Source organism: Sphingopyxis sp. TUF1 (assembly GCF_036687315.1).
In the GTDB taxonomy this organism is placed as follows: Bacteria; Pseudomonadota; Alphaproteobacteria; order Sphingomonadales; family Sphingomonadaceae; genus Sphingopyxis; species Sphingopyxis kveilinensis.
The window spans coordinates 626,264-682,731 of sequence record NZ_CP144683.1; the positions used below are offsets into that span (position 1 = coordinate 626,264).

The following is a 56,468-nucleotide window of genomic DNA, read 5'->3' on the forward strand; positions in this document are numbered from 1 at the left end:
GCCAGAGCATCGACAATATCGACGCGGCGCTCGTCTATATGCTCGCCGAACGGTTCAAGGTGACCAAGGCGGTCGGCGAGCTGAAAGCGCGCGAGGGCCTGCCCCCCGCCGACCCCGGCCGCGAGGAGCGCCAGATCGAGCGGCTGCGCGCGCTCGCCCGCGACGCCGATCTCGACCCCGAGTTCAGCGAGAAATTCCTGCGCTTCATTATCGACGAAGTGATCCGCCACCACCAGCAGGCGAAGCGCGAGCAGGGCGCATGATCATGGATCATCCGATCTTCGCGCGCTGGCCCGCCACCCATCCCGACCGCCTCCAGCTTTTTTCCGCGCCGACCCCGAACGGGGTGAAGGTCGGAATCATGCTGGAGGAGACGGGCCTCGCCTATGAGCCGCACCGCATCGACATCATGGCGGACGAAAGCCATGACCTGGCCTTCCTCGCGCTCAACCCCAATGGCAAGATTCCAGCGATCTACGACCCGCAAGGACCGGGCGGAAAGCCGCTCGCCTTGTTCGAATCGGGGGCGATCCTGATCTATCTGGCCGACAAGAGCGGGCAGTTCCTCTCGCCCGATCCGGCGGCGCGGTACGAGACGATCCAGTGGGTGATGTGGCAGATGGGCGGCGTCGGGCCGATGTTCGGCCAGCTCGGTTTTTTCCATAAATTCGCAGGACGGCAGTATGACGACAAGCGGCCGCGCGACCGCTACGCCGCCGAATCGGCGCGGTTGCTGGGGGTGCTCGATGAGCGGCTGGCGACGCGCGAATGGGTGATGGGCAGCGACTACAGCATCGCCGACATTTCGCTGCTCGGCTGGGTGCGCAATCTGATCGGCTTTTACGACGCCGCCGACATCGTCGGCTTCGATCGGTTCGCGCATGTGCAGCGCTGGCTGGATGCCGGACTGGCGCGGCCTGGCGTGCAGCGCGGGCTGGAGGTTACGGCGGGTTGAGGGCGTTTGACCGACAGCGGACGGATATACCTGATCCGTTCGCATCGAGCGAAGTCGAGATGCCCCTCGGGCTTGGTGTTATCTCGATGGGTGTCTCGACTTCGCTCGACACGAGCGGGAAAGGGCGACGGCTTACTTCCACCGCCTAATCTCCACCCTACCGCGCAAACACCCGCTTCAACCACGCATCGACAAATGCCGTCGGCGCATAGGCGGGGTCGCCAAGGCTGCGGTTGATCTCCGCATGACCTTTCAACCCCTCGCCGGGAAAGCTGCCATGCTCGACACGGCTGCCACCCTTTTCGAGCGCGGCGCCGAGCCCTTTCGCCTGCCGCACGCCATCGGCGCGCTGGACATAGAGCAGCAGGAATTCGCGCGCATTGGGCGCTGCGGCGTGCAGCGTCGGCGACAGCGCCTTCTGCCGCGCCGGGTCGGTGCCGAACGCCTGTTCAAAGGTCTTGTGCATGATCGGCGGCCCATCCTGCATCTGCGCCGCGACGTCATAGGCGGCGCCGTCGATCGGGATCACCCCGGCGATGTCGGCAAAGGACAGTCCTGCACCGCGCAGATAACGCGGATCGGTTCCGACGAGCGCCACCAGATGCGCGCCCGCGCTATGCCCCATCAGCACGATGCGCCGCCGGTCGATGCCGAGGCGGTCGGCGCGGTCGATCAGTGCCTTGACCGCGCTCGCGACATCGGCGGCTTGCTGCTCGACCGTCGACGCAGGAACGAGGCGATAGTTGATTGACGCAAAGGCATAGCCTTGCTCCGGATAATGCACGGCCTTGAAGCGTCCGGTCGCATTATCCTTGTCGCCGCGTTTCCACCCGCCGCCATGGACAAAGATGACCAGCGGGGCCGGTCCCGCCGCGCCTTTCGCGCGCCAGACGTCGAGTGTCTGGAGCGGGTCGCGGCCGTATGAAATCGTCTCGCTGCCCGGCACCTTGGGCGCATTGTCCGCTCCCATCCGCTCGGCAAGCCGCGCGCGCAGTTCTTCGCGGGCGCCGGCAAGGGGGCTGATCGAAACGCTGGCCACGGCCAACATGGCCACAATGGCCCAGCCTGCAAATTTGCGCATATCGGCACCTTTCATTCTCATTTTTATGATGATCGCGATATGGAAGCAGAATGTCGCGGCCATATGTCGTGAAATCGGCGTTTCGTAACAAATTGTGTCCCTCACCGCGCTTGCCTCCCCGCCCAAATCCGCTAAGGCCGCGCCGGGCCGATGGGCCGCATTCAGCAGGACAGCATCATGGCAAATGTTACCGTCATCGGGTCGCAATGGGGCGACGAGGGCAAGGGCAAGATCGTCGACTGGCTCGCCAGCCGCGCCGACGCGGTCGTCCGCTTTCAGGGCGGACACAACGCCGGCCATACGCTCGTCGTCGGTGAGCAGGTTTACAAACTTTCGCTGCTCCCCTCGGGTATCGTCACCGGCACGCTGTCGATCATCGGCAATGGCGTCGTGCTCGACCCTTGGGCGCTGCGCGACGAGATCGCCAAGCTGCGCGGTCAGGGCGTCGCCATCAATCCCGAGAATTTCGCGATCGCCGACAATTGCGCGCTGATCCTTCCCTTTCACCGCGACCTCGATGCGCTGCGCGAGACGGCGGCGGGCGCGGGCAAGATCGGCACCACCGGTCGCGGCATCGGCCCGGCCTATGAAGACAAGGTCGGTCGCCGCGCGATTCGCGTTTGCGACCTTGCGCATCTCGACAAGCTCGACCCGCAGATCGACCGCCTGACCGCGCATCACGACGCGCTGCGCGCCGGCTTCGGCGAACCGCCGATCGACCGCGAGCGCCTGAAGGCCGACCTCGCCGAAATCGCCGACTATGTCCTCGAATATGCGCAGCCCGTCTGGAAGCGCCTGAAAAAGGTCCGCAGGGCCGGCGCGCGCATCCTGTTCGAAGGCGCACAGGGCGTGCTGCTCGACATCGATCACGGCACCTACCCCTTCGTCACCAGTTCGAACACGGTCAGCGGCACCGCCGCGTCGGGTTCCGGCCTCGGCCCCTCGGCGGTCGGCTTCGTGCTCGGCATCGCCAAGGCCTATACGACCCGCGTCGGCAGCGGCCCTTTCCCCACCGAGCTGGAGGATGAGATCGGCCAGCGGCTGGGCGAACGCGGGCATGAATTCGGCACCGTCACCGGGCGCAAGCGGCGCTGCGGCTGGTTCGACGCGGTGCTGGTGCGGCAAAGCTGCGCGGTATCGGGCGTCACCGGCATCGCGCTGACCAAGCTGGACGTGCTCGACGGCTTCGACACCATCCGCATCTGCACCGGCTATCGCCTGCGCGGCAAGATTCTCGACTATTTCCCCGCCCACGCCGCCGACCAGGCGGAGGTCGAACCGATCTACGAGGAAATGGACGGCTGGAACGAAACCACCGCCGGCGCGCGCAGCTATGCCGACCTGCCCGCACAGGCGATCAAATATATCCAGCGCGTGCAGGAACTGATCGAAACCCCGATCGCGCTGGTCTCGACCAGCCCCGAGCGCGAAGACACGATCCTGATCCGCGATCCGTTCAGCGACTGACCCGCACCATCCTTGCGAGGAGCGAAGCGACGAAGCAATCTCCAGCCATCCGCCCTGCGCAAGGTCGACGGCGGAAGCTTGCTTCGCTCCGCTCGCAATCACGACTAAGGGCGTGCCGCCGCCGCCACATCCCTGATCGCCGCGACGAATCCCGCCGGATCATTCTCCTGGATGAAATGCCCACCGTGCAACGTCCGGTGCGCCATCCCGCGCGCGCCGGGCACCCGGCTGGTGAACAGCGCATCACCGCCGCGCGTGATCGGATCGCCATCGGCAAAGCAACAGAGAAAGGGCTTGTCGAACGCCTCCAGCGCCGCCCATGCGCGTTTCTGGTCGGGCACCGCGACATTGTCGCCCAGCGGCACGAAGGATGGAAAAACCCGCGCCGCGACCTTCGACGCGCGCGTCGGAAAGGGCGCGTCATAGGCGGCGACTTCCTGCGGCGTCAGTTGCCGCTTCGCGCCCGCGTTGACGATCCGCCCAATCGGAAAGACCGGACTATAACGCGAAAAGGCGCGCCAGATGGCAAAGGCGCGCGGCGCCGGCTGGCCTTCGGGAAGGCCGCCGTTCGACAGCGCGACGCCCGCGAAACGCTCGGGCATTTCGGCGACGAGGCGCAGGCCGATCAGCGAGCCCCAGTCCTGACACGCAAGGATGATGTCCTGAAGATCGAGCGCCTCGATCCACTGGCGCATCCACGCGACTTCGGCGGCATAGCTGTAGGCCGAACGATCGAGCGGCTTGTCCGATCGGCCGAAGCCGATGAGGTCGGGCACGACGGCGCGAAAGCCCGAACTCACGGCAGGCCCGATCATATGACGATAGAGATACGCCCACGTCGGCTCGCCATGCAGCATCAGCACCGGCTGGACGCCCGCCCTCCCTTCGTCGATATAATGGACACGCAGCCCGTCTGCGATCTCGCGATAGTTCGGTGCATAGGGCCAGTCCGGCAGCCCGGCAAAACGCTCGTCCGGTGTGCGATAAACGCGCATAGTCTCTCCCCCCCCACGGTCGGTTCAGCTTAGGTCCCTTCCGTTTCGATGCAAGCCATGCCAACATCGCGCCATGGCCCGCTACATCCTCGTCCTTTATGGCAGCTACCGCCGCGACCGGCAGGGCATCAAGCTGGCGAACTGGCTGGTCGATGCGATCGGCGCGCGCGGCGACCGCGCCGAACTGATCGACGCCAAGGCGGTCGGCCTCCCGATGCTCGACCGCATGTATAAGGAATATCCGAAGGGCGAGGCCCCGCGCGCGATGGCCGAGCTGGCGGACAAGATCGTCGCCGCCGACGGCTTCGTCTTCGTCACCGGCGAATATAATTGGGGGCCGCAGCCGGGACTCAAGAATCTGACCGATCATTTCCTCGAGGAATGGTTCTGGCGCCCCGCGGCGATCGCCTGTTATTCGGGCGGCCCGTTTGCGGGTGTGCGCGCGATGATGGGGTGGCGCGACATATTGGGCGAAATGGGGATGGCGGTGATTTCGTCGATCCTGACGGTCGGGCGGACCGGCCGCGCCTTTGATGACTCGGGCGCCCCCGTCGGCGACGATGGCGCACGGCTGGAAAAGGCGTTCCCACGCTTTGCCGATGATCTCAACTGGTGGATCGACGCGGCGAAAGCACAGCGCGCCAGGCAGGCACCACCCTATTAGCCGTCGTCATCGCGAGGAGCCGAAGGCGACGCGGCGATCCCCAGCCATCGGACTTGCGTGAGGCCGATGGCTGGAGATCGCTTCGCTTCGCTCGCAATGACGAAAACGCCTACCCCGACTTCAATTCCGCCTTCAGCCGCAGGCTGGCGCGCCAGAAGAAGAAGGCGGGGATCAGCCCCAGCCACGCCGCACCGTAGAGCACGTAACGCACGCTTTCCTGCCCATAGGCAGGCGCGAGCAGGTCCGACAGCACCCCGAACAGGAACGGCCCGAAGCCCAGCCCGATCAGATTTTGGCCGAACAGCATGATCGACGCGGCGACGGCGCGCGCCTGCGGCCGGACCAGTCCCTGCACACAGCCATAGGCAGGGCCGTAGTAGGCCGAATTGAGGATCGTCGGCACGATCAGCAACGCGACCGCGACCAGCCAGTTTTCCATATAATAGCCAAGGAACAGGATCGGCGCGGCCACCGCCATGCCATAGGCGGGGAAGGTCAGGATATGCTTCTTGTCGCGCTTGCCGAACACATCGGCCATCTTGCCGCCGAGCCAGGTGCCGAATACCCCGGCAAGGCCGAGGACGACCGCCATGGACAGCCCGGCTTCGGTCGTCGACAGCCCGTGGCTGCGGATGAAAAAGCTGATCGTCCACAGCGCTTTTCCATAGCCGAGAAAGGCGGTTACCGACGCGGCGATGAGGATGTAAATGAAGGCGCGCGACGCGAAAATCTCCTTCATCGCCTCGCCGGTCGACAGCCGCACGACTGCGGCGGCAGTTGCGGCGGCTTCGGCGGTGCGGCGGTGCCGCGGCTCGCGCATCACCAGCAGCACAATCAGCGCGAGAAGCAGGCCCGGCGCGCCGACGAGCATCAGGGCGATGCGCCAGCCGTACAGGTCGTTGACGATGCCGCCGATGATGAGCCCGAGCAGCGAGCCGATCGGCACCCCCATGCCGTAAAAGGCGATCGCCGACGAGCGCTTCTCCGCCGGCACGCTGTCGGTGATGAGCGAGTGCGCGGCGGGGGTGCAGCCCGCCTCACCGACGCCGACGCCGATGCGCGCGAAAAGCAATTGCACGAAGTTTTGCGCGAGGCCGCAGACCGCGGTCATCGCCGACCACACAGCAAGCGCGGCAGCGATCAGCCGGACGCGATTGGTCCCGTCCTTGTCGGCATAGCGCGCAATCGGAATGCCGAGCAGCGCATAGAAGACCGCAAAGGCGGGACCCGCGAGCAGTCCCAATTCGGTATCGGACAGGCCAAGGTCGGCCTTGATCGGCTCGGCCAGGATGTTGACGATCTGCCGGTCGAGGAAATTGAAGATATAGACGATCAGCAAAAGCCACAGCATCGTCCGCGTCTGCGCGGCCGCACTGTCGGCGGGGGGCGACCCAAGCCCCGCGGCGAGCGCAGGTTTTTCGTTCATCATTCTCTCCCGACGGCGAAAGGTGCAGGGAGCGCCTGCCCCTGTCAATGCCGCTGCAATGCGATGAAAATGGCGGTTTGCAATTGCCGCTACGGCTGCCAGCCTTCGCTTCATGCAAAAATTTACCGCCCGCCCCATTCTCCATCGCGGCGCTGCCTAAAGCGTCTGGGTCCGCTTGCGACGAAACCTAGCCGTCGCCCCCGCGAAGGCGGGGGCCGCTGTCGGTTTACGCAGCGGCGCACGAAAAGGCCGATTGCGGCCCCCGCCTTCGCGGGGCGACGGTTTATTGAAACGTCCGCTCCCCACCCCAAAGCAGCCTTCGCCCGACAGGCAAAAAAAGCTGTCCTACATGACCTGGCTGTGCCAGCCTTCATGCCAGCTCTTTCAATATGTGGACAAAAGCGATTGCAGCCCGGCCTGTGAACCCGGCACGGCCTTGTCCGCCGCGGCGACCCGATCGGGACGCCGCGTAAGGCTGACCTTTACTGACCTTTGAAATTATCGGGTGGCCTCCACCCGATCACCGGGCGATCTAACGGCGCCCCTGCCGATTGCGCCAGCCCATTTCTTCCAGCTCGAGCAGGTCCATCGGAACGCGGATCGTGCGGATGGCCAGCCGCACCTCGATCAGGAACAGAATCAGCGACACGAGCAGCAACAGCATCGCGACCGCAAAGGCCCATGACGCCGCAACCGCCAAATTGACGCCCGTGAAAGCCTGCGTAAACAGCAGCGCGACGAGCAGGCAGACGACGATGCCGCCCGCCACCGCGGCAAGGATCGAATTGTTGATGACCGCCATGCGCCGGTCGGCAACGCGCAGTTCGGCGACGATGCGGTCATGTTCGGCGCCCTCGGTATCGGGCCAGCGTTCCATCAGCACGCGCGAACGGTCGACGACGCGCGCGAGCCGCCCCGCGATGACGTTGAGCAGACTGCCGGTCGCGACCAGCAGAAACACCGGCGTGACCGACAACTGAATCGTCTGCGCGATCGCGCTCGCGTCGAGGGTCATCGCGGTGCGGCATCCGCGCGCAGGCCGCGCAACGCCCAAAGCGCGAGCCCAATCGCGACCAGTTCGATCGCCAGCAGCGCCGTGAACAGCGGATCGGGCGCCTGTCCAAGCGCGACCGCGGCGATCCGCGCCAGCGCAACGCATCCCGAAATCAGCACGAGCGCCCATAATCCAGGCACCAGCGTCGCGCGCCGCCATCCCAGCAGCAAGATCGTCAGACCGACACCGACGAACATCCCGCCATAAACGGTGCGGATTTCCATCACCGCCTTGGTCGTCGGCATGGCCACATCGGTTTCGACCGTCAGCGCGCCGGGATCGATAAAATAGCGCAACCCGATCAGCATAAAACCGATCCCCAGCACGGCGGTCACGATGCGCCCCATGCGTTCGGCCCCGGCGCGCGTCATTAGCCGACTTTCGCGGGGGTATTCATGCCCATCGAGAGAAAATATTTGCGAATGTTGCGCGCGGCCTGCCGAATGCGCTGCTCATTCTCGACCATCGCGATCCGGACAAAACCTTCGCCATCCTCGCCATAGCCGACCCCCGGCGCGACCGCGACCCCGGCATGAGTGAGCAGTTGTTTCGAAAACTCCAGACTCCCCATGTCCTTGAGCGCAGGCGGCAGCGGCGCCCACGCGAACATCGACGCGGTCGGACTGGGGATGTCCCATCCCGCGCGGCCAAAGCTTTCGACCATCACGTCGCGGCGCTTCTGATAGAGCTGGCGGTTCTTCTCGACGATGTCCTGCGGCCCGTTGAGCGCCGCGCACGCGGCCGCCTGAATGGGCGTGAACGCGCCATAATCGAGATAGGATTTGACGCGCGTCATCGCCGCGATCAGCCGCTTGTTGCCGACCGCAAAGCCCATGCGCCAGCCCGCCATCGAATAGGTTTTCGACATTGAGGTGAACTCGATCGCGACGTCCTTCGCGCCCGGCACCTGCAGGATCGAGGGCGTCGGGTTGCCGTCGTAATAAAGCTCGGAATAGGCAAGATCGCTGAGCACCCAGACCTTGTTCTCCTTCGCCCACGCAACCAGCCGCTCGTAAAAGGCCAGATCGACCGCTTCCGCCGTCGGGTTCGACGGGTAATTGACCACCAGGATCGACGGGCGCGGCACGGTGAACGCCATCGCCCGGTCGAGCGCGCGCCAGTAATTTTCGTCGGGCGTCGTCGGCACGCTGCGGATCGTTGCCCCGGCGATGATGAAGCCGAAAGTGTGAATGGGATAGCTGGGGTTCGGCGCCAGCACGACGTCGCCGGGCCCGGTGATCGCTGTGGCAAGACTGGCGAGCCCTTCCTTCGACCCCATCGTCACGACGACCTCGGTTTCGGGATCGAGTTCGACGTTGAAGCGGCGGCCGTAATAATTGGCCTGCGCGCGGCGCAGTCCCGGTATGCCCTTCGACTGCGAATAGCCGTGGGCGTCCGGTTTCATCGCCACTTCGCACAATTTGTCGATCACATGCTGCGGCGGCGGCAGGTCAGGGTTGCCCATCCCCAGATCGATGATGTCTTCTCCCGCGGCGCGGGCGGCCGCACGCATCGCATTGACTTCAGCGATGACGTAGGGCGGCAGGCGCTTGATGCGATAGAATTCATCGTCGGACATGGGGAACTAGAACAACTCCTTTACGTATGCGTTCAACCAGCCGCGAACGGCGCCTCGCCAGCCGCGACGCGGCTTGTTATAGGGATTCTCACGCCACTGACCAGCAGGAACCAGCATGACCGATACGGGTGAGGACAAGAGCAGCGGCACCGCCAATCCCTTCATGCCCTCGCCTGAGGATGTTCAGCATTGGACGAGCGTGATGGGCCGGGCGCAGCAGATGATGCTCGACTATGCGCTGGGCCAGGCAAACCAGGGCAATAGCGCGGCGGCGAGCCTGTTCGATCCCGCAAGCTGGTTGCAAAATCCGACGACGCAGCTCTGGGCCGAACAATCGGCAAAGATGTGGGAACAGGGCGCCGCCTTCTGGGCCTCGCTCGCCGCGCTTCAGCCGCCCTTCGCGCCCGCCGCCGACGCGCCGAAGGACCGGCGTTTCGCCGATCCCGACTGGACCGCGAACCCCGTCTTCGCGCTGATCCGCCAGACCTACGGCCTGCTCGCCGAGCAACTACTCGCCACGACGCGATCGATGGGGGGCCTCGACGAGCACGCGCGCGCCAAGCTGGAGTTCGCGGCGAAGAATATGGCCGAGGCGCTTTCGCCCTCGAACCTGGCGATCACCAATCCCGAAGTCATCAAACGCGCGATCGAGACGCGCGGCGAAAGTCTGCTCAGGGGGCTGGAGCATATGCTGACCGATCTGTCGCGCGGGCAGCTTTCCCATGTCGATCCCGACGCGTTCGAGGTCGGCGTCAACATCGCGACGACGCCGGGCAAGGTGATCCACGAAACCGACCTGTACCAGCTCATCCAATATGATCCCGCGACGAAGGACGTGCTCACCGTTCCGCTCGTCATCTTTCCGCCGTGGATCAACCGTTTCTATATCCTTGACCTCAATCCGCAGAAGAGCTTCGTCAAATGGGCGACCGAACAGGGTCTGACCGTGTTCATGGTGTCGTGGAAGTCGGCCGATGCGTCGATGAGTGAGATCGTCTGGGACGATTATGTCGCAGCCCAAGTCGATGCGATCGACACAGTGCGCGATCTGCTGAGCATCCCGCACGTCCACACGATCGGCTATTGCGTCGCGGGCACCACGCTCGCCGCAACGCTCGCCATGCTTGCCGCACGCGGCGAGGCGGCCAAGGTGAAGTCGGTCACCTTTCTGACCGCGCAGGTCGATTTCGAGCTGGCAGGCGACCTCAAAATGTTCGTCGACGAAACCTATCTGGCGCTGCTTCAGCAGCTGTCCGCACCCGGCTATCTCGACGGCCGCTATATGGCCGCGACGTTCAACAGCCTGCGAGGGCGCGACCTCATCTGGAATTATGTCGTCAGCAATTATTTGCTCGGCAATGACTATCCGCCCTTCGACCTGCTCTATTGGAACGGCGATACGACCAACCTGCCCGCAAAATGGCACCGCCAATATCTGACCGAGCTTTATCGCGACAACCGACTGGTGATCCCGAACAGCCTGTCGGTGTGCGGCACCCCCATCGATCTTCGCAAGATCGACACTCCCGCCTATATTCAGGCGGGCCGTGAAGATCATATCGCACCGGCGGCCAGCGTCTGGCGTCTGATGGATCATCTGTCGGGGCGCAAAACCTTCCTGCTCGCCGGGTCGGGACATATCGCCGGCGTTGTCAACCCGCCCGCGGCAGGCAAATATCAATATTGGACCGGCGACGATGACGCCGCGACGCTCGAGGATTTTATCGGCGGCGCCACCGAGACCAACGGCAGCTGGTGGCCTCACTGGATTGATTGGATCGCTGCGCAGGACGGCGAAAAGGTGGCTGCCAAGGGCGGGCGCATCCCCGGTAAGGGGCGCCGTAAGGCGATCGAGAACGCGCCGGGACGTTACGTCAAAATGCGGTAATATCGCGCCACTATAAGGCGTCTGGGGCTCCAACTTTCGGCTTTTGTGCGCTGCACAAAAAATACTCTTGAAATCGCGCGACCGCTCCTATATTGTGCAGTGCAACATAAAGGAGTTGTCCCGATGGCTACCAAGATGGATAGTGCCGAAAAGGCTTTCGAAGCCGCGACGCTGGAAACCGCCGCCAAGCCGGCGGCGACTCCTGCCGCTCCGGCTGAAACTGCGCCCGCAGCAAAGACCCCGGCGCCCGTGAAAACCAAGACCGTCGCCGCGAAAGCCAAGCCGGTCCAAAAGAAGGCCGCAAAGCCGGCCGCCAAAAAGGTCGCCCCCGCGAAGGCGGCCGTGAAGAAAATTGCCCCCAAGGCCGCGCCGAAGCCGGTTGCCGCCACCGCCAGCAAAGGATTTAAGACCATGAACGATACCGTCAAGAAAATGGCCGAAGACGCCAAGACCCGCGCCGAAGCCCTGACCGCCGATTTCAACGAAAAGGCGAAGGAAGCCATGGCCAAGACCAGCAAGATCGCCGAAGAAGCCGTCGAGTTCAACAAGGCGAACATCGAAGCGCTCGTCGAATCGGGCAAGATCGCGGCCAAGGGCATGGAAACGCTTGGCCAGGAAGGCGTCAGCTTCGCCCGCAAGAGCTTTGAAGAGACGACCGCCGCGCTGAAGGGCTATACCGCCGTCAAAACGCCGGCCGACTTTTTCAAGCTCTATGCCGAAAACAGCAAGAAGGCATTCGACGCCGCTGTTGCGCAGACCTCGAAGACCAGCGAACTTGTTGTCAAGCTGACGAACGACAGCTTCGCGCCGATCTCGAACCGCGTCTCGGTCATCACTTCGAAGATGAAGGCTGCGTAAGCGCCTTTACCTTCCTTTGTCGGCGCGGACACTTCCCCCTCCCTCCCCCGTCTGCGTCGGCACCCCCAAGGCCGCCCGCTTCCCAGGAAGCGGGCGGTTCTTGTTTTTTGGGCTCTGTCCTCCCGCACAAGGACGACGAAAAGGGGGTTAATGTGGCACCGCGCCCCTTGCGCTTCGGCCGCGGCTTGCGATATTCCTGCGCATGATGTTTCTAGTTCCGACCATGAACCCGGTCCGCGCGATGGCGGATAAGGACGACGGCCTGCCAGGCACCCCCGGTGTCGGCATCGCGACGCGTACCCGCGCCAAGGCGAAAAAGCCGTCGATGTACAAGGTGCTGCTGCTCAACGACGATTATACGCCGATGGAGTTCGTCGTCATGGTGCTGCAACGCTTTTTCAACATGGACATCGAACAGGCGACACAGGTGATGCTCCACGTGCACCAGCAGGGCGTCGGCGTGTGCGGCGTGTTCAGTTACGAAGTTGCCGAAACCAAGGTCAATCAGGTGATGGACGCCGCGCGGCAAAACCAGCACCCGCTGCAATGTACGCTGGAGAAGGCCTGACCTAAGCCCTGCGCGACTCCTGTTCGGCCCTGAGCGCGGCCGACGGTTCGCCTTTCACGTCACCATAGCCCAGCGCGTCACCGCACCCCGGACACACCAGCGCCGTCCCGACATCGGTTCCGCACGCGCGGTGGATGTAGCGCATCGCCGGCCCGCCGCCGGTCTCACCATCTTCATACGCCCAGCGCTCTGACCAACCGCGCATCGCGTAAAGCACGCCAAAAAGATCCTTGCCCTTATCGGTCAGCCGATATTCGTGCCGCGGCGGGCGCGCCTGATAGGGCTGGCGCGCCACGATCGCCTCGCTCTCGAGCATCCTGAGCCGTGCCGACACCAATTGCGGTCCCAGCCGCGTGTTGGCGGCGATCGCCTCGAACCGCCGCCGCCCAAAGAACAGCTCGCGCAGGATCAGCAGCACTGCACGGTCGCCCAGAATTTCGGCCGCGCGGCCGACCGGGCAAAAGGTATCCGACAGATCAGCGCGCTTGGGCATCGCCCCTCACTCATTCCTCTTCAAAAATTACTTGCCACTATGATTATCATAGTTACTATTCAGCGCAAGAGGAGAGTCGTCCATGTCCCATCCCGCAGCCGTCATCATCGGCGCCGGCGACGCCACGGGCGGCGCGATTGCCCGCGCCTTCGCCGCTGAAGGCCTAACCGCCTGTATCAATCGTCGCGAACGCAATGCCGAGCAGTTGGAGGCGCTGGCGCAATCGATCCGCGACACCGGGCACCGCGCTCGCGCCTTCCCTGCTGACGCCCGCAGCGAAGAGGCGATGATCCAGCTGTTCGAAACGGTCGAGGCCGAAGTCGGGCCTGTTGAAGTCGCGGTGTTCAACATCGGCGCCAATGTGAATTTTCCGATCACCGAGACGACGCTGCGCGTTTATACGAAGGTGTGGGAAATGACGTGTCTCGGCGGCTTCCTGATGGGACGCGAGGCGGCGAAGCGCATGGTGCCGCGCGGCCGCGGCACCATCATCTTCACCGGCGCGACCGCCAGCTTGCGCGGCGGGTCGGGGTACGCCGCCTTTTCGGGCGCGAAGGGGGCGCTCCGGATGCTCGCGCAGGCGATGGCGCGCGAGCTGGGGCCGCAGGGCATCCACGTCGCACACACAGTGATCGACGGGGCGATCGACACTGATTTCATCAAGGGCCGCCATCCCGATTTCGACAATGCGAAGGCGCAGGATCTGATCCTGAACCCTGAGGCGATCGCGGCCAATTATGTGATGCTCCACAAGCAACCGAAAAGCGCGTGGACGCACGAACTCGACCTTCGCCCATGGGGAGAAAAATGGTGACCAAAAGCCTCGAACTCATCTTCGATTTCGGCAGCCCCAACGCCTATCTGGCGATGAAGGCGCTCCCCGACCTGCTCGACCGCACCGGCGCCGACCTCGTCATCACGCCGTGCCTATTGGGCGGCATCTTCAAGGCGACGGGAAACAAGGCACCGATGGTACAATATGCCGACGCACCCGCAAAGCTTGCCTATGAAAATCTCGAAATGCGCCGCTTCATCGAGAAACATGGCCTCAGCAAATTTCGCATCAACCCGCACTTTCCGGTGAACACGCTGACGATCATGCGCGGCGCACTCGTCGCAGAGGACGAAGGCACTCTCGACGACTATATCGACGCCGTGAACCGCGCGATGTGGGAAGACGGGCTGAAGATGAACGATCCAGACGTCATCGCGACCTTCCTGTCGGCGAACGGTTTCGACGGTCCCGCGCTGCTCGCGCGCACGCAGGAGCCCGAAATCAAGGCGAAGCTCGTCGCCAATACCGAAGCCGCCGTCGCGCGCGGCGTGTTTGGCATTCCGACCTTCTTCGTCGGAGATGAGATGTTTTTCGGCAAGGACCGACTGGGTCAGGTCGAGGAGGCGCTGTCGCAGCCCGGCTGACGCGGCCGCTTGCGCGGCCCCGCGCATCCGCTAAAGACCGCCCATGGATCAAATCGTCATTCGCGGCGGCCAGCGACTCAAGGGCCGTATTCCCATCAGCGGCGCCAAGAACGCGGCGCTCACGCTGCTGCCTTGCGCGCTGCTCACCGACGAACCGCTGACCTTGCGCAACCTGCCGCGGCTCGCCGACGTCGACGGGTTCGGACACCTGCTGAACCAGCTCGGCTGTTCGACGACGATCGAGGGATCGCGGCCCGAAGATTTTGGCCGCGTGATGACCGCGCGCGCGACGACGCTGACCTCGACCGTTGCGCCCTATGACATCGTGCGCAAGATGCGCGCGTCGATCCTCGTGCTCGGCCCGTTGCTCGCCCGCGCGGGCGAGGCGACCGTGTCGCTGCCGGGCGGCTGCGCCATCGGCAACCGCCCGATCGACCTGCATCTGAAAGCGCTCGAAGCGTTCGGTGCCGAAATCGAGTTGGCGTCAGGCTATGTGAAGGCGGTGGCGCCCGGCGGCCGTCTGGCGGGCGGCAAGTTCACCTTTCCCGTGGTGTCCGTCGGCGCCACCGAAAACGCCGTCATGGCGGCGGTGCTCGCTAAAGGGACGTGCGTGCTCGAAAACGCCGCGCGCGAGCCCGAGATCGTCGACCTCTGCAACTGCCTCGTCGCGATGGGCGCGCATATCGACGGGATCGGCACCGAAACGCTGACGATCGAAGGCGTCGATCGTCTGCACGGCGCGACCTATCGCGTGATGGCCGACCGCATCGAGGCGGGGAGCTATGCCTGCGCCGCGGTGATTACCGAGGGCGACGTCGAACTGGTCGGTGCCAAGGCCAGCGAGATGGAAGCGACGCTCGCCGCGCTGCGCGACGCGGGCGCGACGGTTGAGGAAACCAAGGCCGGCATTCGCGTCGCCATGTCGGGCCGCGCGCATCCGGTGACGCTGTCGACCGCCCCCTACCCCGGTTTCGCGACCGACATGCAGGCGCAGTTCATGGCGATGGCGACGCTCGGCACCGGCGCGTCGCTGTTCACCGAAACGATCTTCGAAAACCGCTATATGCACGTCCCCGAGTTGGCGCGCATGGGCTGCGACATTCAGGTCAAGGGCCGCACCGCGGTGGTGCGCGGGGTCGATCACCTGATCGGTGCGCCGGTAATGGCGACCGACCTGCGCGCGTCGATGAGCCTTATCATCGCCGGCCTTGCCGCCCAGGGTCAGACCGAGGTCAATCGCGTCTATCACCTCGACCGCGGTTATGAGCGGCTGGAGGAAAAGCTCCAGGCCGTCGGCGCCGACATCGAGCGCATCAGCGCGGGCTAGTCGTCAGTTTCTCGGCGCGGCCGTAAGGCCCACGCGCCGCACCCTTCATCCAGTCGCCGAGAAGCGTCAGATAGCCGTCGGTGATGCGCGTATAGGACCGCTTGCCATCAGGGCCGGTGGTGAATTCGATCATGCCGTGATCGGTGCCGGGAAAGAGATAGACGTCGATGGGTTTTCCCGCCGCCTGCAAATCGGCCAGCGCGGCGCGCGTCGTTTCGATCGGCGCTTCGCGATCCTCCCCCGCGAGCACCCACAAAAGCGGGGTACGAAGCCGGCGTAGCGCGGCGACCGCGTCGTAATCCCAGATCAGCTCGAGGCTGTCGAAACGCGGACGTCCGATGCGCCGCAACTCGGCATTGGGCGTCCGCAGGATCGTCCCGCTGTGCTCGCCTTGGATCTGCGCGGCCCACGGCTTGTCCGCAAGCGCGGCGCGTGCAGCGTCGAGATCGGAATAGCCGTCCTTGAAGCTCGACAGCAGCAGCTTGGCCGTCGCCGCCGAGAGGTTGTTCACCAGCGTTTCCGCATCCTTGCCCAGCCCCGCCGCGCGCACTTCGGAAATCATCTGCTCGCGGTCTTCCTCGATCGGCGATGCGACGAGGCCGAAACCAACCGCGACGAAATCGGCGGGGGTCAGCGTCGCGGCAAGCGGAGCGACCCATCCACCCTGACTGCCGCCAAAAAAACCTGCGCGTCCGGTGCGTCCCGGCAACATCGCGCGCGCTTGGTTGAGCGCGGCGGCGGCATCGCTCGCGAGCAGTTCGAAATTCTGCGTGTATTCGCCCTCCGACGCGCCGGTGCCGCGCTTGTCATAGACGAAGACTGACAGGCCTTGCGCCGCCATCGCATAGCCATAGAGGCCGCCGATCGGCGATGTGCGCTCGGAGCCGTGGACCATCACCACGAGCGGTCGCTGCGGGTCGGCGCCCGGCGGTTCGATCAACATGCCCGCCAGCTTGGACCCGGCACTCCCGAAGGTAGCCGGGGTTTCGCGGAAGGCGACACGCGCCCACGTCTTTGCCTCGGCGCCTTCGCGGAGGCGCACGGCGTCGGGGGTGCAATCGAGCGGCGCGTCGGCGTCGCCGGTCCCACCGCGGCGGCCGTCGCGGAACAGGTAGCGCAGCCCCCCCGCCGGGTTGACCGCCGATTTCGCCAGCGCCACAAAGTCGCCGTCGGCATTGCGGTAAGCGCCAGGCTGGCAGGCTTCCTGTGCAAGAGCGGGTTGCGCGAGGGTAGCGGCGAGGGCAAAAGCCAGGAGCTTGCGTATCATGGCAGTGGCTTAGCGCTCGCCCCGGCCCCTCCGCAAAGCCTTTCGATCAACCGTCGGAATCGACCGGCAAAGACACCATATTGCCGCTGACCGATGGGCGCTGAGGGCGCTTGGCGACCGCGATCACCAGTCCGATCAGCGCGACGACGCCCCCCGCGACCGATAGCATCGCCCAGCGATAATCCTCAAACGCCGTCGAAAAACCCATGGCGATGATCGGGATCAAAACGCTCGACCATGCCGCCTGACCCGGCCCGACCGCGCGGATGACGTTGAAATAGAGCGGAAAGGTCACCGCGCTGGCGATGACGCCAAGATAGAGAACGCCTCCAAGATACGCCGCAGTCGCCTCAACCACTGGTGGCCCCGTCGTGATCAACGCATAGGCGCCGTCGGCAAGCGCGCCGAACAGCATAGCCCAGGCGATCATCGCTATCATCGATTGCGCGCGTGCAATCGTCGTTCCCTGCATCACATTGGCGATTGAGGCGCTTATCACCCCCACAAGCGTCAGTGCGGTGCCGATCAGCACCTCGCCCGCGTCCAGTGCCGCGGCGCGATATTCGTGAAGGATCATCAGCCCGACGCCGACGATCGCGATCCCGGCACCGAGCAGGAAGCGCCCTTCGAGCGGGGTCTTCAAAAAGGCGCGTCCCATCAGCGTATTCGGGACGATCAGCAGCGCGAACAACACCGCGACAAGACCCGACGTAATATGCTGCTCAGCCCGGTAGACGAAATTGAAATTCAGCGCGAACTGCGCTGTTCCGAGCACCGCCGCGAACAGCATGGCGCGCGGTTCGAGCCGCAGCCGCTCGCCGCGAATGAGCGCAAAGGCAAACATCGCCGCGGCGGCAATGGCGAAGCGATAGGTCACCGACCAGCTGGGCGGCACGACGCCAAGCTGTCCCTTTATGACGATCCACGTCGACCCCCAGATCAGCGTCACGAGCGCAAAGGGCAGCAACACCCGCGGGCTGAGCAGCGTCGTGGGAGTGGCGTTCATAGCGCACCGATCGCGGTCGCAAGCGCCGCCACCGCTTCGGCGTCCTGATCCCAGCTGACGACGAGCCGCGCCGCGCCCTCGCCCCAGTCATAGAAGTCGAAGCCCGCGGCGCGCAGCCGTGCGGCCTCGTCGGCGGTCAGGCGCACGAACAGCTCGTTCGCCTCGACCGGATACATCAGGCGGCTGCCGCACGCGGCGGCGAGCTTGGCCGCGCCCATATTGGCGGCGCGCGCATTGGCGAGCCACAAATCATCCTTCAGCATCGCCCGGATCTGCGCCGCGACGAAGCGCCCCTTGCTCAGCAAATGCCCGCCGCGCTTCTTGAGTTCGCGCACCCCCGCGCCGCCACTGCCGCTGAAAAAGACGATCGCCTCGGCCATCATCGCGCCGTTCTTGGTAAAGCCGAACGACAGCGCATCGACCCCGGCGCGCCAGGTCACATCGGCGGGCGCGCATCCGAGGAAGGCGACGGCATTGGCGAAGCGCGCACCATCCATATGGAGCTTCAGCCCCTTGCGCCTCGCGATCTCGCTGATCTCGCCGATTTCCTGCGGCCGCCACGCCAGGCCATATTCGGTCGCATTGGTGATACTGACCGCGGCGGGCTGCACCTGATGCACATCTTGCCGGATGTCGGCGATCCGCGCCTTCAGCGCTGCCGCGTCGATCTTGGCGCCGCGGCCGGGAAGCGGCATCAGCTTGGCGCCGCCCGAATAGAAGGTCGGCGCGCCGCATTCGTCCACCTCGATATGCGCTTCTTCGTGACACAGGATGCCCTGCCACGGCCGGGCGAAATGCGCGAGGATGATGCTGTTCGCGGCGGTTCCGGTCGATACCCAGACGACCTCGCAATCGGTTTCGAACAGGTCTGAAAACGCCGTGTCAAGCGACCGGCTGAGCGCGTCGCCGTCATAGGCGGTATCGACATGGTTCGCGGCGACGAGCGCGTCCATCACGGCAGGATGAACGGCGGCGGCATTATCCGAAAAGAAACGGGTCGCGGTCATGCGGCGCGCTTTAGCGCAGGTCGCTGCTGCTTGCTAACGCTTCCTTTGCCCAGCTTTACAGCCGTTTGGCGTCACCGGCGCCCTTACCTGCTTTCAGGCCGATAGATCATCTTGCCAAGCGACCGCGACCGCCGGGTCCAGTAGCGGCCCGGCCCGATCCAGCGTCGCTTCAAACCATAGCCATCGACGAATAACACCCGTCGAGGAAAGACGACGCGGCATGGTTTCCAGTCGTTATCATCGTTCGCCGGACCGGAGTTTTCGGACATGGGGTACCACCTGCCATAGGGCCGCCCCACCGATTTTTCTTTCAGATTCCTGCTTCAGTCGGACCTTCTATAGGCTCGACTTGGGAAAGCGCCAGCCCGCTGAGGCACGGCGCACCGCAAACTCCGTGCGATCTGTCAGCCCAGGGTCCGCCCCGCACGCCGAACCGAGGCAGGCGCGCTGCGATCGTTCGTCAATCACCTTGTTTCGCGAGCAGCTTCAGGCGCAGCGCGTTCAGCTTGATGAAGCCCGCCGCATCCTTCTGATCATAAGCGCCGGCATCATCTTCGAACGTCACATGGCGTTCGCTGTACAGGCTGAATGGCGACTTGCGGCCGACGACGCTAGCGTTGCCCTTGTAGAGTTTCAGACGCACGGTGCCCGTCACATTCGCCTGGCTGTGATCGATCGCCGCCTGCAGCATCTCGCGCTCGGGCGCGAACCAGAAGCCGTTGTAGATGAGCTCGGCATATTTGGGCATCAGCTCGTCCTTGAGATGCGCGGCGCCGCGGTCGAGCGTGATGCTTTCGATGCCGCGATGCGCCCGCGCATAGATTTCGCCGCCCGGCGTTTCGTACATGCCGCGCGACTTCATGCCGACGAAGCGGTTTTCGACCAGATCAAGGCGGCCGATCCCATGTTTGCGGCCAAGGTCGTTGAGCGCCGCAAGGAGAGTCGCGGGCGACATCGCCTGCCCGTTCAGCGCGACGCCGTCGCCGCGCTCGAAATCGATCGTGATATATTCGGGCGCGTCGGGTGCATCCTCAGGATTCACCGTGCGCGAATAGACATAGTCGGGGGTTTCTTCCCACGGATCCTCGAGCACCTTGCCTTCCGACGAGGTGTGGAGGAGGTTGGCGTCGGTCGAGAAGGGGCTCTCGCCGCGCTTGTCCTTCGGCACCGGAATCTGATTCTTTTCGGCAAAATCGATCAGCGCGGTGCGGCTGGTCAGATCCCATTCGCGCCACGGCGCGATCACCTTGATTTCGGGATTGAGCGCATAGGCCGAAAGCTCGAACCGCACCTGGTCGTTGCCTTTGCCCGTCGCGCCGTGCGCCACGGCATCGGCACCCGTTTCCTTCGCAATTTCGACCAGCCGCTTCGAGATCAGCGGCCGCGCGATCGAGGTGCCGAGGAGGTAGTCGCCCTCGTAACGCGCATTGGCGCGCATCATCGGAAAGACGAAGTCGCGCACAAACTCTTCGCGCAGATCGTCGATATAGATATGCTCGGGCCTGATCCCCATCAGCTCGGCCTTGGCGCGCGCAGGCTCCAGCTCCTCGCCCTGCCCCAGATCGGCGGTGAAGGTCACGACCTCGCAGCCATAGGTCACCTGCAGCCACTTCAGGATAACGCTCGTGTCGAGACCGCCGGAATAGGCAAGAACGACGCGCTTGATGGAATCGGACATGGCTGCACCTTGAACGAGGGAAGGACGCGGGCGCGGCTAGCAGGCGGGCGGGCGCGGCGCAACGGGATGATCGGGCGGGGGCACGGAAAACTGCGCAACTTCACTCGCGATTCACGGTGGGGCGGGCGTTGGCGCCGGTCGGACGGAGCTTAAAGCGACAAAAGATACCGATGAGCAGGCCCGAAGTGTCTCCTTTGTCGCTTTAAGGGCAGCGTTTGGCAGGTCGGCGAAGCGAAGCATGGGGGGTGCAAGCTGGACGGCATGAGCGGGAGGCTAGCGCGGCCCGGCGTTGTAGGACAGCGGTTTTGGCGGCCGCCAGGGCAGTAGGGGCCGATGAAATCCTCCCTGTGGCCGCAGGCCATGGGGAGGTGGCAGCGCGAAGCGCTGACGGAGGGGCTACGGAACTACCGTCGCGGCCCCTCCACCACGCCCTGCGGGCGCGGTCCCCCTCCCCACCGCTTCGCGGCAGGGAGGATCGTCACTTGCAAGGTCTGGAGACGACCGATTGCAGTCTTTTGTTCGAAGGACCGTGTGGGAACAGATTCGCGCAGAGGCGCAGAGATCGCAGAGGGAAATGCTCTTCAACTCTGCGATCTCTGCACCTCTGCGCGAATCTTATAGAATGCTGGGTTTCGACCTATATAAGCCGTCGCCCCCGAGAAGGCGGGGGCCGCTGCCGGTTTACGCAGCGACGCAGGAAAAGGCCGTTTGCGGCCCCCGCCTTCGCGGGGGCGACGCTCAGGAACTAAGATAGTCCCCTTCAGCCCCCGCCATATAATCGCGCGTCAGCGGCAGCGCGTGGCGGCTGCGGGCGAACTGGATCTGGTAATTGCCCATACCGCCGCTTTCGAACGCCGCGGTCGCGCCGGCGAGATAGAAGCACCACATGCGAAAGAAGCGGTCGCCCATCATGCGGACGATCTCGCTCTCATGCGCCAGCGTGCGCGCATACCATTGGCGCAAGGTCAGCGCATAATGCAGCCGCAGCGTTTCGATGTCGGTGGCGATCAGGCGGCTCTTCTCACTCGCCGCCAGCGTCTCGCTCAGGGCCGGGATATAGCCGCCGGGGAAGATATATTTGCGCGTGAAGGCGTCGGTCGCGCCCGGCCGCCCGAAGCGTCCGATCGTGTGCAGCAACATCACCCCGTCGGCGGTCATCAGATTGGCGGCGGCGCGGAAAAAGGTCTCGAAATTGGCGGCGCCGACATGCTCGAACATGCCGACCGAGACGATGCGGTCGAACCGCCCGGCCTCCCTTGCAGACAGGTCGCGATAATCGATCAGCTCGAAACGCACGCGGTCGGCGACCCCCGCCGCCGCGGCGCGCTCGCGCGCGAGCAATAATTGTTCTTCAGAGAGGGTGATCCCCAGCACCTCGACCGCTTCGAGCTTTGCCAGCGTGATCGCCATCCCGCCCCAGCCGCAGCCGATGTCGAGAATGCGCTGCCCCGGCACGAGCGCGAGCTTTGCGGCGATATGCGCCTTTTTCGCCGCCTGCGCTTCCTCCAGTGTCATGTCGGGCCGCGGCCAGTAAGCGCAGCTATATTGCATGTCATCGTCGAGGAAGAGGCGGTAGAGGTCGTTGCCGATGTCGTAATGATGCTTGACGTTGGCGCGCGACTGACGCTGGCGATTGATCGAACCGAGCCGCGTTTTCAGCCAGTCGGCACGGCGGCCGACCCAGCTCTTGTCCTTGAGCTTTGCACCGCGATCCCATGGGGTGTTCATGCGAATGAGGCCGATGAGGTCCATGATGTCGCCCTCGATCAGCTCCATCTCGCCATCCATGAACGCCTCGCCCGCACCGAGCCGCGGATCGAGCAGGATGCGCCGCATCCCGCGGTGGCTGGCGAAGCGGACGGTGACGTCGGGATAGCCGGGTGCAGCCTCGCCAAAGGTTTCGCGCGCGCCGCCGGGAGCGACGACGGTCAGCCGCCCCTTGCGAACGATGCGGGAGAGAAATGGACGCAGAATCGACATTTCGAAGCAAACATTCCGGCGGCGAATTGGTTGCGGTCAGATGCCTGCATACCATTCATAGTCGATGCGGTCTTCCCAATAGCCGCCCTTGCCCGCGCCGATGCCATCGAGACTGTCGACCGCCTCGATCGCGGTGACATATTTGGCGTGTTTGTAGCCGAGCTGGCGTTCGAGTCGCAGGCGCAGCGGCGCACCATTGGCGATCGGCAGGATTTCGCGGTTGAGCGCCCAGGCGAGGATCGTCTGCGGGTGCAACGCATCGACCATGTCGCAGCTTTCATAATAGAGCGCGTCGCCGAGCCGGTCAGCGCAGCGAAAGACGATGTAGCGCGCGCGGTCCTTCACCCCCGCCGCGGCGAGGATGCGGCGAAGCTGCGGCCCCGTCCATTCGCCGATCGCGCTCCACCCCTCGACGCAGTCGTGGCGGGTGATCTGCGTGCGCTGCGGCATCGCGCGAATATCCGCCAGCGCCAGCGAAAGCGGCCGCGCGACGAGCCCCGTCACCGCGACGCGCCAGTCGGCGAAGCCACTGGCGGGGTGTGCGGCATAGGCTGCCCCCGGCGGCAGGCGCGTACCGTTCGAGCGGAAAACGGGCGACAGGTCGGCGCGGGTAAACTCGCGCGCGAGGGCGTCGCGGTCGATCAGCGCGCGCTGGCTCGCGCGGTTCATCTCCTCGCCCATCGACAATATCTTGCGCACCGCGGGCGCGTCGTTAATCGCATCGCACGCGCCGAGCAGCGGCAGTGCCCCGGCCAGGCCGCCGGCGCGGACGATCAGCTCGCGGCGCGGGATCGAGATTTTATCTGCTTCGTCATCCCAGACTTGATCCGGGGTCCATGACTTCGGCGCCGCCAGTGGATCCCGGATCAAGTCCGGGATGACGAAGGGGTGCAAGCCATTGCTCATTCGCTTTTCGCCTTCTCCACCGGCAGGCGGAACCAGCCGGTCACCATCGAGCGCAGCTCGTTCACCGGCCCCGCGAGCAGCACCATGACGATATGAACGAGGAAAAAGGCGACAAGCACCCAGGCGCCGATGAAATGGATCGAGCGCGCCGACTGGCGCCCGCCGAACAGGTCGAGCAGCCACGGCGCCCCCGCGTTGATCCCCGGTGACATGGTGAGGCCGGTCGCGATCATCAGCGGCAACAGGATGAAGATCACCCCGATATAGCTGAGTTTCTGGAGGATATTATAGCGCGCCGCCGCTTCGCCGGTCGGGAAGCGCAGCCGGGCATGATCCTTGATGTCATGCCAGATGTGGCGCGACGACCATTCGGTGCGGCGGACGTGCAGATCCTTTTTCAGATGCCCGCCGATCGCCGTCCACAGCATGTAAAGCGTCAGGCTGATCGCGAGCACCCACGCGAAGAGCAGATGCCAGCGCCGCCCGTCGGCGAGGCTGTAGCTGGTCGGGATCGTCGCCCAGCCAGGAAAGGCCCAGGTTTTTTCGACACCCTCAGCATCGGTCCAGCGGCCGAGCACCCCGGTCGTCTCGGCCCGAGCGCTGCCGATCCGCACATAGCCCGTGTCGCGCGTCGACCCGATCGCGAACCACGCATAATCGTCGTTCGCGCCATATTGCCCCCAATAGAGGCGGGGGTGCGCGTTGAAGATCATCAGCCCGCTCATCAACAGGATGAGCAAGGTGACGGCATTGACCCAATGCCAGATGCGCGTGGGCAGCCGGTGGCGATAGACGCGTGTTGGTGGCGGGGCGGGAGCGGGATCGGTCATCGTTTCCAGCACATCCTCCAAAGCCCCTCTCCTTCAGGGGAGGGGCAACGAAGACTTGGCAGCTTGCTGCCTAGTCGTAGTGGGGTGGGGCCTATCGGCCTAGCGCAAGGCCGATAGGCCCCAACCCAACCCCTCCCCTGAAGGGGAGGGGCTTTACGTGCTTCGCCGCGGCGCCGTGGAAAGTTACGCGGCGACCTCTGCCGCATAGGCTTCGCGATACTGGCTCCGCAGGCTGACCTTGTCGATCTTTTCGCTGCCGAGCTTGGGCAACGCATCGCTGGCCATCCAGATCTTGCATGGCACCTTATAAGGCGCGAGCCGCACGCTCAGAAAGGATGCCAGATCGTCGGCGGTTACGTCGCTGCCAGGCTTGGTCCACACGACCGCGCCAACGCATTCGCCCAGCCGCTCGTCGGGTAGTCCGAACACCGCGCACTCGTTCACCTCGGGATGCTCGTAGATCGCCGCCTCAACCTCCTGACAGCTGATATTTTCGCCGCCGCGGATGATGATGTCCTTCTTGCGGTCGACGATGAAGAGGTATCCGTCCTCGTCGAGATAGCCGAGGTCGCCCGACCGAAAATAGCCATTGTCGAAAAAGGCCGCCTTGGTCGCCGCTTCATTGTTCCAATAGCCTTCGAAATTGGCGACCGAGCGGATGCAGACTTCGCCGACGCTACCCTGCGGCACGGGTTCGCCATTGTCGTCAAGGATCGCCAGATCGACGAGCGGCTTCGACGCCGGGCCGGTCGACAGCGGCTTGGCGACGTAATTTTCGTTAATGATACCGCAGCCGATGGCGTTGGTTTCGGTAAGGCCGTAACCGAGCAAGGGCTTCGCCTCGCCCATTTCGGTCGCGAGGCGCTTCACATGTTCGGGCGGGCGCGGCGCGCCGCCGCCGGCGTAGCTTTTGCACGTCGAGAGGTCGTAATTGCTGCGGTTCGGATGGGTCAGGATTTCATAGCTCATCAGCGGCACGCCGACGAAATAATTGATCCGTTCGTCCTGGATCAGCCGCATGGCCTCTTCGGCGTTCCATTTGGGCATCAACACCAGTTTCCGGCCGATTGCCATGCTCTGAAGGAACACCGGGATTTCGGCGGTGACGTGGAACAATGGCGTGCAGATCAGCGTGGCCGGCTGGATGTCCGACATCTGCCCGTCCTCGGTCAGCAGATGGACCATCGTTGCGGTCTGGGTGACATAGTTGAAGATCGCCTGGACGACCGCCTCGTGGCGCGAATAGGCGCCCTTCGACTGGCCGGTTGAGCCCGAGGTGAAGAGGATCGTCGCGAGGTCCTGTCCGGTGAGCGTCGGCAGCACCGTTTCGGCGCTTCCCTTTGACGCGATCGGAGCAATGGCTTCGTCGATCGGGCGGGCGATGTCGAGCGTCACGACCTTCGCGCCATGGTCGAGGCCCGGTTCGGCAAGCCGCGCCGCGCGCTGCGGATCGGCGATGACGAGCTTGGCCTCGCTATCCTTGATTCCCGCGGCAAGTTCCCCCCCCTGCCACCAGCCGTTGAGCAGCGTTGCGCAGCCGCCCGCCATCAATATGCCGATATAGGTGACGCACCACGCATTGGCGTTGCGCATCGCCAGGCCGACGCGGTCGCCGCGCTGCACGCCGAAGCCATCGACCAGTCCGGCCGCGACCTGCCGCGCCGCCATATAGACCTGTTTGAACGACAGCCGTTCGTCGCCTTCGACGAGAAAGGTCGCATCGCCGTGCTGCGCCGCGAAATGGCCGACGTAATCGGCGAGGTTAGTCGGCGCATTGGTGATGAAGGGCAGCTGGCGGCCAAAGCGTTCGACCGACCCGACCTGGATCGGTCCGCCCGGACCGGTGATCAGATTATAGGCGGCTTCCAGGCGCAAATCGAGCGCTGACGGCATGTTTCATCTCTCCTCTTGGTCTCGCTTGCCTTACCCCTTATGGGGAGGCCTCTCCTGGGGAAGGACCGCGCGACTATATGTTTCTTTTTGCAACCTTAGCCGAAGCAACGCAATATCTTAACTTTGAAGATATGATGGGCCCGAACAGCGAGATCGCGTTTAGCGTCTTCGGCCTGCCGATCCGCTGGTATGCGCTGGCATATCTCGCCGGGATTTTCGTCGGTTACTGGTATTTGTTGAAACTGATCGCGCAGCCCGGCGCGCCGATGGCGCGGCGCCATGCCGACGACATGATTTTCTATGCGATGCTGGGGATCATCATCGGCGGGCGGCTGGGCTATGTGCTTTTCTACAACCTCGGCGCCTATCTCGCCGATCCGCTGTCGATCTTCAAATTATGGGACGGCGGCATGTCGCTCCACGGCGGCGTCATCGGCGTGCTGGTGGCGATCTGGTATGTGACGCGCAAGGAAAAGCTCAGTTTCCTGCGCTTTTGCGACTATATCGCGTGCGTCGTCCCCTTCGGCCTCTTTTTCGGCCGCCTCGCCAATTTCGTGAACGGCGAGCTGTGGGGCCGTGCGACGAGCGTGCCGTGGGCGATCATCTTTCCCGACAGCGGCACGATGGACCCGCGCCACCCGAGCCAGCTTTACGAGGCCGGGCTCGAGGGCCTGCTGATGATGGCCATCCTCGCCTTCTTCTTCTGGCGGACCGACGCGCGCTACAAGCCCGGATTTCTGTTCGGCATGGCGGCGATCATCTATGGCCTCAGCCGCTTTGCCGTTGAGTTTGTGCGCGAACCCGACGTCCAGCTCGGCACGCTGTCGTGGGGCCTCACCATGGGACAGACGCTGACTATCCCGATGCTGCTCGCGGGCATCTGGCTCGTCGCGACCGCGAAGGGGCGCCGCCAGCGGGTCGAGCCGATCGCCGGACCAGATGCCGTTGCGTGACGGCCCGCCGACTCCCCGGCAGCTTATAAACGACATCGCGGCGGCGCGGCCGGTGACGGTCGCCGACTATATGGCGGCGGCGAACGCGCATTATTATGCGACGCGCGACCCGCTCGGGGCCGCGGGCGATTTCACTACCGCGCCCGAAATCAGCCAGATGTTCGGCGAGATGGTCGGCATCTGGATCGCCGACCTGTGGACCCGTGCAGGCCGCCCGGCGTTCCGCTATGTCGAGCTGGGCCCCGGCCGTGGCACCTTGGCCGCTGATGCCATGCGAACCATGGCGCGCTTCGGCTGCGAACCTGTCGGCATCGACCTTGTCGAAACGAGCCCGGCACTGCGCGCGGCGCAGCTTTCGCGCTTGCCCGGCGCCCGGCACCATGACGAGGTCGATGCGCTGCCGGACGATGCGCCGCTGCTGATCGTCGCCAACGAATTTTTCGACGCGCTGCCGATCCACCAATATGTTCGCACGGCGGACGGCTGGCGCGAACTTATGGTCGAGCGCCGCGACCGGGCGCGCGTACCCGTCGCGGGCGACGTCCCCGCTGACGAAGCGATCCCTGACGCGCTGCGCGGCGAAGCCGACGGCACGATCATCGAGACGATGCCGGTCGCCGCCGCGATCATGCAGCGCTGCGCCTTTCGCCTCGCGCGGCAGGGGGGCGCGATGCTGGCGATCGACTACGGTTACAGCGGCCCCGCCGCGGGCGACACGTTGCAGGCGGTAAAGGCGCACGCCTTCGCCGACCCCTTCGCCGATCCCGGCGAGGCCGATCTGACCGCGCATGTCGATTTCACTGCGCTGGCCGATGCCGCGCGGTCGGGCGGTGTCGCGGTCACGGGTCCGGTGGCGCAGGGCGACTGGCTGCGCGCGATGGGCATCGATGCGCGGCTGGCGTCGCTTGCCGCGGCCGCACCCGCGCGCGCCGACGAATTGCAGGGCCAGCGCGACCGGCTGGTGAACGCCGACGCGATGGGCGATCTGTTCAAGGCGATCGCTTTCACCGCGCCGTGCTGGCCCGCGCCCGCAGGATTTACAGGAGACGCCGCATGACCGCCGTCAAGCTCGCCGGACCCGCCGATGCGGAGGCGATTGCTGCCTTTGCCGAAGCATCGTTCAAGCAGACCTTCGGGCGCCTGTACGACCCCGCCGACCTCGCGCTCTTCCTCGCCGACTGGAACCCGCCCGATCGTGTGCGCGCGCAGATTGCGGGCGCCGACTATGGCATCGCATTGGTGTGCGGCGCGGACGGGGCGATACTGGGTTTCATCAAGATGGGCCCGGTCGATTTCGACCTGCCGCCCGATCAGCCCGCCGACGATGCGGTCGAACTCCACCAGCTGTATGTCGCCGAAGCCGCGAAGGGCCAAGGCGTCGCCGCGGCGCTGATGGACTGGGGCATCGCCTGGGCGCGGGCGCGCGCGTCGATCCTCTATCTGTCGGTCTTTGTCGACAATCACCGCGCGCAGGCCTTTTATCGCCGCTATGGCTTCGTCGATGTCGGCCGCAACGCGTTTCGCGTCGGCAATCAGATCGACGAAGACCGTTTCTTCCGGCTCGACCTGTGAGCGCGCCGTTCGTCACCGCGCCGACGCTGGGCGGCATCGCGCACGGCTTTTTCGGGCGCCGGGGCGGCGTGTCGGCGGGCGACCTCGCTTCGCTCAATTGCGGGCTGGGATCGGGCGACGATCCCGCGCTGATCGCCGAGAACCGGCGCCGCGTCGCCGAAGCGGTGCTGCCCGGTGCGACGTTGACCAGCCTGTATCAGGTCCACGGCAATCGCTGCGTCATCGTCGACGAAAGCACCAACCTTGCCGCGCGGCCTGAAGCCGACGCGATGGCGACGCGCACGCCCGGCCTGTTGCTCGGCATATTGACCGCCGATTGCGTGCCCGTGCTGTTCGCCGACCGCGAGGCGGGAGTCGTCGGTGCGGCGCACGCAGGGTGGAAAGGCGCGATCGCGGGGGTCACCGATGCAACGCTCGATGCGATGGAAAGCATCGGCGCGGACCGCGCCCGAATAGCCGCGGCGATCGGCCCGTGCATCGGCCGCGCATCTTATGAGGTCGACGAGGCTTTTGTGGAGCGCTTCCTTGCGGACGACCCCGCGAACGAGCGCTTCTTTGCCGCGGGCAAGCCCGGCCACGCGATGTTCGACATCGCCGCCTATGTCGCCGCGCGCCTCGCCGCCGCCGGGGTCGCACGAATTGCCATCGGCGGGCAGGACACCTATGCCGAGGCGGACGATTATTTCAGCTATCGCCGCGCGTGCCATAAAGGGGAAAATAGCTATGGCCGCCAATTGTCGGTGATCGGACTCGGCCAATCGGTGAGCGCGGAATGACTGAAAATTGATCGTCATTGCGAGGAGCGAAGCGACGTGGCAATCCAGCGATGCGTAAACCGCTCTGGATTGCTTCGCTTCGCTCGCAATGACGAGGATCATTGTCGATAAGCTGGTACGCTTTGGCATCCCGGCGACAAGGATGTTGTGGGAGTGGGGGACGGATGACACAGACGCGCCTGTTTGGATTGATTGGCGGCCTGTTGACGTTCGTCATCATGCTCCTCCTCCCTGCCCCCGCGGGCATGGAGCTCGCCGCCTGGCGGGTAGCTGCCCTCACCGTCTTGATGGCGATCTGGTGGATGACCGAGGCGCTGCCGCTTACCGTCACCGCGCTGCTCCCCTTCCTCACCGTCCCCGCTTTCGGCGTGATGGATGCCAATGCCATCGCCAAGGAATATTATTCGCCGATCCTCTTCCTGATCCTCGGCGGCGCCTTTCTCGCGCTCGCGATCGAGCGCGTCGGGCTGCACCGGCGCCTCGCGCTCGCGCTCTTGAAACGCGCCCCGCCGACCGCGTCCGGGCTGCTGTTCGCCTTCATGGCGGCAACCGCGCTGCTCAGCATGTTCATTTCGAACACCTCGACGGCGCTGATCATGGTGCCCATCGCGCTCGCCGTCGTGCGCGCTGGCGGCATTCGCGAGGACGAGACCGAAGGTTTTGCCGGGGCGGTGATGATGGGCATCGCCTTTGCCGCGTCGATCGGCGGACTGGGCACGCTGGTCGGCAGCCCGACCAACGCGATCGCCGCGGGGCTGATCGAAAAGGCGCTGGACCTGCGCATCTCGTTCCTCGACTGGATGATCTACGGCGTTCCTGTCGTGTTGCTCGCTACCCCGGCGGCGATGATCATCGTTGCCCGGGTTCAGCGTTTGTCGGCGAACCCCTTCGACGGCCAAGGGGCCGCGGCGGCCCTCGGCAATCAGGCGATATGGTCGACCGCCGAGCGCCGCGTCGTTCCCGTCTTTCTGCTCGTCCTGGTCGCCTGGATCGCGCAGCCCTGGCTCGAACCCTTCCTGCCCGACGGCGCCTTGACCGACGGCACGATTGCCGTCGCGGGCAGCCTGCTCCTGTTCGTCCTTCCCGACGGCACCGGCCGCCCGCTGCTGGTTTGGAAAGAGGCCGACCGTGCGCCGTGGGGCGTCATCATGATGTTCGGCGGCGGCCTAGCCCTCGCCGCCGCAATCACCGCGAGCGGGCTGGCCGCCTGGCTGGGCGCCGTCCTCGCGCCACTCGGCAGCATCCCGACGATCGCTCTTGCCGCGATCATCGTCGCGCTGACGATCCTGATCACCGAGTTTGCGAGCAATGTCGCCACCGCGAGCGGCATCATGCCCGTGCTCGCGGCGCTGATCGCCGCGACCGGCGCCGACCCGATCCTGCTCGCGCTGCCCGTCGCGATGGCGGCGAGCTGGGGCTTCATGCTGCCGTCGGGCACCGGCCCCAATGCGCTCGCCTGGGCGACGGGTCACATCGCGCTGCCGCGCATTCTGAAAGCGGGGTTTGCGCTCGATCTCATCGGCGTACCGCTGCTCATCGGTATCATCTGGGCGATCGCCGCCATCGCCTGACCCCGCGCAATATAGTTTCAAACGAAACTTATCGCGGTATAAGGGCGCCAACATCATCAGGAGAGCTTCATGGCCATGCGCGGCAAACCCAAGACCAACAGCAAGAAGATCGGCGACCGGGAGCTCAATCCAGCGACTCTGATGATGGGACTGGGTTATGACCCCGTGCTGTCCGAAGGGTCGCTGAAGCCGCCGATCTTCCTGACATCGACCTTCGCCTTTGAAAGCGCGGCGGCGGGCAAGCGCTTCTTCGAGCATATCACCGGCAAGCGCGAAGGCCCCGCCGACGGTCTTGTCTATTCGCGGTTCAACGGTCCGAATCAGGAAATCCTCGAGGATCGCCTCGCCGTGTGGGACGGCGCCGACGACAGCCTCGTCTTTTCGAGCGGCATGTCGGCGATCGCGACCCTGCTCCTCGCGCTGGTGAGCCAGAACGACGTAATCGTTCACTCGGGCCCGCTCTATGCCGCGACCGAATCGCTGATCGCCCGCATCCTGTCGCGCTTCGGGGTCAGCTTTGTCGATTTCCCCGCCGGCGCGACGCGCGAAGAGATCGACGCGATCCTCGCGCGTGCCAAGACGCTCGCCGACGAAAAGGGCGGCAAGGTCGCGCTCGTCTATCTCGAAAGCCCGGCGAACCCGACCAACGCGCTTGTCGATGTCGAGGCCGTCCGCGCCGCGCGCGACGCCGCCTTCACCGGCGACGCGAAACCCGCGATCGCGATCGACAACACCTTCCTCGGCCCGCTGTGGCAGCAGCCGCTGAAACAGGGCGCCGAACTCGTCATCTACAGCCTCACCAAATATGCGGGGGGCCATTCGGATCTCGTCGCGGGCGGTGTGTCGGGCGACCAACGGCTGCTCGACATCATCCGCCCGATGCGCAACACGATCGGCACGATCTGCGACCCCAACACCGCGTGGATGCTGCTGCGCAGCCTCGAAACACTCGAACTCCGCATGACGCGCGCGGGCGAAAATGCGCTGAAGGTCTGCACCTTCCTGCGCGATCATCCGAAGGTCGAGGGGCTCGGCTATCTGGGCTTCATCGGCGATCCGCGGCAAAAGGATATTTTCGACCGCCACTGCACCGGCGCGGGATCGACCTTCTCGCTGTTCATCAAGGGCGGCGAAGCCGAGAGCTTCCGTTTTCTCGACGCCTTGCAGATCGCCAAGCTCGCGGTCAGTCTCGGCGGCACCGAAACGCTCGCCAGCCACCCCGCCGCGATGACCCACTTGTCGGTCCCGCAGGAGCGCAAGGACGCGCTCGGCATCACCGACAATCTGGTGCGCGTGTCGATCGGCATCGAGGACCCCGACGATCTGATCGCCGACTTCGCGCAGGCGCTGGACGCGGTTTGAGGGGGCATCGAGTACGGAGAAACGCTGGTTACGCTCCGAAGCCGCGGTAATATCCTCCCTGTCGCGCAGCGATGGGGAGGTGGCAGCGCGAAGCGCTGACGGAGGGGCAATGGCATTACCGTCGCTGCCCCTCCACCACGGCCAGCGGCGGCGGTCCCCCTCCCCATGGCTTCGCCACAGGGAGGACTTAACGGCGCCTCCTATCTCCGCGCCCGCCAATCGACCACCTGCCACCCCATGAGCGGCGCGAGACGCTTCAGCCCGCGCGAGGGTGTCGTCGCGACGGCTTCGTCGGCGAAGCGCAGCATCGGATGGTCGGACACATGGTCCGAATAGGCGCGGATATGCGTGTCCTCGCGGGTGATCGCATTGTCGGCAAGCCAGCCCGAAATGCGCGCGAACTTGGCATCGCCATAGCAATTGTCGCCTGACAATCGCGCATGGATATGATCGGCGCCGTCAGGTTCGTCGAGCCGCGTCGCCAACACATCGTCGATCCCCAGCCGCCGCGCGATCGCATCGACATAAAGATGGAACGACGCGGTCGCGAGCAGCAGCCGGTATCCTGCGGCGCGATCCTCGGCAATCTGTTCGAGCGCGGCGGGGTGCACTCCGCGCGAGACGACCTTGTCGGCATAGCTTTCGGCGAGCGGCGCGATTTCGGCGCGGGAAAACCGCTTGCCGACGAGCAGGCGCAGATTGATCGCCTTCAGCCGCGAACGATCGATCAGGCGCAGCGCATAGGCCGCACCTGCAATCCCGACCATCGGCAAAAGAAGCAGCCGCCATTGCTGACGCCGCCGCGCGACATGAATCAGGAAGCCGCTGTACGTCCCTGAATGCGTGATCGTCCGGTCCATGTCATAAATCGCAACGCGGTGCGCAGGAACGGGAATCGGCGTGGCAAGCGGGTCTTCCATCGTTTCCCCATAGAATGCGGCGGCGCGGGGGCCAAGCACGCTGCCGCGCACCATGGATTCGCTTGCCGTGCCCCGGCAAATAATCCAATGTCGCCCGCACGATGGTGGCCAGGGCGGATTTCGAACAAAGCGAGGGCGCCAACGGCGCCGAGGTTCGCTTCACAGGGCGGCTGACGCTCGCGCGGCTGGGCGACCTGCCCGCGCGGCTCGATGCGCTCGGCGACATCGCAACGCTCGACCTGTCGGCCATCGACCGCATCGACACGGTCGGCGCATGGATCGTCACCCGCACCGCCGCCGAACATGGCGCGAAGATCACGGGAGCGAGCGCCGAGGCCGAGCGATTGCTCGAAGCGCTGGCGAGCGACAAGAGCGAATATCGCGTCCACCGCGACCGCCGCCCGACGTGGGTTCGGATGCTCGAACAGGTCGGCACGGCGAGCGTCGCGGTCTGGAACGAACTGCTCGGCATCGTCGGCTTTTTCGGCGCGATGATCGTCGCGCTCTTCACGCAGATCCGCGCGCGCCGCCGCCTGCGCTGGAACGCCATCGTCACGCGGTTCCAGACTGTCGGCGTCGATGCCCTGCCCATCATCGGTCTGATGACCTTCCTGATCGGCATCGTCGTCGCGCAGCAAGGCGCGGTGCAGCTGCGCCAGTTCGGGCTCGAGGTGTTCACGATCAACCTCGTTGGCCGCGCCTCGATCCGCGAGCTGGGGCTGCTCATGACGGCGATCATGGTCGCGGGCCGCTCGGGCAGCGCCTTCGCGGCGCAGATCGGCACGATGAAACTGACCGAGGAAATCGACGCGATGCGCACGATCGGCGTCTCGCCAATGGAGGCAATCGTCCTTCCCCGCGTCGCCGCCGCCACGATCCTGATGCCGCTGCTCGGCTTCTACGCCAGTATCTGCGCGATCATTGGCGGCGGAGTCTTCTGCTGGATCGGCCTTGAAATTCCGCCGCTCACTTACATTCAGCTGCTCCGCGACATTATCCCGATGACCGATTTCTGGGCGATGCTGATCAAGGCGCCGGTATTCGGCGTGCTCATCGGCGTCACCGGCTGCTACGAGGGTATGCAGGTGCGACAAAATGCCGAGGAAGTCGGCCAGCGCACCACCTCTGCTGTGGTCGCCGCGATCTTCCTCGTGATCGTGCTCGACGCCTTCTTCGCGGTTTTCTTCTCGTCGATCGGATGGAATTGATGGCCGACGAACTCGAGGAACAGCAGCTCAACGAAGAGATCGCCGCCGCCGACGCCGTGCGACCCGAACAGTTTGAGCACGCGATCAGCATCCGCGGCCTCGTCAACAAATTCGGCGACGCGGTGATCCACGACGGGCTCGACCTCGAGGTCCGCTCGGGCGAGATCCTCGGCGTGGTCGGCGGCTCGGGCACCGGCAAGTCGGTGCTGATGCGCTCGATCATCGGCCTCCAGATCCCCGACGCGGGCGAGATCGAGGTCTATGGCAAGACGCTGAGCGAGATCGCCGACGAAGAAGAATCGCGCGACCTCCGCCGCCGGTGGGGCGTGATGTTCCAGGGCGGCGCGCTTTTTTCGACGCTGAGCGTTGCCGAGAATATCCAGGTTCCCTTGCGCGAATTTTATCCGCGGCTCGACGCAAAGCTGCTCGACGAGATCGCGGCCTATAAGGTGCAGATGGTCGGCCTGCCACCCGATGCCGGTCCCAAATATCCCGCCGAACTGTCGGGCGGCATGGTCAAGCGCGCGGGCCTCGCGCGCGCGCTGGCGCTCGACCCCGCGCTGATTTTCCTCGACGAACCGACCGCGGGGCTCGACCCGATCGGCGCCGCCAAGTTCGACGAGCTTATCCGCGAGCTGGCCGACACGATGGGGCTGACCGTCTTCCTCATCACCCACGACCTCGACACCTTGTATGCGACATGCGACCGCGTCGCGGTGCTCGCCGAGAAAAAGGTGATTGCGGTTGGCACCATCCCTGAACTGCTTGCCACCGAGCATCCGTGGATACAGGATTATTTCAACGGACCCCGCGGCCGCTCCGCTGCGAGCGGGAACCAAAGCGCGCGCGCGCGATAGGAACAGCTGATGGAAACACGCTCGAACAATGTCCTCGTCGGCGCCTTTGTGCTTCTCTTCACCGCGGCGCTCGCCTTTTTCGTCGTCTGGCTGGCGAACGACAGCGGCGGGGAGAAGCGCGAATATGACATATTCTTCAAACAATCGGTCGACGGACTCAACAAGGGCGCACAGGTGCAATTCTCGGGCGTTCCGGCGGGTCAGGTGCGCGAAATCGCGCTTTGGCCCGACGATCCGCAGTTCGTGCGCGTGCGCATCGAGGTGAACGAGGGCGTTCCGGTGCTGCAGGGGACGACCGCGGCGCTCGAGGGCGTCGGCTTCACGGGCGTCTCGCAGATCTCGCTCGACGGCGCCGTCAAAGGCGCGCCGCCGATCAGCGACACGGGCCCCGCGGGCAAGCCGGTGATCCCGACGCGCGTCGGCGGGCTGGGCGAGCTGCTCAACACCGCGCCGCAGCTGCTCCAGCGCCTCTCGACGCTGACCGAACGGCTCGCCGAGCTTGCCGACGACCGCAATCAGGAGAGCTTCGCCAACATCCTCGACAATGTCGAGGCGACCACTGCGACGCTCGCGCGCAACGGTCCTGCAATCGAACGCGCGCTCGCCGATACGCGGATCGCGATCCAGCAGGCGGGCCAGGCAGCCGAACAGATCGGCAGTCTCGCCGCCGCGACGCAGGGGACGATCGACCGCAACGTCGACCCCGCGATGCGCAATTTGCGTGACACGCTCGCCTCCGCCAACAAGTCGATGCAGACGCTCGAGAGCGCGATCGCCGACGCGCGGCCCGGCCTCAAGACCTTCAGCGAGACGACGATCCCCGAAGCCAATGCGCTGATCCGCGACCTTCGCCGCACCTCGGCCTCGCTTTCCAGCCTGACCGACAAGCTCGATCAGCAGGGTGCCGGCGCGGTGATCAGCGGCAGCAAGCTCCCCGATTACAAGGAATGAGGACCGCCATGATACGCCGCATCCGCACCCCGCTGCTCGCCCTCGCCGGCGCGGCAACCCTGTCGGCCTGTTTCAGTCTTGGCGGCAAGCCGCCGCCCTTCCTGCTGACGCTCGATCCCGACGCGGCGCCCGCGGCGGGCACCGCGCGCACCGCCACCGACGCGGCGACGCTGACGATTCTGATCCCCACCGCGCCGCAAAAACTGCGCACGACCCGCATTCCGGTGCAACAGGACGACGCGACCGTTGCCTATGTCAAGGATGCGCAATGGGTCGAGGCGCCGCAGCGCCTGTTCCAGCGGCTCGTGTCCGAAACCGTCGCCGCGCGCACCTCGCGCGTCGTGCTCGACGAGGGGCAATATCTGACCGCGCCGGGCGAGCAGCTCGCGGGGCAGCTCATGGAATTCGGCGTCGACGCGCGGTCGAACGAAGCCGTCGTCGCCTATCAGGCAATGCTCGTGTCGGCGGGCGGCAAGACCGTCACCCAGCGCCGGTTCGAAGCGCGCGAGGCGATCGGCGGCAAGGTCGAGGCAAAGCCCGTCGGCGAAGCGCTGACCCGCGCGGCGAACCGCGTCGCGGTCGATGTGGCCGGGTGGTTGGGCGAATAAGTAAGCATCATCGAGTTTCCGCCAGCTGCGGGTATTTTTAATCCTCCCTGTGGCTGCAGGCCATGGGGAAGGGGACCGCGCTCGAAGGGCGCGGTGGAGGGGCGGCGACGTCGCGCTATTGCCCCTCCGTCAGCGCTTCCTCCCCATGGCCTGCAGCCACAGGGAGGATCGTAGCTGACAAAGTATGGAGGCGGCCGAAACTAGCCGTCGCCCCCGCGAAGGCGGGGGCCGCTGTCGGTTTACGCAGCGACGCAGGAAAAGGCCGATTGCGGCCCCCGCCTGCGCGGGGGCGACGGTCTATGGCAACGACAACTCCCCCCAAAGCCGCCCTACCCCAGCAGGCTTTTCGATGCCTGCTCGGTCGTGTCGCGCGACAGGCCGGGCTGGGCGAGTATCCGCTCCAGTTCGGTCTTCATCAGCGCCTGCCGTCCCTCGTCGAACCGTTTCCAGCGGCCGAGCGGCGGGATCATGCGCGCCGCGGTCTGCGGATTCTTCGGGTCGAGCGCGATGACGAGGTCGGCGATCAGCCGGTAACCTGCACCATCGCCCTGATGGAACGCCGCCTGATTGCCCGCCAGCGCGCCATAGAGCGAACGCACGCGATTGGGATTGGTCAGCGTGAAATCGGGATGCTCGGCCAGTGCGCGCACGGCTTCGACCATATCGGGGCGCATCGACCACGCCTGCACCTGGAACCATTTGTCGAGCACGAGCGGATTGTCCCGATAGCGCTGATAGAAAATGTCGAGCGCGTGCGCGCGCTCGTCGCTGTCGCCGTGCGCCAGCGTCGCGAGCGCGGCCTGCCGTTCGGTCATCCCGTCGGCGTCCGAAAAGACCCGGAACGCCAGCGCCGCGGCATCGGTCATACCCGTCGCCGCGAGATAGGCGAGCGCGACGCCGCGCAGGCGGCGGCCGCCCTTGGCGCCGCGCGACAGGTCGGTCGCGGGCGGCGCCGCGCCGTCCAAGATCGTGCGCCACTCGCTTTCGAGCGCGGTGCCGATCGCCGCCTGCAATGCCAGTCGCTCGCGGCGGATCGCGTCGGGATCGACCGTCAGCATCTGGTCGCCGACGAACGCCTCGCTCGGCAGCAACACCGCTTCGGCGACAAAGGCGGGATCGGCAGCGCGCCCCGACAGCGTCTGCGCCACCGCGTCGATCACCGCTTGCGGGTCGCGATCCTCGCCTGACACGGCGGCGACGAGGGTGTCGAGCATCAATTGCTGGAGCGCCTCGTATCGCGCGAATGGATCGTCGTCGTGCGCCGCGAGCCACGCGAGCTCGCCCGGCGCGCGTTCGAAATCGACTATGATCGGTGCCGAGAAGCCGCGATTGACCGACAGCGCCGGGCGCGCGCCAAAGCGGCCGAGCGCGATCCGCTGCGTCGCTCGGGTGATCGTCACCAAATGGTCGGGGACGCGCGCGCCGCTGCCGTCCATTGCGAAGGCCGCAAGGCGGAGCGGCAGCATCATCGGCTGTTTTTCAGGCTGGCCGGGCGTCGGCGGCACCGTCTGCACGATGTCGAGCGACCACTGCCCCGCTTCCTCGACGAGCGTCAGTTTGAGCCGCGGCGTCCCCGCCTGTTCGTACCAGCGGCGGAACTGCGTCAGGTCGATGCCCGCGCCATCCTCTATCGCGCGCACGAAATCCTCGCACGTCGCGGCCTCGCCATCGTGGCGATCGAAATAGAGGTCGGTGCCTTTGCGGAAGCGCTCGGGGCCGACCATCGTCGCCATCATGCGGATGATCTCGGCGCCCTTGTTGTAAACGGTCGCGGTGTAGAAGTTGCTGATTTCCTGATAGCTATCGGGGCGGATCGGGTGCGCGAGCGGCCCGGCGTCCTCGGGAAATTGCGCGGCGCGGAGCAGGCGCACATCCTCGATCCGCTTGACCGACGGCGATCCCATGTCGGCGGAAAAGCATTGGTCGCGATAGACGGTGAAGCCTTCCTTCAGGCTCAGCTGGAACCAGTCGCGACAGGTGACGCGATTGCCCGACCAGTTGTGGAAATATTCGTGCGCGACGACGCCCTCGACCCCATCATAATCCATGTCGGTCGCGGTGTCGGGGTCGGCGAGGATATAGCGGGTGTTGAAGATGTTGAGCCCCTTGTTTTCCATCGCCCCCATGTTGAAATCGCCGACCGCGACGATGTTGAACAGGTCGAGGTCATATTCGCGGCCATAGACCTCCTCGTCCCATTTCATGCTGTTCTTGAGCGCCTGCATCGCATGGCCCGTGCGATCCTCGTCGCCCGCGCGCACCCAGATGCCGAGTTCGACCCGCCGCCCCGACATGGTGGTGAAATTGTCGCGGTTGACGACGAGATCGCCCGCAACGAGCGCGAACAGATAGGATGGTTTGGGCCACGGATCTTCCCACAGCGCCCAGTGCGTACCGCCGTCACCCTCACCGCGGTCGATGCAATTGCCGTTTGACAACAGGATGGGAAAGCGGGCCTTGTCCCCTTCCATCCGCACGCGATAGCGGCTCAGCACATCGGGGCGGTCGGGGTGAAAGGTGATGCGGCGGAACCCCTCGGCCTCGCATTGGGTGCACAGCATGTTGTTCGAGGCGTAAAGGCCCATCAGCTGCGTGTTCGCCGCGGGGTTGACGATCGTGTCGATCTCGACCGTCGCCGCGCTGCGGTCGCCCAGGTCGACGATCAGGTCGCTGCCGTCCATGCGCCAGTCGTTCCACACCTCGCCATCGACGCGCACCGCCGCGGGGGTCAGCCCGTCGCCGCGCAGCAGCAGCGGCGCGGGGGCATCGGCGGCGCGCACGACCGACAGCGCCGCGGTCACCCGCGTTTCTTCAATCCCCAGCGCGAAGTCGAGCGCGACATCGGGCACCTGCCATTCGGGCGGGCGATAGTCGCCGCGATGGATCGTGACGGGAATGGCGGGGGTCGATGAAGCGTCGGTCATGCGATCGGTCTAGGCATCGCGCCGCCGACGCGCAATAAGGCGCGCGATGGCACAGATGCTGATTTTCGGAATGGGCTATACCGCGGGGCACCTCGCCGAGCGCCTCCGCGCGCGCGGCTGGGAGGTCGCGGGAACGACGCGCGACGGGCGCGGGGGCAGCATCGCTTTTGGTGACGAGACCGCGGTGCTCGCGGCGCTGCGCACCGCGACGCACATATTGTCGTCAGTTCCGCCCGCTGACGAGGCGGACCCGGTGCTCGCACGCTATGGCGAGGCGATCGCGCTCGCCCCCGCGACATGGACGGGCTATCTCTCCTCGACCGGCGTCTATGGCGATGCGGGCGGCGCGTGGGTGGACGAAAGCGCGCCTGTCAGGGGCCGCCGCTCCGGCCGCAATGCCGCCGATGCCGCGTGGAGCGCGCTGCGCGACGATATGCGCGTGTTCCGCTTGCCCGGCATCTATGGCCCCGACCGCTCGATCCTCGACCGTATCGCCGAGGGCCGCGCGCACCGCATCGACCTGCCCGGCCAGGTGTTCAGCCGCATCCATGTCGACGACATCACGGGTGGCCTCATCGCGTCGTTCCGCGGCCCCGCGGGCGTCTATAATCTCGCCGACGACGAACCCTGTCACCAGAACCGCCTCGTCGAATGGGGCTGCGCGATGCTCGGCGCGCCGCTGCCGCCGTTACAGACGCTGGGCGAAGCGGGCCTGTCGCCCGCCGCGCGCGCCTTCTATGCCGAGAACCGCCGCGTGGCGAACGGGCGGGCGAAGCGGCTACTGGGGTGGATGCCGCGCTATCCGACGTTTCGGGAGGGGCTTGCAGCTTGTGCATAACCGTCGCCCCCGCGAAGGCGGGGGCCGCTGGCTGCCTTGCGCAACACCAATAGCGGCCCCCACCGTCGCGGGGGCGCGACGCGACGGATCAAATCAAAACATCGACCGTGTGGATCGCCACGCCGACGAGACCGCCGACAAGCGTGCCGTTGATGCGGATATATTGCAGATCGTCGCCGACGGCATTCTCCAGCCGGTCAGTGATCGTTTCCGCGTCCCAGCCGCGGATCGTGTCGGACACCAGCTTCAGCGCCGCCTCGCCATAGCTGTCGACGATGCCGACCACCGCGCGCCGCGCATAGCGGTTGAGCGTGCGCTTGATATGCGCATCCTCGCCCAGCATCGCGCCGAATTGCGTGACCAGCTCGCCGATCCGTCCAGCAAGCATCGTGTCGGGATTGCGCGCGGCCTTGAGCAGCGCCGCGCGGCCCTGTTCCCATAAGCCGTCGAGCCAGCGCTTCACCGCCTTGTTTTCCAGCAGCTCGTCGCGCACGCGCGCGACCTTCGCCTTCACCTCGGGGTCGTGCTGCAGGTCGAGCGCCATCTTGGCGACTCCTTCCTCGACGCGGATGCGCAGCGGGTGCGTCTCGTCGACCGCCATTTCGCTCAGCAGTTTCGACAGCCCGGCGACGATGCGGTTCGAAATGCTTTCGTCGAGCCCGGTGAAGCGCACGATCGCGTTCGAATTATCGTGGACCATCTGATGAATCAGATGTTCGTTGAGCTCGAGCGTCTTCGACCCCCATTTGACCATCGCGTCGAGCAAAGGCTGGTGCCGTCCCTCGGCGAGCGCCGCCTGAAGCGCCTGACCCAATAGCGGCGCAACATCGAGCTCGCGCAGGCGATCGGCGATCGCCGATTTGACCATGCCGCCGAGGCGCTGCTGATCGAGCGCGCCCAGCCCGTCGGCGATGATCCGCGACGCGCCGAGCCGCAGCCGGCCGCCGCCCTCGGCGGGCTCGGACAGGAATTTGCCGACCGCGCCTGCGACATCGACCGTCTGCATCTTGCGTGCGATCAGCCGCGGCAGCAGGAAGTTGGTGAGCAGGAAGCGCGCAAGCGTGTCGCCGATACGGTTCTTGTTGCGCGGAACGATCGCGGTGTGCGGGATCGGCAGTCCCATCGGGTGCCGGAACAGCGCGGTCACCGCGAACCAGTCGGCCAACCCGCCAACCAGCCCCGCCTCGGCAAAGGCACGAATGAAGCCGATCGCCGGATGCACGTCCTGATAGGTTTTGGCGCCGACAAAGACGATCGCCATGACGACAAGCATCCCCGTTGCCACGATACGGATATTGGAAGACTTCGCCGCGATGGCGACGCCCATCGGCCGGCTGGAAGCAAGGTCGGTCATGCGAACCAAATGGCGAGCCGGGGCAAAGGTTGCAACCGGCGCGACATGTCGCCGCGCCGGTTGCTCTTCATTTCACTCCGCCGGTTCGGGCGTCGGCGCACTATGCGGCCGCGTGTCGTCACCCTTGCGATAGGTGAGCAGATTGGCCGAGAAGAAGCGGCCGAGGCGCTTTTCGATGCTGTCGGCCAAGCTGAAGCCCGCAGGCACGATGAGCAGCGTGAGCAAGGTCGACAGGATCAGTCCGCCGATCACGACGACGCCCATCGGCGCGCGCCAGGCGCCGTCGCCCGACAGCGACAGTGCGGTCGGCACCATGCCGGCGACCATCGCGACGGTGGTCATCACGATCGGCTGCGCACGCTTGCGTCCGGCATCGAGCAGCGCGGCGGTCTTTTCGATGCCATGGTCCATCTCCTCGATCGCGAAATCGACGAGCAGGATCGAGTTCTTTGCGACGATGCCGAGCAGCATCAACAAGCCGATAAACACGGGCATCGACACTTCCATGCCCGTGACAAGCAGGCCAAGCAGCCCACCCAGCGGCGCAAGCAGCAGCGACGACATGTTGACCAGCGGCGACAGGAAGCGGCGATAGAGCAACACCAGTGTCGCGAACACGAGGAGCAGGCCCGATACGACGGCGACCATGAAATTGGTCATCATCTCGGCCTGCCACTTGGCTTCGCCCTGAATGACCTTGCGGATGCCCTGCGGCATGGTCTTGATCGACGGCAGCGCATCGATCTTTTTCTGCGCGTCGCCGGTGACGAGCCCCGGGGCGAGATCGGCGCCGATCACGATGCGCCGCGTCTGGTTATAGCGGCGAAGCTCGGTCGGCCCCGCGCCGAAGCTGATCGTCGCGACCGATTTCAGCGGCACCGTCGTCCCGCGCGACGTCGGCACGGGTAGGTTCTCGATCGTCGCGAGAGCGCGGCGCGAATCCTCGGACAGCAGCACACGGATCGGGATCTGGCGATCGGAAAGCGAGAATTTCGCCGCATTCTGGTCGATGTCGCCGATCGTCGCGATGCGGATCGTCTGGCTGAGCGCCGCGGTGGTCACGCCGAGTTCGGCCGCCAGGTCCATGCGCGGATTGACGATGATTTCGGGGCGCGGAATATCGCCCTCGACCCGGACCCCCCGCAATTCCTTGAGCTTGCTCATCTCGCCGACGATCTTGCGCGCATGACGCTCAAGCGCCACCGGATCGTCGCCGCCGACGATGAAGGTAATGTCGCGACCCGAAAAGCCGCCCGACTGGCTCTGGAAATTGACCCGCGCGTCGGGGATTGCCGCCATCTTCGGCTGCAGCTTGCGTTCCCATTCGACGCTGGAGATCGGGCGGTCCTTCTTCAGCGTCAGATATGCATTACCGCCGCCGACATTGACGTCAAAAAACGCGGTCTGGACAACCGGGTCGTCGCGAAGGATCGCGTTGATCTGGTCGGCGATCGTCTCGCTCTGTGCCAGCGTCGATCCCGGCGGCAGTTCGTAGCGGATCTGGCTGTAATCGCTGTTCGTCGTGGGCTGGAACTGCTGCGGCAGGATGCTGAACAGCACGAGGCTCGAGATGAATGCCGCGACGCCGATGCCAACAATCCACACGCGATGGTCGAACAGCCGCGCATAGGAGCGCCGGACCATGAACTTGCCCCAGTTGGTCAGGGCATAGTGGCGCATTCCCAACGTATGAGCAACGGCGCCCCCGACGATCATCAGCAGGCTGGTCAGCAGGAAGGCGACAATCGCCGCCAGCGGCGTCATCAGCAGGAAGTGCAGCGCCGGGTTGGGTTCATCCTGTCCCGGCGGCACCGGCTGGAAATATTGGAAGGTCAGACCAATTATCGCGACGCCCGCAACGATCAGCGGCACGAGGAAAAAGATCGGCCGTGTTTCGAACGTTTCGTACCGCGCCCTCACGACCTTCTGCTTCGAACTGTCGAGCGTGAAGGCGAGCAGCCGTTCATAACGATCGACCCACGGCCCGTTCGCATGATCCTGCTCACCCTGCGCCGACAGGAAATAGGCGGCGATCATCGGCGTAATCATGCGCGCGACGGCAAGGCTCATCAGCACCGCGAACACCACGGTCATCCCGAACTGGATGAAGAACTGCCCCGACACGCCGGGCATCAGCGCGACGGGCAGGAATACCGCGACGATCGACATCGTCGTCGCGACGACCGCAAGCCCGATTTCGTCGGCGGCGTCGATCGACGCCTGATAGGCGGTCTTGCCCATGCGCATGTGCCGGACGATATTTTCGATCTCGACGATCGCGTCGTCGACGAGCACGCCCGCGACGAGGCTCAATGCAAGCAGCGACAGGCCGTTCAGCGAAAAGCCCATCATCTCCATGAACCAGAAGGTCGGGATCGCCGACAGCGGGATCGCCAGCGCGCTGATCAGCGTCGCACGCCAATCGCGCAGGAACAGGAACACGACAACGACGGCGAGTACAGCGCCCTCGATCATCGCAAGCATCGAGCTGCGATATTGTTCCTTGGTATAATCGGTGCGCGTGAAGAGGATCTTGAAATCGACCTTGGGGTTCGCCTTCTTGATCTGATCCAGCTTCTTCATCGTCTCGTCGTGAATCGTGACGTCCGACGAACCCTTCGCCTTCTCGATCGAAAAGCTCAGCACCTGGCGCCCGCCGATCTTCGCGAGGTTGCGCTGTTCGGCATAGCTGTCGGTGACTTTCGCCACATCGGCGAGGCGGATCGTGCGGCCGTCGCCGATCGAAATGCGCGTCTCGCCAAGCTCGAACGCGCTGCCGGCGTTGCCGAGAACGCGGACCGCCTGTTCCGAGCCCGCGATTTCGGTGCGCCCGCCCGCAGCGTTGACGTTTACCTGCCGCAGTTGCTGGTTCACCTGGCTCGCGGTCAGGCCATAGCTTTGCATCCGCGCGGGATCGAGGATGACGCGAATCTCTCGATCGACGCCGCCCGACCGGCCAACGGTCGCCATGCCGGGGATCGACAGCAGTTCCTTGGCCACCGTATTATCGACGAACCACGACAATTGTTCGAGCGTCATGTCGGTCGCTTCGACGGCGAAATAGGTGATTGGGCCACCAGCCGCATCCACCCGGACGACCTGCGGTTCGAGGATACCGTCGGGAAGGTCGCTGCGGATCTGCTGAATCGCCTGATTGACGTCGTTATAGGCGCGGTCGATCGGCGTGCCGATCGCAAACTGCACCATCGTTCGGCTGGAGCCTTCGTTGACGTAAGACGATAGCTCGTCGACGCCGCTGACCGAACGCACCGCGGCTTCGACGCGCTGCGTGACCTGCGTTTCCAGTTCGGTGGGGGCGGCGCCCGGTTGCGAAACGGCGACCTGAACCATCGGGAATTCGACATCGGGATTTTCGTTGATGTCCATCCGGTTGAAGCTGACGAGGCCCGCGAGCAGCAGCAGCACGAACAGGACGATCGGCGGTACCGGATTGCGGATGCACCAAGCGGAAATGTTGCGAAAACTCATGACTCAGGCGCCCTTGTGCGAATGCGATACCAGCGAGCGGATTATTGCGGCGTTTTCTGCAAAACGGGCTTTACCGTATCCCCGACGTTGAGGAATGCACCGGCAAGCGTCACCACGCGTTCGTTGCCGGTAAGTCCCGACGCGATCGACACGCCCGCGTCGCTGACCGTGCCGACCTTGACCGGTTTGCGTTCGATCTTGTTGTCCTTGCCGACGACAAGCACGAAATTGCCTTCGGCGCCGCTTTGCACCGCGCTTTCCGGCAGCAGCGGCACCTCGGCGGTGCCCGCCACCAACCGCGCATCGGCAAAGCCGCCCGGACGCAGCACCGACGAATAGGGGATCGCGATGCGCACCGTGCCCTGGCGCGTCGTCATGTCGATGACCGGCGACACCTGCCACACCTGGCCCGCAATCTGGGCATCGGTGCCGACCGGCGTCACCGTGGCGCGTGTGCCGACGCGCACGCGCGCCAGATCGGCTTCGGCCATCTGCGCCAGCATTTCCATCTCGCCGCCGCGCGCCATGCGGAACAGCACACCGCTGCCCGAGCTGACGATTTGGCCGGGCTCGACGTCGCGCGTCAGCACCAGCCCCGCGGCGGGCGCGACGATGTTGAGCCGGGCATTGCGCGCGGTCGCTTCGGCATATTGCGCCTGCGCGACGCGAACACGCGCATTGGCGGCATCGCGCGTCGCGCGCTTGCGGTCCATGTCGGCCTTGGAAATAAAGCCGCGCGACACCAGCGCCTCGGCGCGCTCGAGTTCGGCCTGCGCCAGATTGGCATCGGCCTGCGCCACGCGGATCTGCGCCGAGAGGCTGGCCGCCTGCTGCGATTGCACCGAGCGGTCGATTACTGCGAGTGCTTGTCCCGCGCCGACCCACTGGCCCGGCTCCACGAGGACGCGGACGACCTGTCCGCCCTCGCCCGCGACGCCGACCGGCATCTCGCGCCGCGCCGCGATCGTCCCGTTCGCTGCGATCGCCGCCTCGACCGATACGCGGCCGGGGATCACGACGGTGATGTTGGGAACCGCCGCAGCTTCGCCATCGCCCGCATCGGCCGCGCCCTTGCCGCTGGAAAAGGCGTAATAGGCGGCAGCCAGCGCCAGCACGATCAGCACGACGGCAACGATCAGCCTTGTGCGCTTGCGCCGGCTGTCGTCGGCCTCTTCGTAAAAGCTTTGCGTCCCCGCCAGGCTGTCCATCGATTCCACTTTCCGCTCGTAGTTCACGCCGAAATCCCTCCCTGGCATCGCGCGACATTCGGTTTGGAGGGCGCGAACGCGCCTTCTCCAAAACCCGCACGGCAGGACCAAACTCTTTCGAGGTGTATTACCTAATTAAATCACCGCTTGCAAGAGGCGATGCTTCGCCGCCCGTCCTGCGCCCCGGGCGGCGGTCCATAATGCGATCCGGCCATGATTTCCAGTGGTTACGCGCACGAAAAAGGGCGGCACGCCCATGGGCGGCCACCCTTTTTCCGCGCGGTCGATCCGCGACGGTCTATGCCAGAGCGATCAGCGCACGCGCCCGCGCCGGACCAGGTTGACGATCGCGAGCAGGATCACCGCGCCGATGAATGCCGTGAGCAGGGTCATCGGATCGAACGCGTCGCCGCGCAGATGCCCGCCGCCCAGAAAGCTCCCGAACAAAAAGCGTCCGAGGATCGAGCCTACGCACCCGACGATGATGTTGAGGAAAATGCCTTGCTGGGCGTCGGTGCGCATCACGATGCTCGCCAGCCATCCGATGATGCCGCCCATGATGATGGCGATAATCCAAGTAAGCATAAGCAAACCCCCTACGGTCTTTGGTCGCCCGACAGTACGGGCGCTCAATGAGTAACCCAGATACTGAAATTCACCTAGCGGAATGGCAACGCTGCTTAAGCAAGGCTGCCATTCCGCTTATCGGTTCAATCGGTTTATCGCACGCTGCCGCGACGGAAGAGGTTGATGATGCCCAGCAGCACCACCGCACCGATAAAGGCCCACAGCAATCCGATCGGGCTGAAGGTGTCGAGGCTGGCCCCCATGCCGAAGAAGCTGCCGAGGAAGTTGCCAAGAAACGCGCCGACAATGCCGACGACGACGTTCAGAATAATGCCCTGTTGCGCGTCGGTCCGCATGACGATGCTGGCCAGCCAGCCGATGATGCCGCCGACGATCAGTGTGATAATCAGTCCCATGAATTTCCCTTCCCTGAACCGGCCAGAAAGTGGTCGCGTTCCGGCCGTAGTTGCATTGCCCTGCCGCAGCGGGGCGTCGCCTTGGCGATGCTGAAACAATGCCGAAGGACGGGGAAAGGTTCCCGGCCGCCCCGCGCGGGCGCGGCCGGGAAAGGAGGATCGGTTCCTGAACGGGAACGTCTCCGGGTCGCAGGAACCGGTTAAGCGGATTCGCTTGACGGCGATGTGACGAATGTCACACGCGCAAAAATAAATGTCGGAAGGCGAAGGTGGGACGATCGGGGGGAAGCCGCCGCTGATCGAACGCCTCTTGGTCGATAAAGCCCCGGCAGACCGGCGACGCCACGGCGCGCATACGAAATGGGGGCCGACATCGCTGCCAACCCCCACTATCCGGTCCTGTCCCGTGCGCCTCGCCCCGCGTCATCCCGGTCCGCTTCTCTTTCGATCGGCAGCCCGCAAAACGATGCGTCGCGATGCACGCCGGAACAATCCGGCGATGGTTTGGTCGGCCCCCTTTCGGGGGCCGGCCTCACCTGAAAAGCCCTTCATCATCTCGTCCCGCGCTTCTGCCGAAACAGCTGCGCTTCAAAAGCGATGGACTGCCTTTCAATTGCCCGATCGGGTTCGCATCAACTCGTGGGAATCGCTGCGTTCCGTGATCGAACTATCGGTCGATTTCCTCGTCGAACCCATCCGTTCTCTTCCGGCTAGTCTTGCAACCACCCTTAATGTCCCGGCGGCCCGACGTCTCTGTCGTCCGATGATTTGAAGCTGTCACGAACGCTTTTCGACGCCAACTAAAAAAGCACGAGAATGCTCGCGGAACCCCATGCGCTTGTGGATAAGTCCGGCATTAGCAACAAGCGGATTCGGTGCAGCATTTTTGTAACAAGCGTGCAGCATTTTCGGATTCAGGTTTCCGAGTGCCGTGCGCCGAACCGATCTTCGAACCGGTGGAATCATTCAGCCGAGTCGCGACTCACGCCCGCCCGAGATCGCCCTTGCCCACCGTGCCCGACGCCATCTCCAGCATCCGGTCGAGGCTTTTGCGCGCCGCAAGGCGAAGCTCCTCGTCGAGTTCGATGCGGGGCTGAAGGTCGCGCAGCGCGATGTACAGCTTTTCCATCGTGTTGAGGGCCATATAGGGGCAGATGTTGCAGTTGCAGTTGCCGTCGGCCCCCGGCGCGCCGATGAAAGTCTTTTCGGGCAGCGCCAGCTCCATCTGGTGAATGATGTGCGGCTCGGTCGCGACGATCAGCGTATCGCCCTCGAAACTCTTCGCAAATTGCAGGATACCGCTCGTCGATCCGACATAGTCGGCGTGCTCGACGATGTGCGGTGGGCATTCGGGATGCGCCGCAACCGGAGCGCCGGGATGCTGCGCCTTCAGCTTCAGAAGCTCGGTCTCGCTGAACGCCTCGTGGACGATGCACACGCCCGGCCACAGCAGCATGTCGCGGCCGAACTTGCGGTTCATATAGCCGCCCAGATGGCGGTCGGGGCCGAAGATAATTTTCTGTTCGGGCGGGATCTGACTGATGATCGTCTCGGCGCTCGACGAGGTGACGATGATGTCGCTCAGCGCCTTCACCGCCGCCGAGCAGTTGATGTAGGTGAGCGCAATATGGTCGGGATGCTGCTCGCGAAAGCGCTTGAATTGTTCGGGCGGACAGCTGTCCTCAAGGCTGCATCCGGCGTCCATGTCGGGCAGGATCACGATCTTTTCCGGCGAAAGGATCTTCGCGGTCTCCGCCATGAACTTGACGCCGCAAAAGGCGATCACGTCGGCATCGGTTTCGGCCGCCTTGCGCGACAGCTCGAGCGAATCGCCGACGAAATCGGCAAGATCCTGAATCTCGGGCTTCTGGTAATAATGCGCTAGGATAACCGCGTTGCGCTCCTTGCGCAGGCGGTCGATTTCGGCGCGCAGGTCGAGGCCCGAGAGATTCTCGCGGATGGGGGCAGTCATGGCGTTATCCTTATTGGCTTGGCCTTGGACGCCCCCTACACGCTGCCCCGCGGCAGGGCAATTCGCCGCGTCAGCCGGTCAGGCGCGCCGCAAGCGCGATGACGGGCGTCGTCATCGCCAGCAGCGATATGGCGACGCGCGTCGCAATGACAATGGCTGCGACGGCCCATGTTGCAGGATGCACGGCGCCGCGGCTGCGCCGGTCATAGTTTGCGATGATCGCGACCACCGCCAGCTGGCAGAGCCCCACCGCAGGCTCGGCCCATGGTCCCATCAAGGGGATCGGAAGCAATCGTCCCAGCGCGGGTTCGAGGATAATGATCGTCGCGCCAATCATCAGCCGCCGGTGCCAGTCGGTCGCGCGGCGCCGCCGGATCGCCCATGCGACCACCGCGCCGAACACGAGCGATTCGGTCACCGTCAACGCAAGAAAATAAGGCGGCGTGAAAAAGGGCGGAAAACGGCCCAGCATCAGCGACGCAATGCCGGTCCAGATACCGAGCACGGTTATGGCGATGGCCAGCAAGCCACCGATCCGGCCCAGCTGCCGATGTCGCGCCACCTCGCCGCGCGCCGCAAGCATCGGCTGCACAATCAGCAGGCCGAGCCATGCAAGCATGATCACGCCATGAAGATGCACCCAGAAGGGTGCCGCAACCGGATCGACGAACCCGCGCAGCGCGAACTGCAAAAAACCCGCGACGATGAATACCGCAAGGCCGATCGCCATGCGGTGCCAGAAAAGCTCGGCGCGCGCGGCGCCCCCTGCCGTTGAAGCCATGCCCATTCCCCCTGTCCGACCCAGGCACGAGAATAGCCTAGCCCCGAAACGCGCGGAAGCGGGAAATTACCCAGTCGGGGCGCCGGCAAACCGCGCCGTCACCTTTGCGTCGATTCCCGCGGCCTTCAGCGGCATGGCAAAGCTTTGCTCGATCGCCGTGCGCGCTGCGCCCTCGGCCAGCCGCATTGGCGTCGCGCCGCGCGCCTGCTTGATCAGTTCTTCCTGCGCCGCCTTGCGGTTCGCGGCGTCGAGCGAAGCTTCGGCATCCGTCAGGGTGAGCAGGATTTCGCCGTCGCGATATTCGCTGATCGCGTCGATGTCGATTTCCGGCCCCGCCAGCCGCAGAGGCGGCAGCGTGACGGTCAGCGCATTGGTCGCGCTATCCCAGTCGAGGTCGGACTGCTTCAACCGGCCAAGGTCGAGTTCGTAGCGTACCGTGCCCGGCATGATGAGCGTCTTTTTGGCGCTCAGCCCCAGTCGGCTCTGCGTCGATGTCACCACCGCGACATAGCGCGCGGTAAAGGGGACTAGGACATTCTGCTCCTTCAGCCCCTCCAGACTCGCCGCGACAACGGTCTGCGGGTCATAACCGCGCTGCCAGTCGGTCCACGCACGCCAGCCGAAAAAGAGCGCGAGCGCCAGAACGGCGACAATCGCCGCGCGAAACAATCCGCGGCTCATGCGACGAGCCTCCAGCTCTCATCCTCGCGCGCGACGCGGCCGCGTGCCTCAAGGTCGATGAGATGCGCGAGCACCGAGCGGCCGGCGGCGCCGGTCAGCCGCGGGTCGAGTCCCTTGTACATATGTTTCACCATGTCGGGGATCACGCGTGTCCCCTTCTCAAGTTCCCGCAAGATCTGCCGCTCGCGCTGTTTGCGGTGCCCCAACATTCCGCGCACTAGTTGGCGCGGCTTGTTCACCGCCGGGCCGTGCGCGGGATAATAGACGCGGTCATCGCGCTCATACAGCTTCGACAGGCTGGCCATATAGGCGGCCATGTCGCCGTCGGGCGGGCTGACGACGCTGGTCGACCACGCCATCACGTGATCGCCGGTGAACAGCGCACCGCTTTCGACGAGCGCAAAGCAGAGATGGTTCGACGTGTGTCCCGGCGTCGCGACCGCCTCGATCGTCCAGCCGTCGCCCGCGATCCGCTCGCCATCGGCCAGCACGCGATCGGGCGCATAATCGGGGTCGAACGCCGAATCGGCGCGCGGGCCGTCGTCGGAGAGCGCCAGCGGTGCGCAGCCAATGATCGGCGCGCCCGTCGCGGCCTTCAGCGGCGCTGCGGCGGGCGAATGGTCGCGATGCGTGTGCGTGCACAGGATCGCCGCGACCCGCTGCCCCTCGACGGCGCGCAGGATCGCATCGACATGGCCCCGGCCATTGGCGTCGGGCGGATCGCCGACGCTCATGCCGCTGCCCGTCGGGCCGGGATCGATCACCGCCACGTCGCGCCCCGCCCCGACGATCCACGTCTGCGTGCCGGTGAAGGTATAGGGCGACGGGTTGGGCGCGAGCACGCGGCGCACCAGCGGTTCATGCTGCTCGCACTCGCCGGCGCGGATGCTGTCGGGCCAGGGCTTGTCTTCGGTCATGCGCCCAATGTGGCATTGCGGCGGGTAGAGCGAAAGGGGTGGCTTGCGATCAGAGCATGTAACGACGGAAATCGACGGTTTGTAGATACTCCGCATACTTAAAACGTCGTCATTCCCGCGAAAGCGGGAACCCAGGGATGGGACAGCCGACGCACGCTCTGGGTTCCCGCTTTTGCGGGAATGACCAATGGTGGGTATGGCAGTTCACCACCCCAAAGCCGATGCCTCTTCTGTACCGCCAGCGCGAAAAAGGGAGCGGCACCCGCCACTCCCCTTCCCCGCCCCTGTCGCCGGCCCCACCGGGGAGCAAGGACCGGCTCCAAAACTCGGTCGGCGCTATTCGCCCGATTTCTCGATCTCGGCGATCGCCTTGTCGATGTCGGCGGCGATCTTCGCACGCGTTGTTTCCGACAAGTGGCGCGCTCGTTCACCTTCGACGAACGCCTCGCGGGCCTTTTTCATCGCCGACAGCCGCGCGGCCTTGCTCGCCGCGGAGTCGGGGCAGTACATGAATACATGGCTGCGCTTGCCGTCCGCGCTCGTTTCGCGGCTGACGATCGGCGCCGCCTTCGCCCCGTCGCCGCATTTGCCCACCACCATCGCCTTGCCGTTCACTGTCCCGACGCCATAGGGCATCGGCGGAATGGGGGGAATCGGCGGCACCGGAGGCATGGGAGCGAAGGCGGTGCGGATGCGATCCTTGCGCCGGTCTTCCAACCGGTCGGCGATCGCTTCGGCGCGCGCACCGGTAATGCCCTGCTCCTCAAGCGTCGCCAGAATATCATCACGCGTCAGATTGCCGGGGACGCGGAATTCGACGCGATGCGCTCGCTTCTCGCGATCACCGGGCGCACCCGCCGCCTTGCTGTCGCTGTCATCACCGTGACGGACCACGGTGCGGTGCACTTCGCGCGTCTTGCCGTCTTCGGATACCGAAACCGTCTCCGTCACATCTTCGGCAGCCTCGCCAAAAAACACCATATCCGGCGCCGCAGGCGCTTCGGGGGGCAGCGGCGCGTCAGGCGCGGCCGGGGGCGCAGGCGGCTCCGGCATATCGGCGGCCTGCGTCGCCGCGGCGATTCCCGACGGAACCAGCGTCGCTGTCACGCTCAGCACCGCGAGCGCCGCGCCGCCGATCAGCAACCGGCCGGCGAGGCCGCGCCGTTTCGAAATGTCCCGCGTCGTCAGCATCGTCAGCCTCTCCTGCAAATTATCGTGAACCGCCATCGGCGCCGCGAGCGACAGCCGCGGGCCGACCGCGGCCTTGACGATTGCGGTGGCGTAGCTTGCGGTGCGGTCGCCGCGCGCCGCGTCGCCCGCCATCGTCAGCACGCGCGCGTCACACGCCGCTTCCTGATCGAACCGAAAGGCGCGGATCGCGCGCCAGGCGAAGGGATTGAACCATTGCGTCGCGAGCAGCACGAGCGCGGCAGCATTCGCCCACAGATCACCATGGCGGTGATGCGACAGCTCGTGATCGACCGCGAGTGCGCGTTCTTCGGCGGCATAGCGGGCAAAAAAGTCGTGCGGCACTGCGACGACCCGGCGCCACATACCGAAAGCTACCGGTCCGTCGACCGCGTCGGTCATCACCAGCCGGATCGAACCGATGGGTTCCAATTCGACGGCATCTGTCAGCACCGAAGCGCGAAAGCGTTGGTGCGACAGCATCGCCGCGCCGATTACGACGACCGCGCCCGCCGCCCAGAGGAGGGCAAGCCAAGGCATGACGTCGGCGAAGTTCCAGGCGGGCGCCGATGATTCGACGATGGTGGCGGCATCGGCGGGCAGCGCCAGCATCGCGCCCGTCTCGGCCGGCACCGCCGCAATCGACACGTCAACCGACGCAGACACCGGATCGGCAAAGGGGAGCGGCGGCAGCACGAGCCGCAGCGCCGGGATCGCCCACAGGCCATAGGTCAGCCGGGGCCCGAAATGGCGGGCAAAGGGTTTGCGGGCCAGCAGCACCGCAACGACGAGCAGCGCGGTCGTGAGCAACGTGTCGCTCCACGCCTCGATCAGCATCGCGCCGGTCATGGCTTGAGCCTCTTCAAAAGCGCCTCGATCTCGGCGATGTCGGCATCGCTCAGCGCTTCGCGGTCGGCGAGATGCGCGATCAGCGGGCTGACGCGGCCGCCGAACAAGCGATCGACAAAGCGCTGCGACTCCTCACCGACGGCGTCGGCGCGTTCGACTGCGGGGCTGTAAAGATAGCGGCGACCGTCGGCCTCGGCGGTCACCGCGCCCTTCTGGACGAGCCGCGCGAGTAGCGTCTTGACCGTCGCCTGCGTCCAGCCGTTGGGTTTTCCGACGCGCTGGGCCAGGTCGGCGGCGGTCTGCGGGGACTCATCCCACAGCGCCGACAGCACCTGCATCTCCGACTCGCTTGCTCGTTCTGCCATGCGGACCCCTCCCATTGGCTTCGTCGATACGATATGACTACAAATGTAGTCAACGGGCTGAACGCTAGCTGAACGAAAATCAACGATGGGCTAAGGCACCTGTCGGAATTTTTGACATACGGTGGCATCGGTAAGGAATTGCTAACCAGCGTCCCCTGCCAAAATCGGGGCGACTGCCGATCTGGCACGGCAGTTGTATGGTATTTCATGTTCCCGAGTGTTCCGCTCAAATGGAGCGGTGGGGGACATCGGTCTGGTCCCTGATGTCCCCTGCCCCACCCGGGAAATCCCCACTTGCCCCCGATGCAGACGGGGGGCGGAGCGGCCGAAAGGCCTCGCCCCCCGGAAGCTTTTTTTCATAAAAAATGCCGGAACGGGGTCGTTCATCGCGCGTTCCGATCGGCAGTTTATGGTCGGGTCGTCGCTGACCGATAAAGACCGAACTCTGGGAGAATCGACGTGAAGCATATCCTCGCCGTCGCGCTGATCGCCGCCGTGGCCTTGCCTACGGGCACCGCCTATGCCGACCCGCCGCCCTGGGCACCCGCGCACGGCAAGCGTGCGAAAGATCGCGCTATCTATGACAGCTATGGCCGCTATTACGAACCCCGTCGCCTTTCGCATAGCGACCGAATCTGGCGCGGCGACGACGGCCGTTATCACTGCCGCCGCGACAACGGGACAACGGGACTGATTATCGGTGGCGCCGTGGGCGCCCTCGTCGGCCGCGAACTCGACGGTGGCCGCGACCGCACGGTGGGCACGATCATCGGAGCCGCGGGCGGTGCGCTGCTGGGCCGTGCCATCGACCAAGGCGAGCTGCGCTGCCGCTGAGCCCGTTCCCTGCTTTGCGCGGATCAGGCCTCCAGGGTGATCTCGGGCGCCAGGCGGGGCAGAAAAGCTGCTGCTGCAAACGCTTCGCCGGGCGCGCGCACGCCCGGCGGGGATGTTTTTTGAGTCAGCAGATCAAGGCATGCTTCGACGACGAGCGGCGCCGACACGGCATAAATGTCGGTGCCGCTGGCGGTCGCCCGCCGTACATCCTCCCCGATCGTCGCGCGCACGTCCATGACGAAGCGCTGCGCTGATCGGCCGCGCGCATCGACCGGGCGCGGCGGCGGGGTCGCGCTGTCGTGCAAATCGCCCAGGGGCTTAAGGTTCATGAAGCTGGTCACCGAACCAGCCTTGATATGCCGCGCAATCAGGATGATTTCACTCAACGCGACACAGGCGACCGGTTGGCCGCCCAGCGGCGCCGGAAAATGCCATTCGCCGCCCGGTGCGGGATCGGGAATCGGCGCCAGCTCGCCGTTGCGGACGATCATCCGCGGATAGACATTCTTCTCGCCTGTCAGACGCGTTCCAGCCGTCGGCTGCCAACTGTCGAGACCGACCGCGATCTCGATCGATTCGACTGCTTCTCCATCCGCGACCAGCATCGAAACGAGCAGGTCGGCGAAACCGCCAAAGAAGGCCATCGCCGGGATGATCGTCACCCCGGCCGCGCGGGCGCGCGCATCAAGCGTGTCGAACACCCGCCGCGTCGTTGCCTGTTCGGCGGAAACATCGAGATAGGGGATGCCGGCGCGCAATGCGGCTTCGGCCGCCGGCAATGCGGTGTCGAAAAAGGGACCAGCGCAATTGATGACCGCATCCGCCCCTCGCAGCACATCGTCCAGAGCTTCGGGTCGCGAAAAATCGAGTGTGCGACACGCCTCCTCCTCGCCCGAAATCGGCATGAACCGTCCCGAACGCGTCGCCGCGATCGCATTCGCGCCCTTGCACCGTAACGTATCGACA

Annotated in this window: 51 protein-coding genes (2 of these 51 running past the window's edge); 22 read left to right on the plus strand and 29 right to left on the minus strand. The window is 65.0% G+C overall.

From position 1 onward, the window contains the following. Positions 1–263: the 3' portion of a chorismate mutase gene (locus tag VSX77_RS03030; protein WP_011540825.1), read on the plus strand. The gene continues 25 nt to the left of window position 1, outside the view; 263 of the gene's 288 nt are visible here — the last part of the coding sequence; the start codon falls outside the window, past its left edge; its stop codon occupies positions 261–263. Continuing rightward, the gene (locus tag VSX77_RS03035) at positions 260–955 is read left to right on the plus strand and encodes a glutathione S-transferase N-terminal domain-containing protein (RefSeq protein ID WP_338426193.1); all 696 of its coding nucleotides are present in this window, start codon (positions 260–262) and stop codon (positions 953–955) included. Before VSX77_RS03030 ends, VSX77_RS03035 begins: the two co-directional genes overlap by 4 nt. 157 nt (positions 956–1,112) lie before the next feature. Here the strand turns inward: VSX77_RS03035 and VSX77_RS03040 are convergent, their stop codons facing one another. Continuing rightward, positions 1,113–2,036, minus strand: coding sequence for an alpha/beta hydrolase (locus tag VSX77_RS03040; protein WP_338426194.1), 924 nt, complete (start codon positions 2,034–2,036; stop codon positions 1,113–1,115). A 177-nt stretch (positions 2,037–2,213) separates the two neighbouring features. On the opposite strand from VSX77_RS03040, the gene VSX77_RS03045 reads away from it, so the two are divergent. Continuing rightward, entirely contained in the window at positions 2,214–3,503 is a 1,290-nt protein-coding gene (locus tag VSX77_RS03045; RefSeq protein WP_338427200.1) for an adenylosuccinate synthase, read from the plus strand. Between the two features lie 104 nt (positions 3,504–3,607). Here the strand turns inward: VSX77_RS03045 and VSX77_RS03050 are convergent, their stop codons facing one another. Then, entirely contained in the window at positions 3,608–4,498 is an 891-nt protein-coding gene (locus tag VSX77_RS03050; protein WP_338426195.1) for a haloalkane dehalogenase, read from the minus strand. A gap of 73 nt (positions 4,499–4,571) precedes the next feature. Between VSX77_RS03050 and VSX77_RS03055 the strand changes: the two genes are divergently transcribed. Beyond that, on the plus strand, positions 4,572–5,162 hold the full coding sequence (locus VSX77_RS03055) for an NADPH-dependent FMN reductase (protein ID WP_338426196.1): 591 nt from the start codon (positions 4,572–4,574) through the stop codon (positions 5,160–5,162). A gap of 109 nt (positions 5,163–5,271) precedes the next feature. Here VSX77_RS03055 and VSX77_RS03060 read toward each other — a convergent pair whose 3' ends face one another. From VSX77_RS03060 to VSX77_RS03075, 4 genes are all read right to left on the minus strand, one after another. After that, the gene (locus tag VSX77_RS03060) at positions 5,272–6,588 is read right to left on the minus strand and encodes a spinster family MFS transporter (RefSeq protein WP_338426197.1); all 1,317 of its coding nucleotides are present in this window, start codon (positions 6,586–6,588) and stop codon (positions 5,272–5,274) included. A 532-nt stretch (positions 6,589–7,120) separates the two neighbouring features. Further along, positions 7,121–7,603 (minus strand): DUF2721 domain-containing protein, encoded by a 483-nt coding sequence (locus VSX77_RS03065; RefSeq protein WP_338426198.1) that lies wholly within the window; start codon positions 7,601–7,603, stop codon positions 7,121–7,123. After that, a complete protein-coding gene (locus tag VSX77_RS03070) occupies positions 7,600–8,013 on the minus strand; it encodes a DUF4345 family protein (RefSeq protein ID WP_338426199.1) in 414 nt (137 codons plus the stop codon). The genes VSX77_RS03065 and VSX77_RS03070 overlap by 4 nt, the downstream gene beginning before the upstream one ends. Then, on the minus strand, positions 8,013–9,221 hold the full coding sequence (locus tag VSX77_RS03075) for an LL-diaminopimelate aminotransferase (protein ID WP_338426200.1): 1,209 nt from the start codon (positions 9,219–9,221) through the stop codon (positions 8,013–8,015). The genes VSX77_RS03070 and VSX77_RS03075 overlap by 1 nt, the downstream gene beginning before the upstream one ends. 115 nt (positions 9,222–9,336) lie before the next feature. Between VSX77_RS03075 and VSX77_RS03080 the strand changes: the two genes are divergently transcribed. From VSX77_RS03080 to clpS, 3 genes are all read left to right on the plus strand, one after another. After that, a complete protein-coding gene (locus tag VSX77_RS03080; RefSeq protein ID WP_338426201.1) occupies positions 9,337–11,109 on the plus strand; it encodes a PHA/PHB synthase family protein in 1,773 nt (590 codons plus the stop codon). 123 nt (positions 11,110–11,232) lie between these two features. Then, on the plus strand, positions 11,233–11,967 hold the full coding sequence (locus tag VSX77_RS03085; RefSeq protein ID WP_338426202.1) for a phasin family protein: 735 nt from the start codon (positions 11,233–11,235) through the stop codon (positions 11,965–11,967). A 223-nt stretch (positions 11,968–12,190) separates the two neighbouring features. Next, complete coding sequence (clpS, locus tag VSX77_RS03090) at positions 12,191–12,535, plus strand: ATP-dependent Clp protease adapter ClpS (RefSeq protein WP_338426203.1); 345 nt, start codon at positions 12,191–12,193, stop codon at positions 12,533–12,535. A gap of 1 nt (position 12,536) precedes the next feature. Here clpS and VSX77_RS03095 read toward each other — a convergent pair whose 3' ends face one another. Continuing rightward, entirely contained in the window at positions 12,537–13,028 is a 492-nt protein-coding gene (locus VSX77_RS03095) for a winged helix-turn-helix transcriptional regulator (RefSeq protein ID WP_338426204.1), read from the minus strand. A gap of 82 nt (positions 13,029–13,110) precedes the next feature. On the opposite strand from VSX77_RS03095, the gene VSX77_RS03100 reads away from it, so the two are divergent. Genes VSX77_RS03100 through murA form a run of 3 tightly spaced genes read left to right on the plus strand, consistent with a single transcriptional unit; the run spans position 13,111 to position 15,774 of the window. Further along, positions 13,111–13,842, plus strand: coding sequence for an SDR family oxidoreductase (locus VSX77_RS03100; RefSeq protein WP_338426205.1), 732 nt, complete (start codon positions 13,111–13,113; stop codon positions 13,840–13,842). Then, positions 13,836–14,447, plus strand: a complete 612-nt coding sequence (locus tag VSX77_RS03105) for a 2-hydroxychromene-2-carboxylate isomerase (protein WP_338426206.1) — start codon at positions 13,836–13,838, stop codon at positions 14,445–14,447. Before VSX77_RS03100 ends, VSX77_RS03105 begins: the two co-directional genes overlap by 7 nt. Before the next feature lie 43 nt (positions 14,448–14,490). Beyond that, positions 14,491–15,774: a UDP-N-acetylglucosamine 1-carboxyvinyltransferase gene (gene murA, locus VSX77_RS03110; RefSeq protein ID WP_338426207.1), complete on the plus strand. Its 1,284-nt coding sequence runs from the start codon at positions 14,491–14,493 to the stop codon at positions 15,772–15,774. On the opposite strand, the gene VSX77_RS03115 is transcribed toward murA, so the two are convergent. From VSX77_RS03115 to VSX77_RS03150, 8 genes are all read right to left on the minus strand, one after another. After that, a complete protein-coding gene (locus tag VSX77_RS03115) occupies positions 15,761–17,041 on the minus strand; it encodes an alpha/beta hydrolase family protein (RefSeq protein ID WP_338426208.1) in 1,281 nt (426 codons plus the stop codon). The genes murA and VSX77_RS03115 overlap by 14 nt on opposite strands. A gap of 46 nt (positions 17,042–17,087) precedes the next feature. Then, positions 17,088–18,047 carry a DMT family transporter gene (locus VSX77_RS03120; RefSeq protein ID WP_338426209.1) on the minus strand — a complete coding sequence of 320 codons (960 nt, stop codon included), beginning with the start codon at positions 18,045–18,047 and terminating at the stop codon, positions 17,088–17,090. Further along, on the minus strand, positions 18,044–19,054 hold the full coding sequence (locus VSX77_RS03125; protein ID WP_338426210.1) for a threonine aldolase family protein: 1,011 nt from the start codon (positions 19,052–19,054) through the stop codon (positions 18,044–18,046). The genes VSX77_RS03120 and VSX77_RS03125 overlap by 4 nt, the downstream gene beginning before the upstream one ends. A gap of 460 nt (positions 19,055–19,514) precedes the next feature. Further along, positions 19,515–20,732: an argininosuccinate synthase gene (locus tag VSX77_RS03130; RefSeq protein WP_338426211.1), complete on the minus strand. Its 1,218-nt coding sequence runs from the start codon at positions 20,730–20,732 to the stop codon at positions 19,515–19,517. A 738-nt stretch (positions 20,733–21,470) separates the two neighbouring features. Further along, positions 21,471–22,712: a cyclopropane-fatty-acyl-phospholipid synthase family protein gene (locus VSX77_RS03135; RefSeq protein WP_338426212.1), complete on the minus strand. Its 1,242-nt coding sequence runs from the start codon at positions 22,710–22,712 to the stop codon at positions 21,471–21,473. Between the two features lie 36 nt (positions 22,713–22,748). Beyond that, positions 22,749–23,618, minus strand: a complete 870-nt coding sequence (locus tag VSX77_RS03140) for a molybdopterin-binding protein (RefSeq protein ID WP_338426213.1) — start codon at positions 23,616–23,618, stop codon at positions 22,749–22,751. Further along, a complete protein-coding gene (locus VSX77_RS03145; protein WP_338426214.1) occupies positions 23,615–24,448 on the minus strand; it encodes a cytochrome b/b6 domain-containing protein in 834 nt (277 codons plus the stop codon). The genes VSX77_RS03140 and VSX77_RS03145 overlap by 4 nt, the downstream gene beginning before the upstream one ends. A 183-nt stretch (positions 24,449–24,631) precedes the next feature. After that, a complete protein-coding gene (locus VSX77_RS03150; protein WP_338426215.1) occupies positions 24,632–26,341 on the minus strand; it encodes a class I adenylate-forming enzyme family protein in 1,710 nt (569 codons plus the stop codon). Positions 26,342–26,418: 77 nt separating this feature from the next. On the opposite strand from VSX77_RS03150, the gene lgt reads away from it, so the two are divergent. The 6 genes from lgt (at position 26,419) to VSX77_RS03180 (ending at position 32,575) form a co-directional block, all read left to right on the plus strand. Further along, positions 26,419–27,294 (plus strand): prolipoprotein diacylglyceryl transferase, encoded by an 876-nt coding sequence (gene lgt, locus VSX77_RS03155; RefSeq protein ID WP_338426216.1) that lies wholly within the window; start codon positions 26,419–26,421, stop codon positions 27,292–27,294. Next, positions 27,281–28,351 carry a class I SAM-dependent methyltransferase gene (locus tag VSX77_RS03160; RefSeq protein ID WP_338426217.1) on the plus strand — a complete coding sequence of 357 codons (1,071 nt, stop codon included), beginning with the start codon at positions 27,281–27,283 and terminating at the stop codon, positions 28,349–28,351. Before lgt ends, VSX77_RS03160 begins: the two co-directional genes overlap by 14 nt. Beyond that, entirely contained in the window at positions 28,348–28,866 is a 519-nt protein-coding gene (locus VSX77_RS03165; RefSeq protein WP_338426218.1) for a GNAT family N-acetyltransferase, read from the plus strand. Before VSX77_RS03160 ends, VSX77_RS03165 begins: the two co-directional genes overlap by 4 nt. Further along, entirely contained in the window at positions 28,863–29,642 is a 780-nt protein-coding gene (gene pgeF / locus VSX77_RS03170) for a peptidoglycan editing factor PgeF (RefSeq protein WP_338426219.1), read from the plus strand. The genes VSX77_RS03165 and pgeF overlap by 4 nt, the downstream gene beginning before the upstream one ends. Before the next feature lie 164 nt (positions 29,643–29,806). Then, positions 29,807–31,213: an SLC13 family permease gene (locus VSX77_RS03175; RefSeq protein WP_338426220.1), complete on the plus strand. Its 1,407-nt coding sequence runs from the start codon at positions 29,807–29,809 to the stop codon at positions 31,211–31,213. A 69-nt stretch (positions 31,214–31,282) separates the two neighbouring features. After that, positions 31,283–32,575, plus strand: a complete 1,293-nt coding sequence (locus VSX77_RS03180) for a cystathionine gamma-synthase family protein (RefSeq protein ID WP_338426221.1) — start codon at positions 31,283–31,285, stop codon at positions 32,573–32,575. Positions 32,576–32,775: 200 nt separating this feature from the next. Here VSX77_RS03180 and VSX77_RS03185 read toward each other — a convergent pair whose 3' ends face one another. After that, positions 32,776–33,495, minus strand: coding sequence for an HAD family hydrolase (locus VSX77_RS03185; RefSeq protein ID WP_338426222.1), 720 nt, complete (start codon positions 33,493–33,495; stop codon positions 32,776–32,778). A 101-nt stretch (positions 33,496–33,596) separates the two neighbouring features. Between VSX77_RS03185 and VSX77_RS03190 the strand changes: the two genes are divergently transcribed. Genes VSX77_RS03190 through VSX77_RS03205 form a run of 4 tightly spaced genes read left to right on the plus strand, consistent with a single transcriptional unit; the run spans position 33,597 to position 37,119 of the window. Beyond that, positions 33,597–34,703 carry an ABC transporter permease gene (locus tag VSX77_RS03190; RefSeq protein ID WP_338426223.1) on the plus strand — a complete coding sequence of 369 codons (1,107 nt, stop codon included), beginning with the start codon at positions 33,597–33,599 and terminating at the stop codon, positions 34,701–34,703. Further along, complete coding sequence (locus VSX77_RS03195; RefSeq protein ID WP_338426224.1) at positions 34,703–35,560, plus strand: ABC transporter ATP-binding protein; 858 nt, start codon at positions 34,703–34,705, stop codon at positions 35,558–35,560. Before VSX77_RS03190 ends, VSX77_RS03195 begins: the two co-directional genes overlap by 1 nt. Before the next feature lie 9 nt (positions 35,561–35,569). After that, positions 35,570–36,511 (plus strand): MlaD family protein, encoded by a 942-nt coding sequence (locus VSX77_RS03200; protein WP_338426225.1) that lies wholly within the window; start codon positions 35,570–35,572, stop codon positions 36,509–36,511. An 8-nt stretch (positions 36,512–36,519) separates the two neighbouring features. Next, positions 36,520–37,119 (plus strand): ABC-type transport auxiliary lipoprotein family protein, encoded by a 600-nt coding sequence (locus VSX77_RS03205; RefSeq protein WP_338426226.1) that lies wholly within the window; start codon positions 36,520–36,522, stop codon positions 37,117–37,119. A gap of 329 nt (positions 37,120–37,448) precedes the next feature. Here the strand turns inward: VSX77_RS03205 and pepN are convergent, their stop codons facing one another. Beyond that, the gene (pepN, locus tag VSX77_RS03210; RefSeq protein WP_338426227.1) at positions 37,449–40,043 is read right to left on the minus strand and encodes an aminopeptidase N; all 2,595 of its coding nucleotides are present in this window, start codon (positions 40,041–40,043) and stop codon (positions 37,449–37,451) included. A 46-nt stretch (positions 40,044–40,089) separates the two neighbouring features. Here pepN and VSX77_RS03215 point away from each other — a divergent pair, with 46 nt between their 5' ends. After that, entirely contained in the window at positions 40,090–40,881 is a 792-nt protein-coding gene (locus VSX77_RS03215; protein WP_338426228.1) for an SDR family NAD(P)-dependent oxidoreductase, read from the plus strand. Between the two features lie 88 nt (positions 40,882–40,969). Here VSX77_RS03215 and VSX77_RS03220 read toward each other — a convergent pair whose 3' ends face one another. From VSX77_RS03220 to VSX77_RS03270, 11 genes are all read right to left on the minus strand, one after another. Then, positions 40,970–42,235: a DUF445 domain-containing protein gene (locus VSX77_RS03220; RefSeq protein WP_338426229.1), complete on the minus strand. Its 1,266-nt coding sequence runs from the start codon at positions 42,233–42,235 to the stop codon at positions 40,970–40,972. A gap of 72 nt (positions 42,236–42,307) precedes the next feature. Then, positions 42,308–45,724, minus strand: coding sequence for an efflux RND transporter permease subunit (locus VSX77_RS03225; RefSeq protein WP_338426230.1), 3,417 nt, complete (start codon positions 45,722–45,724; stop codon positions 42,308–42,310). Positions 45,725–45,765: 41 nt separating this feature from the next. Beyond that, positions 45,766–46,932, minus strand: coding sequence for an efflux RND transporter periplasmic adaptor subunit (locus VSX77_RS03230; RefSeq protein ID WP_338427201.1), 1,167 nt, complete (start codon positions 46,930–46,932; stop codon positions 45,766–45,768). 312 nt (positions 46,933–47,244) lie between these two features. After that, on the minus strand, positions 47,245–47,517 hold the full coding sequence (locus VSX77_RS03235; RefSeq protein WP_338426231.1) for a GlsB/YeaQ/YmgE family stress response membrane protein: 273 nt from the start codon (positions 47,515–47,517) through the stop codon (positions 47,245–47,247). Positions 47,518–47,651: 134 nt separating this feature from the next. Continuing rightward, positions 47,652–47,915, minus strand: coding sequence for a GlsB/YeaQ/YmgE family stress response membrane protein (locus VSX77_RS03240; protein WP_338426232.1), 264 nt, complete (start codon positions 47,913–47,915; stop codon positions 47,652–47,654). A gap of 982 nt (positions 47,916–48,897) precedes the next feature. Continuing rightward, positions 48,898–49,887, minus strand: a complete 990-nt coding sequence (gene nadA, locus VSX77_RS03245; protein WP_338426233.1) for a quinolinate synthase NadA — start codon at positions 49,885–49,887, stop codon at positions 48,898–48,900. A 70-nt stretch (positions 49,888–49,957) separates the two neighbouring features. Next, the gene (locus VSX77_RS03250; protein WP_338426234.1) at positions 49,958–50,668 is read right to left on the minus strand and encodes an adenylate cyclase; all 711 of its coding nucleotides are present in this window, start codon (positions 50,666–50,668) and stop codon (positions 49,958–49,960) included. Positions 50,669–50,734: 66 nt separating this feature from the next. Next, a complete protein-coding gene (locus VSX77_RS03255) occupies positions 50,735–51,349 on the minus strand; it encodes a DUF4230 domain-containing protein (protein WP_338426235.1) in 615 nt (204 codons plus the stop codon). After that, on the minus strand, positions 51,346–52,266 hold the full coding sequence (locus tag VSX77_RS03260) for an MBL fold metallo-hydrolase (protein ID WP_338426236.1): 921 nt from the start codon (positions 52,264–52,266) through the stop codon (positions 51,346–51,348). Before VSX77_RS03260 ends, VSX77_RS03255 begins: the two co-directional genes overlap by 4 nt. A gap of 336 nt (positions 52,267–52,602) precedes the next feature. Continuing rightward, the gene (locus VSX77_RS03265) at positions 52,603–54,303 is read right to left on the minus strand and encodes a M56 family metallopeptidase (RefSeq protein WP_338426237.1); all 1,701 of its coding nucleotides are present in this window, start codon (positions 54,301–54,303) and stop codon (positions 52,603–52,605) included. After that, positions 54,300–54,668 (minus strand): BlaI/MecI/CopY family transcriptional regulator, encoded by a 369-nt coding sequence (locus VSX77_RS03270; RefSeq protein ID WP_338426238.1) that lies wholly within the window; start codon positions 54,666–54,668, stop codon positions 54,300–54,302. The genes VSX77_RS03265 and VSX77_RS03270 overlap by 4 nt, the downstream gene beginning before the upstream one ends. A 459-nt stretch (positions 54,669–55,127) precedes the next feature. Between VSX77_RS03270 and VSX77_RS03275 the strand changes: the two genes are divergently transcribed. Then, a complete protein-coding gene (locus VSX77_RS03275) occupies positions 55,128–55,502 on the plus strand; it encodes a glycine zipper 2TM domain-containing protein (protein WP_338426239.1) in 375 nt (124 codons plus the stop codon). Between the two features lie 23 nt (positions 55,503–55,525). On the opposite strand, the gene VSX77_RS03280 is transcribed toward VSX77_RS03275, so the two are convergent. After that, positions 55,526–56,468, minus strand: partial view of a saccharopine dehydrogenase NADP-binding domain-containing protein gene (locus tag VSX77_RS03280; protein WP_338426240.1) — the 3' portion only. It continues 53 nt past the right edge of the window; only the last 943 of its 996 coding nucleotides appear in the window; its start codon lies off the right edge, out of view; it ends in the stop codon at positions 55,526–55,528.

Bases quoted from the DNA above. Each gene is read 5' to 3' on its own strand.
- VSX77_RS03035 (WP_338426193.1), top strand. From the start codon at position 260: ATGATCATGGATCATCCGATCTTCGCGCGCTGGCCCGCCACCCATCCC.
- VSX77_RS03040 (WP_338426194.1), bottom strand. From the start codon at position 2,036: ATGCGCAAATTTGCAGGCTGGGCCATTGTGGCCATGTTGGCCGTGGCC.
- VSX77_RS03045 (WP_338427200.1), top strand. From the start codon at position 2,214: ATGGCAAATGTTACCGTCATCGGGTCGCAATGGGGCGACGAGGGCAAG.
- VSX77_RS03050 (WP_338426195.1), bottom strand. From the start codon at position 4,498: ATGCGCGTTTATCGCACACCGGACGAGCGTTTTGCCGGGCTGCCGGAC.
- VSX77_RS03055 (WP_338426196.1), top strand. From the start codon at position 4,572: ATGGCCCGCTACATCCTCGTCCTTTATGGCAGCTACCGCCGCGACCGG.
- VSX77_RS03060 (WP_338426197.1), bottom strand. From the start codon at position 6,588: ATGAACGAAAAACCTGCGCTCGCCGCGGGGCTTGGGTCGCCCCCCGCC.
- VSX77_RS03065 (WP_338426198.1), bottom strand. From the start codon at position 7,603: ATGACCCTCGACGCGAGCGCGATCGCGCAGACGATTCAGTTGTCGGTC.
- VSX77_RS03070 (WP_338426199.1), bottom strand. From the start codon at position 8,013: ATGACGCGCGCCGGGGCCGAACGCATGGGGCGCATCGTGACCGCCGTG.
- VSX77_RS03075 (WP_338426200.1), bottom strand. From the start codon at position 9,221: ATGTCCGACGATGAATTCTATCGCATCAAGCGCCTGCCGCCCTACGTC.
- VSX77_RS03080 (WP_338426201.1), top strand. From the start codon at position 9,337: ATGACCGATACGGGTGAGGACAAGAGCAGCGGCACCGCCAATCCCTTC.
- VSX77_RS03085 (WP_338426202.1), top strand. From the start codon at position 11,233: ATGGCTACCAAGATGGATAGTGCCGAAAAGGCTTTCGAAGCCGCGACG.
- clpS (WP_338426203.1), top strand. From the start codon at position 12,191: ATGAACCCGGTCCGCGCGATGGCGGATAAGGACGACGGCCTGCCAGGC.
- VSX77_RS03095 (WP_338426204.1), bottom strand. From the start codon at position 13,028: ATGCCCAAGCGCGCTGATCTGTCGGATACCTTTTGCCCGGTCGGCCGC.
- VSX77_RS03100 (WP_338426205.1), top strand. From the start codon at position 13,111: ATGTCCCATCCCGCAGCCGTCATCATCGGCGCCGGCGACGCCACGGGC.
- VSX77_RS03105 (WP_338426206.1), top strand. From the start codon at position 13,836: ATGGTGACCAAAAGCCTCGAACTCATCTTCGATTTCGGCAGCCCCAAC.
- murA (WP_338426207.1), top strand. From the start codon at position 14,491: ATGGATCAAATCGTCATTCGCGGCGGCCAGCGACTCAAGGGCCGTATT.
- VSX77_RS03115 (WP_338426208.1), bottom strand. From the start codon at position 17,041: ATGATACGCAAGCTCCTGGCTTTTGCCCTCGCCGCTACCCTCGCGCAA.
- VSX77_RS03120 (WP_338426209.1), bottom strand. From the start codon at position 18,047: ATGAACGCCACTCCCACGACGCTGCTCAGCCCGCGGGTGTTGCTGCCC.
- VSX77_RS03125 (WP_338426210.1), bottom strand. From the start codon at position 19,054: ATGACCGCGACCCGTTTCTTTTCGGATAATGCCGCCGCCGTTCATCCT.
- VSX77_RS03130 (WP_338426211.1), bottom strand. From the start codon at position 20,732: ATGTCCGATTCCATCAAGCGCGTCGTTCTTGCCTATTCCGGCGGTCTC.
- VSX77_RS03135 (WP_338426212.1), bottom strand. From the start codon at position 22,712: ATGTCGATTCTGCGTCCATTTCTCTCCCGCATCGTTCGCAAGGGGCGG.
- VSX77_RS03140 (WP_338426213.1), bottom strand. From the start codon at position 23,618: ATGAGCAATGGCTTGCACCCCTTCGTCATCCCGGACTTGATCCGGGAT.
- VSX77_RS03145 (WP_338426214.1), bottom strand. From the start codon at position 24,448: ATGACCGATCCCGCTCCCGCCCCGCCACCAACACGCGTCTATCGCCAC.
- VSX77_RS03150 (WP_338426215.1), bottom strand. From the start codon at position 26,341: ATGCCGTCAGCGCTCGATTTGCGCCTGGAAGCCGCCTATAATCTGATC.
- lgt (WP_338426216.1), top strand. From the start codon at position 26,419: ATGTTTCTTTTTGCAACCTTAGCCGAAGCAACGCAATATCTTAACTTT.
- VSX77_RS03160 (WP_338426217.1), top strand. From the start codon at position 27,281: ATGCCGTTGCGTGACGGCCCGCCGACTCCCCGGCAGCTTATAAACGAC.
- VSX77_RS03165 (WP_338426218.1), top strand. From the start codon at position 28,348: ATGACCGCCGTCAAGCTCGCCGGACCCGCCGATGCGGAGGCGATTGCT.
- VSX77_RS03175 (WP_338426220.1), top strand. From the start codon at position 29,807: ATGACACAGACGCGCCTGTTTGGATTGATTGGCGGCCTGTTGACGTTC.
- VSX77_RS03180 (WP_338426221.1), top strand. From the start codon at position 31,283: ATGGCCATGCGCGGCAAACCCAAGACCAACAGCAAGAAGATCGGCGAC.
- VSX77_RS03185 (WP_338426222.1), bottom strand. From the start codon at position 33,495: ATGGAAGACCCGCTTGCCACGCCGATTCCCGTTCCTGCGCACCGCGTT.
- VSX77_RS03190 (WP_338426223.1), top strand. From the start codon at position 33,597: ATGGTGGCCAGGGCGGATTTCGAACAAAGCGAGGGCGCCAACGGCGCC.
- VSX77_RS03195 (WP_338426224.1), top strand. From the start codon at position 34,703: ATGGCCGACGAACTCGAGGAACAGCAGCTCAACGAAGAGATCGCCGCC.
- VSX77_RS03200 (WP_338426225.1), top strand. From the start codon at position 35,570: ATGGAAACACGCTCGAACAATGTCCTCGTCGGCGCCTTTGTGCTTCTC.
- VSX77_RS03205 (WP_338426226.1), top strand. From the start codon at position 36,520: ATGATACGCCGCATCCGCACCCCGCTGCTCGCCCTCGCCGGCGCGGCA.
- pepN (WP_338426227.1), bottom strand. From the start codon at position 40,043: ATGACCGACGCTTCATCGACCCCCGCCATTCCCGTCACGATCCATCGC.
- VSX77_RS03215 (WP_338426228.1), top strand. From the start codon at position 40,090: ATGGCACAGATGCTGATTTTCGGAATGGGCTATACCGCGGGGCACCTC.
- VSX77_RS03220 (WP_338426229.1), bottom strand. From the start codon at position 42,235: ATGACCGACCTTGCTTCCAGCCGGCCGATGGGCGTCGCCATCGCGGCG.
- VSX77_RS03225 (WP_338426230.1), bottom strand. From the start codon at position 45,724: ATGAGTTTTCGCAACATTTCCGCTTGGTGCATCCGCAATCCGGTACCG.
- VSX77_RS03230 (WP_338427201.1), bottom strand. From the start codon at position 46,932: ATGGACAGCCTGGCGGGGACGCAAAGCTTTTACGAAGAGGCCGACGAC.
- VSX77_RS03235 (WP_338426231.1), bottom strand. From the start codon at position 47,517: ATGCTTACTTGGATTATCGCCATCATCATGGGCGGCATCATCGGATGG.
- VSX77_RS03240 (WP_338426232.1), bottom strand. From the start codon at position 47,915: ATGGGACTGATTATCACACTGATCGTCGGCGGCATCATCGGCTGGCTG.
- nadA (WP_338426233.1), bottom strand. From the start codon at position 49,887: ATGACTGCCCCCATCCGCGAGAATCTCTCGGGCCTCGACCTGCGCGCC.
- VSX77_RS03250 (WP_338426234.1), bottom strand. From the start codon at position 50,668: ATGGCTTCAACGGCAGGGGGCGCCGCGCGCGCCGAGCTTTTCTGGCAC.
- VSX77_RS03255 (WP_338426235.1), bottom strand. From the start codon at position 51,349: ATGAGCCGCGGATTGTTTCGCGCGGCGATTGTCGCCGTTCTGGCGCTC.
- VSX77_RS03260 (WP_338426236.1), bottom strand. From the start codon at position 52,266: ATGACCGAAGACAAGCCCTGGCCCGACAGCATCCGCGCCGGCGAGTGC.
- VSX77_RS03265 (WP_338426237.1), bottom strand. From the start codon at position 54,303: ATGACCGGCGCGATGCTGATCGAGGCGTGGAGCGACACGTTGCTCACG.
- VSX77_RS03270 (WP_338426238.1), bottom strand. From the start codon at position 54,668: ATGGCAGAACGAGCAAGCGAGTCGGAGATGCAGGTGCTGTCGGCGCTG.